Raw genomic sequence first — 54808 nt, forward strand, 5'->3', positions numbered from 1 at the left:
AATGATATTTTTACCATTATAAATTTCAAATATTGACGGGTTTTGGATATCTAATTTCGCGTTTGTAATTTTAATTCCGCTGGCATCAATTATAGAAAAACCTTTTTCAGCTGAAATAACTAAATTAGAAAGTTCTATATTTTGAAGGTTCATTTCAGGTAAACCTTGTAAAAACACAGCCTGTTGCGCCCCTTTAATCGTAATGTTTTTGATTAAAATATTTTTAAACTGAGGTGTTTCTTCGTTTACCGGAACAACTTTGTTATTGGTTTTAGTTCCGCCTTCAGCCAACGTTTCTGCAATAGATTTCCCTCCATAATAAAGATCGAAAGAAATCGCCTGTGATGGAATATCGGTCATATAGATATCTGAAATAAAGATGTTTTCAACGATTCCGCCGCGTCCGCGAGTACTTTTAAAACGCAGACCGACATCAGTTCCCATAAAAGTACAGTTTGAAACATGCAGGTTTTTTACGCCGCCTGACATTTCGCTTCCTACAGTTACGCCACCGTGACCGTGATATACGATATTGTTTTTTACGATAATGTTCTCGCACGGAATACCTCTTTCACGACCATCTTTGTCTTTTCCTGATTTTATACAAATCGCGTCATCGCCAACATCAAAATTTGAGTTTTCTACCAATACATTTTTGCACGACTCGACGTCAATACCATCACCATTTTGAGAATACCAAGGATTTCTAACCGTAATGTTACGAACTATTAAGTCTTCAATCATTAGAGGATGAATATTCCAGGCTGGTGAATTTTGAAAAACAGGTCCGTCGAAAAGTACTCTTTTGCTATTTTGAATACTTACCAGTACTGGACGCAGAAAATCATGAATAGCTTCAAAATCTTCTTTGGTTTTTAAATCAAGACGCACATTTTGATCCGCTCCAACAGTTGCTTTTTTAAAGGTTTCAGACGGATACCAGGTATCTTTTTTTTCATTTAGAACTCCACCAGATGCAACAAGTTCTTTCCATTGACTCTCGGTTAATTTATTCTTTTTGACTTGTCTCCAGGCGTCTCCTGAGCCATCCCAGACACCATTTCCGGTAAAAGCAACGTTCTCAAGGTTTTTGCCATAAATAGGAGAGATACAACGCCACGTATTAAGACCTTCAAAGCTGGTTTGAATAAGTGGATATAAATTTTTATCTGTTGAAAACTTAATTAATGCACCTGTTTCTGCATGCAATTCGATATTGCTTTTTAAAATAATTGGGCCGGTAAGCCAGATTCCCGGAGGTATTATTACTTTTCCACCACCTTTTTTTGAAACCGCATCTATGGCATCGGCAAAAGCCTTGGTATTTAAAACAGAACCTCTATTGACAGCTCCAAAATCTTTTAAGTTTACGGTATTGTTTGGAATCTTAGGCTCCTGAATTTTTGACATCTTAAATTCAATGTTGACGTAGGAATCATAGGACTTTGAATTTTGGGCACTTGTGTAATTTGACACGCCTGAGAGTAGCATTACCAGAGCAAAATAGAATAGATTAAGTGGTTTCGTTTTCATGTTTTTGTAATTATATGAAGTTTGGTTTGTTAGCAGATACAATTCTTGTTAAAGTGTTTAATTTTTAAGGAAAATAAAAAAATAGCTTTATTTTATAAAAAACTAATAATGTAATCGATTACACAAATCTAATAAAAAATATTAATTCTATAATATAAAATTCCATCCAATTTAGTTGTCGTTTGTTAATGAAATTTAAAAGCAGCACTATTCTTTTTTGGTTTTTATTAACAAAACACAAATATTAGAACTCAACATTTTTAAGTACTTTTGTGGCACTTTTATACAATGTAATTCCTCAGAAATGGATAAAAAAATATTCTCTTTTTTGTTTTCTACACGATTAATGGCCGTTCTTTTTTTAACATTTGCAATCGCAATGGGTATTGGAACTTTTATCGAAAGTAAGTACAATACTGACACAGCCAGAATTTTAATTTACAATACCTGGTGGTTCGAGGCAATAATGGTCTTTTTTATGATCAACTTTTTCGGAAACATCAAACGTTACCAATTATTAAGAAAGGAAAAATGGGCAACTTTATTACTGCATATTGCCTTTATTTTTATTCTTTTAGGAGCCTTTATTACGCGTTATATTAGTTATGAAGGTGTAATGCCGATTCGCGAAGGAGCAGCGGAAAACCAAATCCTTTCTGAAAAAACATTCTTAACTGTTTTTGCCGATGGTGAATATAAAGGAGAAATGAAACGCAGGGTTTTTGAAAAGAATCTTTTACTGTCTCCAGTTACTAATAATGACTTTAGTCTTTCAGGAAAATTTGATGAGACGCCTTTTGAAGTTTCCTATTCAAATTATATTTTGGGAGCTAAAGAAATGGTTAAACCAAATCCTAACGGTACTTTATATATTAAATTGGTTGAAGCCGGAGCTGGCGGGCGTGAAGAACATTTCTTAAAAGAGGGAGAGGTTCAAAATATTCACAACGTTTTATTTGCTTTGAATAAACCAACAGATGGAGCGATTAATATTAATACTAAAGGAGAAAAATATACAATTCAGACGCCATTTGAAGGAGAATTTATGCGAATGGCTGATAAATTTAAAGGAAGTGTAACAAAAGATAATGTACAGCCGTTAATGATGCGTTCTCTTTACAGTATCGGAGATATTCGAATCGTTTTCCCGGATCCTGCTGTTAAAGGAGTTATAGCTTATGAATCAAATAATGATTTTAAAGCAAAAAATCATAACGATGCTTTAATTGTAAAGTTAAAAGCAGATGGGCAGGAAAAAGAAATTACGCTTTTGGGTTCTAAAGGTAAAATTGGGGAACCAAAATCAATTAAAATTGGTAAGATTGACTACACTTTATTCTACGGAAGTAAGGCATATATTACGCCTTTCAAAATTAGACTGAATGATTTTATCGCTACAAAATATCCGGGAACGGAAAAAAGTTATTCTGCTTTTGAAAGTAAAGTAACCGTTCAGGATTCATCTGAAACTTTTGACGCCCGCATTTATATGAATCATGTTTTAGATCATAAGGGATATCGTTTTTTTCAATCAGGATTTGATCCGGATGAAAAAGGAACCATTTTATCTGTAAACCATGATTTTTGGGGAACTTCAATAACTTATTTAGGCTATTTTATGTTATTCTTCGGTTTAATGGCGATTATGTTTACAAAAGGTTCTCGTTTTACAGATTTAAAAAGAAAATTGGAGAAAGTAAAAGAGAAAAAAGAAAAGTTAATTACTATTTTGGTTTTAATGATCGGTCTAAGTGGTTTTGCTCAGGCACCACACGTTCATACACCAGGACATGACCATAATCATACGGCAGATCCAAATGACCATGCCAATCATGTTACAGCACCGCCAAGTCAGAGACAATTAGATTCGTTATTATCAATCTACAAAGCACCGGAAGCTCATGCTGCTAAATTTGGTCGTTTGATTATTCAGGATGCTGGTGGTAGAATGAAACCTATTAATACTTTTTCATCTGAATTGTTGAGAAAAGTAAGCCACGATGACAAGTATAACGGAATGAATTCTGATCAGGTATTTTTGTCAATGACACAGTATGCTCAGGTTTGGATTCAGATTCCTATTATTTACATCAAACCAGAAAATGACAGTATTCGTAGAATTATCGGAATTGAAAAAGGAGCAAAATTTGCTCCCTTTGTAAAGTTCTTTGATGAAAACGGAAACTACAAACTTTCACCTTATTTAGATGCAGCTTACAAAGCAGCCAATCCAAATAGTTTTGAGAAAGATTTTATCGAAACAGATAAAAAAGTAAACTTGATGGAATCTGCATTGAGTGGTAGTATCTTAAAAATATTCCCAATTCCAAATGATCCAAACAACAAATGGATCTCTTATTTAGAAATTGATCATGCTGGTTTAAAAGGCATAGATGCCACTTATGTGAAGCAAATTCTTCCTCTGTATTTTAGTGCTTTAAACAATGGTTCGATTTCTAAAAACTTTAATACCGCTGATCAGTTGGTTGAAAGTATTAATGGTTTTCAGAAGAAATTTGGAAGTAAAGTTCGTCCAAGCGAAAAGAAAATTGACCTTGAAATCGCGTATAACAAATACAATATTTTGCCAAAAATGTTTTATTGGTATTCGCTTGCAGGAATCTTTATGTTGATTTTTACACTTTTCAGTATTTTCTTTGACAAAAAGTTTTTACGCATTACAGTAAATGGTTTCCACATTTTAATTGGATTAATATTCGCACTTCATACAGTAGCCCTAATCGCTCGTTGGTATATCTCAGGACACGCACCGTGGAGTAACGCTTATGAGGCAATTGTTTATGTAGCTTGGTCAACAATGTTCTTTGGATTGGCTTTTGACAGAAAATCAAAACTTACAGTGGCATCTGCAGCGTTTGTGACAGCGATGATTTTCATGGCATCAAACGCCAACTGGGTTGATCCTGAAATTGCAAATTTACAGCCTGTTTTGAATTCGTATTGGTTAATGATTCACGTTGCCGTTATTGTGGCAAGTTACGGACCTACAGCACTTGGAATGATTTTAGGTTTTGTAGCCCTGATATTAATTTTCTTTACCAATGAGAAGAATAAAACGAAAATGGAACTAAACATCAAAGAAATCACCTATATCAACGAAATGTCAATTACAATTGGTTTGATTATGTTGACTATTGGTAACTTCTTAGGAGGACAATGGGCGAATGAAAGCTGGGGACGTTACTGGGGATGGGATCCAAAAGAAACCTGGGCTTTGATCTCTATTATGGTTTATGCGTTTGTAATTCATGCTCGTTTTGTACCAGCTTTGAGAGGAAAATGGTTCTTTAACTTAATGACTATGTATGCTTTTGTTTCAATCTTGTTCACCTATTATGGAGTGAACTTTCACTTAGTTGGATTACACTCTTATGCAAGTGGAGAAGCGCATTCATTAAGCTGGATTTGGTATTCATTAGGAACAATAACTTTAATAGGAATTGTTACTTATCCAAAATACAGCAAATATTATAAAACTAAAAAAGTGAAAAAATAGATAATTATAAAATGTAATTATTAATTCATAAAAAAAGGTTCAACGTAATGTTGAACCTTTTTTTATGAATTAATTTTTGCTAAGCTTATTTTGGCTTGAGGAAAGATAACCTTTGAATGTTTAAGAGAAATATTTTTTTCTAAACCAAAAAGCAACATTTACTAAAGCTATTAAAGCAGGAACCTCTACTAAGGGGCCTATAACGCCTGCAAAGGCCTGACCGCTATTTATACCAAATACCCCAATGGCTACTGCGATTGCAAGTTCAAAATTATTGCCAGTCGCCGTAAAAGCAATTGCGGTACTTTTTGAATAATCAGCTCCAAAATATTTTCCAATAAAGAAACTAACTAGAAACATAATGACAAAATAAAGTACCAGAGGAATTGCAATACGTATAACATCCATCGGAATCTGAACAATCAGTTCACCTTTCAGGCTAAACATAAGTACAATTGTGAAAAGCAGCGCAATCAAAGTAACAGGTGAGATGATGGGAATGTATTTATGCTGAAACCACTCTTCGCCTTTTAATTTTATAAGAACGTAACGGCTAATAATTCCCAGCGCAAAAGGAATTCCTAAATAGATTCCGAGACTTTCCGCAATTTGCTTAATACTAATGTCGATTTCAAATCCAGAATAACCAAAATAAGGTGGTAATACGGTAATAAAAAGATAAGCATACAGACTATAAAGCAAAACCTGAAAAATACTATTTAAAGCAATTAACCCGGCGGCATATTCTCTGTTTCCATCGGCGAGATCATTCCAAACGACAACCATAGCAATACAACGGGCTAATCCAATTAAAATTAGGCCCATCATATAATCGGGATATTCCTTTAAAAATAGCAACGCTAAGACAAACATCAAAATAGGGCCGACAATCCAGTTTAAGAACAAAGAGGCTCCTAATATTTTTGTGTTCTTAAAAACGCTTCCCATTTGTTCATACTTCACTTTCGCTAATGGCGGATACATCATCAATATTAGCCCAATAGCAAGAGGGATATTTGTTGTTCCAGTTGAGAATGAATTGATAAAAACGCCACTTGACGGAATGAAATACCCAATCGAAATACCAATTGCCATCGCAAGGAAAATCCAAAGGGTTAAAAACCGATCAAGAAAACCAAGTTTTTTTCGTTCTGTAACTGGGGCGCAATGATTTACTGACATATTATTTTTTTATTTCAGAAAAGACATAAAACATTTCGGTCGCGATTTGCAAGCTTCGTTCCTGATACTTTTCAGTTTGTAGGGGTGTGTTATCAAAAGCTTTTGGATCCTCAAAAGTAACCGGAATACGTTTTTCTGCTCCTATAATAAACGGGCAGCCTTCATCAGCTTGTGAGCAGGTCATAATAGCTGCAAAATCATCTTCGGGATTAAAATCATTATCATACTTTTTCGAAAATCCGATTACAGGATATTGTGTTGTTGCATATTTTATAGCATAAATGGGATTACTTCCCTCGGAAAGTACTTCTATAAGAAACCCTGATTCTTTAAGGGTTTCTACAACTTTTGGGAATAATGCCGTTGCTTCTGTTCCACCGGAATAGCAAAAAACATTATTTATATCAAAATAATAAGCTGCCGTTTGTGCCCAAACCTGAGATAAATGACTACGTCTCGAGTTATGAGTACAAATAAAATTTAATCTGATCTCAAGATTTACGTTAAATTTTGACTGTATAAAATCAATCAGAGATTGTAATGTTTGTTTGCGATCTGCTGTAATATTTTGAAAATCAAATAAAGAAACAATTTTATTTAATTCGGGGAATAAGGTATTTGAGTTTGACATTTTTTAAAGAATTAGTTAACAACAGCCCCCACCAGGTGTGCAAGAATTATTAGTATCTGCATTTAACTGTGAAAGTTTAAATTTTGATTTTTCTGATGGAACTCCACATTGTTCCTGCGCTAAGCAAGCAGTATTTTTATTTATTAATTCGAAATCTTTTCCATTGAAATCCAAATCATACTTACCAATGGTGGTGTCCTGGTATTCCACTTCAATTTCAAAATCTTCTATTCCAAGAACTTTTTCAGAAAGTTCAATAATATGAATTAGTTTTTGTGGTTTTAAACGGTGTTCAAAATCATTGGCATCCCAAAGTTGGAAATTCACAACCGTTTCTTTTCTAACGGTTCCACCGCAGTCAATAAAGTTTTTGGTAATTAAACCTACTTCGGTAACGTGAAAATGTTCCGGAACAAAGCTTCCGTTTGGCAATTGAAAATTTACTGTTTCAACAGTAGTAAGCAATTTTTTAATCTCTGAAAGTTTCATAATAATTTGATTTAATAATTAACAACATTCCTTTTTATTTTTCTCAATATGAAGCGTGATAGTTTGAAAAAAGGATTTTATTTTTTCAAAACCAGCTTCGTTAATGCAGTAACAAATAGCGTTTCCATCAATATTTCCTTTAATTAATCCGGCATTCTTTAATTCCTTTAAATGCTGAGAAACTGTAGGTTGTGAAAGCGGTAATTCGTTGACTATATCTCCGCAGATACAAGTATTTACTTTAAGCAAATATTCAATAATAGCAATTCGTGCGGGATGGCCTAAAGCTTTTGTTAAAGTAGCCAATTCGTTTTGATGATCTGTAAAGTGATCTGATTTAGATGCTCCCATTGGTTTATATTTATATTGCAATATTACGATATGTATTTTGTTAAAAAAAGAAAATAACACATTATTTTCTTTTTTTACTATTCTAACCCGTGCTTAATCAACCATTTTTCCCGACAATAAAAGAACTAGAGCTACAAGTAGCAAGAAACAGGTTAAAAATATAATATGACTAACTAGCGTTAAAAAGAATGCTTTTGTTTTTGACATTTTATTAAAAAATTGAATGTTAGTCCAAAATGTTAAAATGACTCCAATTATATACGTCATTGTTGAAAACTTCTCAATATGATTTTTACTACTTAAATATAATAGCACAGGAAATGTCAAAATTTGCACAAAGAGTCTTTGCGAGGCTTTGAAAGTATTGAGAACAAAAAATTCAAAAAAATTATAACCTTGTTTCCTGAATACTATAAAAGTTCCAATAGTATAAATTGGTATAGTAGCAATGGTTACCCATGAAAAATGTGCTGCCATCCATTCGTTGTAATCACTCAAATCTATACCATCATCACTAGAATTTGCAAATATATTGATTTCGTAATAATGACATAGAAACCCGTATAAAGCCCCAAGAACAGCAACTAATGACAAAGGCTTAAAATGTTTCACACGTTTCCCTTCGATAAATTCTCTGATTGAATGTCCTGGCCTGGTAAATAATTGTTTTAAAGAATAGGGAATTCCTTCGTCAAAATGCAATAGACCATGTTGGATATCATGCCATAAAAAATGAGCATTAATCTTATGTGTTTCGGCCGTCTGTCCACAGTTGTTACAGTAATGGCCTTTAAAAATCTTATTACAGTTTTTGCAGATTATTTCCATTCTAAATTTTCTTTATAATTTTTCTTTCAAATTATTGAATTGCATTCTTTTAAAACCATTAGGAAACATAATAGCTATTAGAACTACAATTAATAAAAAGTTATACTCAACGCCATTTCTTCCTCCACCAACAACAAACCAACCCTCTTCAAAATGGACTAATATGATTCCCATTAACAATACAAAAATAGTTACAAAGCCTGCAAACTTAACATATTTATTAAGAAGTAACAGTATTGCCGCAATAACATGTGATAATTTAATTGACCACGCCAGAAAAACACCAAAAGGAGCAAACCCAATCTGATTCAGGTATAAATTCCCGAAGTCATTAATACCGTTATTAAACATGCCGAAAACGGAGTGCGTGAGAAGAATAATGGCAACTGCAATTCTTAATAATAAAGTTCCCTTCATGGTTTGTTTTTTGTTAGTGGAATTAAAAATAATAAAAAAACGCACATTAAAGTAATTAATATGCGCTTTGAGTTTTTAAGCAATATTTATTTTTACACTTTTCCTAAAGTATATAGTTGTGTCATAGTTGGTGTTAAACTTCCTCCGGCTGGTTCAAGTGTAATTCCAAAAGCTTCAGCTTCATTGGTACGATCTACAGCAAAGATTTTATTTGAATTTCCTTCAAAATCGCTTAATAAACCAATACTTGTTGGTGTAAGTACCGGACTTAATTTTAAAGCCCAAACCTGATATACCATTCCTTTTGGAGGTTTTGGTAAACCTGCAGCATCAATATAAGTTGTTTTGGTGTCTTTGTTCCAGTACACTTTTGCAAATGATGTTGGAGAAACAGTCTGACCACCAAGTGTCACGCCAGTGTTTTTAATATCTCTAACGATATTCAAACTTTTCTGAGTCTCCTTATTTTGCTGATCTAAGTACGCAAACTCTCTTTCGATCTTAGTTTTCTCACTGCCAACAGTTGCAATTGCATCTTTGGTTTTTGTCAATTCTAAAGTTTGATAGCCAAGTCCTAATAGTAGTAAAACGGCAGCTGCCCAGCCCACATATTGAGACCATTTTGAAGCGGGTTTCATTTCGACTACTTTTCCGTGTTTCAATTCTAAACGGGCCTTTATTTTCTCAAAATTTGCTACCGAATGAAAAGGAGAGAAGCTTGATGATAAAGCTACAATAGCTTTTTCTATCGAAATAATTTCCTGATCCACTTCGGGACTTTTTTTAGCCATTTCGGCTATTTCTAAATTTTCAGTTTCGGTTAATAAACCATAAACGTATAGTTCTAGAATTCCTGAGTCTATATATTCTTGTGCTTCCATTATATCTTTAAATAATTACGTAAATCGTTAATACAGTTTCTGTTTTGCGTTTTGATAGTTCCCAATGGCATTGCCAATTCTTCTGAAGCTTCTTGTTGGGTATATCCTTTAAAAAATAACAAATCGATAATTTCAATACATTTTGGTTTCAGTTTTTTGACGAATTCCTGAATCCCAATGGTATCAATTTTATTAAGTAGTTTGTTACTGTCGTCTAACAGATTTACGAAATTATCTGAGGAAAGGTTTTTTTGGCTATTATTATAATTTTTTGATCTTAACTTATCTATAGAAGTATTGCGGGCAATATTAAGGATCCATGTATAAAAACGACCTTTACTTTCGTTATACGAATCGATATTTTTCCAGATTTTGACAAAAACTTCCTGCAAAACATCTTCAGCTTCTTCTCTGTTTTTTATCAAAACGTGAATAACCGAATATAAACTTTTGGAATACATATCATACAAGTGGGTAAAAGCTCTTTCGTCTTTCTTGTAGATCAAAACTAATAATTCTTCTTGACTCATAGATTTAAGGTTTTTAAGTTTTTAAATAAAGTTTTAATACTTTTTTTCATTCCCTGATATAAAGATAATTTATTTTTTTGTTAATTTTTTATTTTTTTTAACAGTCTTAACCCTAGTAAAACAAGGTGTTTAGGAAAAAAATCACTTTTTTTTTATTTTTTTAAAACCAAAAGCAATCCAATCTCGTATATGCTATTATAACATAGAGAAATAATTTTTGAAAATAGCAAAAGGCCAAAAAACATCTTGAATAGTAATTGTTTAGACAAAAGTGAAATTTAGTTTTAGCGCAAAAGATTAAAAAATAAAATCTAACAAGTAAAAAATAATACTATGAAAAATCTGAATAAAATAAAAATTTTGATTGTAGCACTGACTTCTGTTTTGGCATTGACTGATTTTGAATCCAAAAACACCCGAAAAGGAATTTTCAAGCTTCATCATTCAACTTTAAGTAGCACAGTTTGCCAAAGCGATTTTATTCAAATTTCTCACAAAGTATAAAAATATAATAGTTGGTGTCCCCGGACTTCCAACCCGAAAATTATTTGCAAACTGTATTTTCCAAATTAAACGAATTTAAAATTTTCCTTATACACGCCATTAAAAAGATCAGATGGGAAATATGAATTAGGGTTTAAATAATTTTCACTATAACCGGGAGGCATCAACTATAATTAGAAGATAAAGTAACTATAATATAAGAATTCAGGATAGCACCAATTTTCTTATTTATAAGATTAAAGGATAATATTAATTCATGGTTTGATTTGTTTGTATGGGGAGAAGCCTAACGAGTGATTAACGTTAGGCTTCGTTTTTTTATTTAACTTATGTTTAATAAAAATAAAGCAATCAAACTCTTTCCGTAAAATAGATTTTAACTAATTTTATAAAAAATTAAACGATGAACAGAATAGCATTTTTAGTTTGTAGTGCAGTCTTTTTAATGACGGCACAACTTCAGGCTCAAACAAGTATCAATAAATCTAAAACAGAAAAAGTTATGGGAAAACAAACCATCTATCAATTTAAAGTGGAAGATTTATCAGGAAACACTTTTGATTTCGCTTCTTTAAAAGGAAAAAAAATCATGATTGTAAATACCGCTTCAAAATGTGGGTTAACACCACAATACAAAGATCTTGAAGCTGTTTACAAAGAATATAAAGATAAAGGTTTTGTTATTGTTGGTTTCCCGGCAAATAATTTCGCATCTCAGGAACCGGGAACCAATGAAGAAATTCAAACATTTTGTCAACAAAATTACGGTGTAACTTTTCCTATGATGGATAAAGTTTCTGTAAAAGGAGATGATATGTGTGAAGTATATAAGTTCTTAACACAAAAATCTAAAAATGGTTTACAGGATTCTGAAGTTGAATGGAATTTCCAAAAATACCTTATCAATGAAAAAGGCGAATTGGTTAAAGTAATTAAACCTAAAACATTAGTAACAGAGCCAGAAGTGATTAATTGGATTAAAAGTTAATTCAAAATAATCTAAACCGAAAAATCCACAAATTTGAATGTAAATTCAGGTTTGTGGATTTTTTTTATTTGTGATTGATCAATCAGCTTCAGTCATTCAAAACCTTAATAATCCTTTTTTCTATAGCAGGTTCTGAGTCTGAATGTCCACCATCTTCAATATATAAAATAGAATTATTAAGTTTATCATTTAATAATTCAGCATATTCAACAGGGCAAATTGAATCTTGTTTTCCATGAATGATAGTTATTGGAATATGATCGAGAACACTCGTATTATTTAAGATGTAGTTTTCGTCAATAAAACAATTATTACTTAAATAATAAGCTTCCATAATTGCTAAAGATTCAAACGGGAATTCTTGAATAATAGCCTCAATTTCCTTCTCGGTAATCCCTTTTTTAAAAATAGATATTTCGTAGAATGCCCATTCATAGCAATAAAAAAATCTATTTTCCGGAGTTCCATTCAGCATTTGATCTAAATAATATTCCGGTATAGTTAAATTTGAATCTATTGGAACGTTCTTCTTGAATCTACTCCATTCTTTTGGGAAATTATTTTCAACTCCACCATTTAAAAAATGCTCAATTGATTTTTTATCTCCAAGAAAAACACCTCTCAATAAAAGACTTTTTACTTTTTCAGCATTTTGAATAGCAAACACAAGACTTAGTGTTGTTCCCCATGAACCTCCAAAGACATTAACTTTTTGGATATTTAAATGTTTTAAAAGAACATTGATATCATCAACAAGATCTTGAGTTGTATTTTCCTTAATACAACCAAAAGGTTTACTTTTTGAAGACCCTCTTTGGTCAAAAAAGATTACTTTATGTTTCTCAAAATCAAAAAAACGCTTGTCTTTTTCTGAAAATCCTACGCCAGGACCTCCATGAACAAATAAAAAAACTTGTCCATTATCAGTACCACAAACTTCATAATAGATTTCATGAATTTCGCTAACTTTAAGATAGCCGTTCTCGAACTTATAATTTTTCTTCAATGTTAGTTATAATTAAATCATTCTTGTTAGGTTTTCCAAAAATGTGAGTCTACTTTACGTCCTTTTTTAAATCAGATTTTATACTTGGCGAACTTTGCGGTTAAATTCTAATTCAATATCAATTGCATGAAAACTAAATCTAACCAGTGATTAAACTTATAACCAACTTCGCGGATCGTTCCTGTGACTACGAAACCAAATTTTTCATGAAAAGCAATACTTCCGGCATTATCAGCATCAATTGCACCAATCATTACGTGATAACCCTGTTCTTTTGCTAAACGAATTAATTCAGTTAACAATTTTGATCCAATCCCTTTCCCAATTACATTATCTACGACATAAACAGAATGTTCAATCGTATACTGATAACCAATTTTTTCACGAAATTGGCCATAACTTCCAAAACCAACTACTTCGCCATCTAAATCAGCCACAACAATAGGTAGATTTTTGGCAGCTTTATCCTCAAACCATTTTGTTTGCACTTCAAGCGTTTGAACATCATAGTTATAATTAGCGGTGGTATGTACAATAGAATGATTTACAATGTCAAGAATTTTTCCTAAATCATTTATTGTTGCAGGTCTAAGAGTAAGGCTCATGGTTTTATTGGATATTATTTTGTGTTTAGTTCAGCTAACAAAGTATCAACTTCTTTAGTATTCCAGGTCATTTCGGTACATATGACTTTGGCATCATTGGCATATTGCAAAGCTAATTTTTTGTCTTTGATTTTATTGTAAAGTTTCGCGAGGAGTAAATTTCCATCATAAGAATCATTAAGTTCTAAAGAATGTTTAACCCAGAAAATAGCTTTTTTAAGACTTTCGGTATCTTTAATATGTTTCAGGTACGTTTGCCCAATATCTTTTAAAAAGCTGGCATCATTCCAAACTAATTTCTGAGTATCTGCAAGCGTTACTTTTTTATAAAACTGCCATTTTTCAGTTCTTTCAGCCAAAGTCAAGTCAAATTTAAAAACTAAAGAATCTGTTTTCTGTAATCGAATTGATTTTGCTACTTCTCTTTGTTTATAATAGTTTACAGTATCTAAATTATCAACTAACGGGCGAAGTAATTCGGTTACAATACTTTCTATTTTCCGATCTACACGATTCTGTGAAGCCACAGCTGCAAATTCCTTTTGATGTTTTAAAACGTATTGAAATTCTCTTGAATTGATATCGGTCACCCCATTTGCAATAATTCTCCAATTGGTTTCGCTAAGCAACTGTGCGTCAGATTGCGTGCTGAGATAAGTATGTGTTGCAGGAGATAAATCGGTTCTGTCTTTTCCTTTTTTCAAAGTATTTAGGTAGGCAAAAAACTTTGTTGAATTACTTGGATCTGAGAGGAACTCTTTCTCTAAATAAGGTAATTGCATTTTTGAGTTCAAGGCATATTTTACCTCAGTCATGAACTCAGGCGTTTTCATTTCGCCTTTTAAAGCGTACAAAAGCGTTTCATTGGAATCCAAAAATAAAAAAGTAGGTAACGATTTGGTGTTGTATTTATTTTTTAGGGCTATTCCTTCTTCCTTCTCAATGTTTTTCCAGATACAAACATAATTTTCTTTTAAAAAGTCCATCACATTCGGGTCGTTAAAAACTTCTTTTTTCATCTGATTACAATGAGGACACCAATCAGCATAAAGCATTATAAAAATTGGTTTCTCCTCTGTTTTTGCCATTTCTACAGCTTTTTTATAGGGCGTATCATCAGGCACAAATTGATTCTGTGACTTTACGGTTTGTATTGAAATACAAAGCAAAAAAAGATAAATGAAACGCATAGGAAGTTTATTTTGATCAAAAAAATGCTTTTACAAATATATTTCCTTTTTCTAAAAACAGCCTTAATATCTTCCCAATTTATAAGTAAATCAAATACGAAGTTTGTAACTTTGTGGTATAAAATGAAATCTTCAAGTTTAGATTTTCTTTAAAAATAACACGTCACAAGAATGATTTACCCCAAAATACCGCTTGCTCAAAGCATTATCGAAATTTGTTTAGCAAAAGGAATTACCAATATTATTATTTCTCCGGGATCACGAAATGCGCCTTTAACGATAGGTTTTGCACAAAATCCTAATTTTACCTGTTATAGTATTGCAGACGAACGTTGTGCAGCTTTTTTTGCACTAGGTATTGCACAGCAAACTAAAATGCCAACGGCAATTGTTTGTACGTCAGGTTCAGCATTATTAAATTACTATCCGGCTGTGGCCGAAGCATTTTACAGTCAGATTCCTTTGATTGTAATTTCTGCAGATCGTCCACAAAGTAAGATAGACATAGGTGATGGGCAAACAATTCGTCAGGAGAATGTTTTTCAGAATCATTCCGTTTTCAACGCCAATTTAACTGAAGAAGCTTCAGAAGAAAATGATTTAAAAATCAATAAAGCTATCGAAACGGCGATTCTTCAAAAAGGTCCGGTTCATATCAATGCACCTTTTGAAGAACCTTTATATGAGACTGTTTCAGCGCTTTCTGTTCAGCCAAAAATCACACATTCAGAAGAAAGTATCGGAACAAAAACGATTGAAAACGTAGCCGATTTTGTTTCAATTTGGAATTCGGCCAAACGAAAATTAATCATGGTTGGCGTTAACGAGGCAAATGGTATCGATCAGGAAATTATCGACAATTTGGCACAAGATCCATCTGTTGTAGTCTTAACAGAAACGACTTCAAATCTGCATCATCCGGATTTTATTAATAGTATTGATACTTTAATTACACCGTTTGATGATGTTGATTTTAAAGAGCTTAATCCAGATGTTTTAGTGACTTTTGGTGGAATGATCGTATCTAAACGTATAAAAGGATTTTTGCGTAAGCATAAACCAAAAGAGCACTGGCATATTGATACTTTACGAGCTTACGATACCTTCAATGCCCTGACACAGCATTTTGTAATGCAACCCAACGATTTCTTTAAAGATTTGTTTTCAAAAACGGAACATACGAAAAGTAAATATGCCGAAAAAATTGGTACAATTTATAAATTTCGTAAAATCAGAAGAAATCAATATTTGGAAAAAATCCCTTTTTCGGATTTTAAGGTTTTTGAGAAAGTCATTGAATCGCTTCCTAAAGATAGTCAGCTTCAGATTAGTAATAGTTCAGCAATTCGATATGCGCAATTAATTCATATCGATCCTTCAATAGAAGTTTTTTGCAACAGAGGAACAAGTGGTATTGACGGCAGCACATCAACAGCAATTGGTGCATCAGTAGGAAGTCAAAAACAAAATGTCTTTATAACGGGAGATATTAGTTTCTTATATGACAGCAATGCTTTATGGAATGCTTATATCCCAAAAAACTTCAAAATTATTTTGATTAATAATGGAGGAGGAGGAATCTTCAGAATTTTACCGGGACATGAAGAAAAACCTGTTTTTAATACTTATTTTGAAACATCCCATCATTTAACTGCGGAACATCTGGCAAAAATGTATCAGTTTAATTATTTGACTGCTTTTGATACAGAATCATTAGAAACTAAAATTAAAGAATTATACACACAAGATGATACTCCGGCCATTTTGGAGATTTTCACACCAACTACAGAAAATGATATTGTTTTAAAACAATACTTTAAAGAGTTGAAATAATTTGTAAGTTAAATAGTGTTAAAATTATTCACGAATGCGTTTTTAATTTTACATTTGGCTGTATTAATATAACCAATATAAAATTATGAGCGCAAGAGAAGAATTGATCGCAAAGTATGCTGCTGATCTTAAAGAAAAATGTGGAGTTACGCCAAATATGGATTTGTTAACGAAAGTTACAATTGGCTGCGGGCCTTCTATTTATAATGCAGATTCGTCAACAGTAGCGGGATCTCAACGATCTGAATTGCATACTGTAAAGAAAAATTTTCTAATTAAGAAATTAGGTTTGACGGATAGTCCGGCATTAGATGAAGGAATTAACGCTATTTTAGAGAAATACGGTAAATCGAACAAAAATAAATACAGAGTTGTTGTATATTATTTGTTGACGTTGCACTTTAAAAAAGAGAGTGTTTATAATTAAACTTAAATGTCGATCTGATATAAAAAGCACTATTTATATGGTGCTTTTGCTTTTTAATTATTTAGAGAGTTTAAAATAAAGAGGAATTTTACTCTCTAATGTCAAACATTTTTCTTTGAACCATTTTCAAACTTCGTACATTTGCAGCTTAGAAACTTAGTTGCTTAGCAACTCAGAACCTCATTATAATGATTGAAATAGGAAAATACAATACACTTACCATATTACGTGATACCAAAGTTGGTTTATTTTTAGGAAATCCTGAAAAAGATCCTGAAGGAATTCACGATATATTATTACCCAATAAATACGTTCCAAACGAATTTGAAATAGGCGAAGAGCTTATAGTTTTTGTTTATTTAGACCACGAACAACGTCCGGTTGCTACTACATTAGAGCCTTATATTTTATTAAATGAATTTGCCTTATTGAGGGTAAATTACACCAATCAGGTTGGTGCTTTTATGGATTGGGGAATGGAGAAAGATATTCTGGTTCCGTTTAAAGAACAAGCGCGTCCAATGGAAAAAGGAAAGCGTTACCTGGTTTATCTTTATATGGATGAAAAAACCAATCGTTTGGTAGCTTCAAGTAAATTAAATCAATTTTTGTCCAACGATCAGCTTACTGTTGAAAAAGGAGAAGAAGTTGATTTGATTGTTTCTCATATTACTGAATTGGGAATCAATGTAATTATCAATGAAAGACATAAAGGTTTGTTATATAAAGATGAAGTTTATGATGACGCCATCAGAACTGGAGACAGAATGATCGGTTTTATTAAAAATATTCGTCCTGATAATAAAATTGACGTAGCTTTACAGGTACAAGGTTATCAAAGTATTGAACCAAATGCAGAGAAAATTTTAGATGAATTGCGCGCCAATCGTGGTTTTTTGAGACTAAATGATGCTTCACACCCAGAGGACATTAAAACAGTTTTAAAAATGAGTAAAAAGACCTTCAAAAAAGCAATTGGAGCTTTATATAAAGATAAACTTATTGAGATAAAAGAAGACGGAATCTATCTTGTCAAAGAAAACTAGAATTTATTCTGAAAGAATTTTTTATAACAAGAAAGGCTGCTCATTACAAGCAGCCTTTCTCTTTTTATTCAGTTTTAAAAAAAATTGTAATTAAAAAAAAACAGAAATAAAATTATTCGAATCCATTAAAAGAATAACAACTTTATGAATTTTAGGAGTTACCTTTCATCTGGTATGTCTTTAAACAATCAGTACGTTCATCTTAAAAGCAAAAAATAAATTTCACGGCTAATCCATTTGGTTGATAAAATAACTTATAGAATGTTTTGGTTAGCATTTTCCTCTTTTCGTAATCAATTTTATACTAATTACTTAAACAATTCTAGCATTTAACCTTAGGTGTTACTATCTCCTTCTTGAAGTTTTAACAAACGCATAAATCATTTGCTCATTAGTCAAAGGTTTACTAATAAAAACCGTAAAAAAATGAGCGACAAAATTTTTAATTTTTCTCAAAAAAAGTCATTTTTTAGGTTAATAATTCAGTGAAAGAAAATCAATCATAATTCAGTGAAATAAAATGTATCTCATTGATTTCTAGGGTGTAAAATTACTCAATTATTTTTGAAATCCAATGTTAAATATTGTTATTTTTTGTAAGTAAATACTATTTACCACGATCTGGTGATAATTTAGCGCAGACTTAAGCCGATTTGAGTAGGTAAAAATGTAAAAATGCTTTATTTTTACACTATAATTATTAAAATAAACAAATAGAAATGGATTGGATTACTGCCAAAGAATTTGAAGATATCACCTATAAAAAATGTAATGGAGTTGCAAGAATAGCGTTTAACAGACCTAATGTTCGAAATGCTTTCCGTCCAAAAACAACTTCAGAATTATACCAGGCTTTTTACGATGCACAAGAAGATACTTCGATAGGGGTAGTGTTACTTTCTGCTGAAGGACCATCAACAAAAGATGGTGTTTATTCTTTTTGCAGCGGTGGCGATCAAAATGCCCGTGGACACCAGGGTTATGTAGGTGAAGATGGACAACATCGTTTAAATATTCTTGAAGTGCAGCGTTTAATTCGTTTTATGCCAAAAGTGGTTATTGCGGTTGTTCCGGGTTGGGCAGTTGGTGGCGGACACAGTTTGCACGTGGTTTGCGATATGACTTTGGCTAGTAAAGAACATGCCATTTTCAAACAAACAGATGCTGATGTTACCAGTTTTGACGGTGGTTACGGATCAGCTTATTTAGCGAAAATGGTGGGGCAGAAAAAAGCACGTGAGATTTTCTTTTTAGGAAGAAATTATTCAGCTCAGGAAGCAATGGATATGGGAATGGTAAATGCTGTTATTCCACATGAGGAATTGGAAACAACTGCTTACGAATGGGCCCAGGAAATTCTTCAAAAATCGCCAACATCTATAAAAATGCTAAAATTCGCGATGAACCTTACAGACGATGGAATGGTAGGACAGCAGGTTTTTGCCGGAGAAGCAACTCGTTTAGCTTATATGACAGAAGAAGCAAAAGAAGGAAGAAATGCTTTCTTAGAAAAAAGAAAACCGAATTTTGGAGAAAATAAATGGTTACCATAATAATTTTAGATTTTTGATTGCAGATTTTAGATTTATCTTAAAATCTGCGATTTAAATTCAGAAATAACAATCTAAAATCTTAACTCTAAAATCTAAAATTAAAATAAATGAAACATTGGATTGAAGCCGCCAGACTGCGCACATTGCCTTTATCAGTTTCCGGAATTATAGTAGGAAGTATATACGCCTTATCAAACCCAACAGCGACCATTAATACACCAACTGAAGTTTTCAGCTGGAAAATTTTTGGTTTTGCACTTTTAACTACACTTGGTTTACAGGTTTTATCCAATTTTGCAAATGATTATGGTGATGGTGTAAAAGGTACCGATAACGCTGATCGAGTTGGACCACAACGTGCTATTCAGAGTGGAGTGATTACGCCTCAGGCTATGAAAAAAGCCATAATAATTACTTCAGTACTGACTTTACTATCTGCTATTGTATTGATTTATTTTGCTTTTGGAGAAAGTAATTTTGGTTATTCGATCTTCTTCTTATTGTTGGGAATCGCTGCAATTGTATCAGCAATTCGTTATACAGTAGGAAATTCAGCTTACGGGTATAAAGGTTTTGGAGATCTTTTTGTTTTTATCTTTTTCGGATTAGTAAGTACTTTAGGGGTTAACTTTTTATATTCAAAAGAAGTAGATCCGCTTTTAATTTTACCTGCAATTTCTATCGGATTATTGAGTGTTGGGGTTTTAAATCTGAACAATATGCGTGATGAAGAATCAGACAAAAAATCAGGCAAAAATACTATTGTAGTCCAAATGGGAGGTGCAAAAGCTAAAATTTATCATTTTTCGTTAATCATTACAGCAATGATTTTGGTAATAATTTTTGCCATTTTAAGCGATTATCGATTTGATCAATATTTATTTTTATTGGCTTATATTCCTTTAACTAAACATTTAATTACAGTTTCTAAAAACCAAAATCCTAAGCTTTTAGATCCGGAATTAAAAAAATTGGCATTAAGTACATTTTTGCTTTCTTTATTGTTAACAGTGTGTATGATTTCATTGATTTCAGACATTTTTGTTAATCTTTTCATGGGCGGAAGATAAAATCAAGGTTCAACTCTAAATTTTATAAAAATGAAAATTACATTCTACGGACACGCTTCTCTAGGTATCGAAGTTGGAGGAAAACATATTATTGTTGATCCTTTTATTACCGGAAATCCTCAGGCTGCGTCAATTGATATAAATACATTAAAAGCAGATTATATTTTGCTTACACATGCACATGGTGATCACGTTTTAGACGTCGATAATATTGCAAATCGTACAAACGCTGTAATTGTTTCTAATGCAGAAATAACAAGCTATTATGCCAAACTAGGCCACAACGCACACCCAATGAATCATGGCGGAAGCTGGAAATTCGATTTTGGAAAAGTAAAATATGTAAACGCAATTCACTCAAGTTCTTTCCCTGACGGAAGTTATGGAGGAAACCCGGGTGGTTTTGTAATTGAAAGCGAGCATAAAAACATTTACATTGCCGGAGATACTGCGCTTACAATGGATATGAAACTGATTCCGATGCGAACTAAACTTGATTTAGCAATTCTTCCAATCGGAAATAATTTCACCATGGATGTTGAAGATGCTATTATCGCTTCTGATTTTCTTGAATGCGATAAAATCTTAGGGTATCATTTTGATACTTTCGGCTACATCGAAATCAATCACGAAGAATCAATCCGTAAATTTTTCGATAAAGGAAAAGATTTAATGCTTTTGGAAATTGGAGAATCAATTGAATTATAGGTAATTGTCATTCTGAACGGAGTCGAAGAATAAGGAGCTAATCCCGCTATCCGCTATATCTTTTGTGGTGAACCCCACCACAAAAGGATATCGTTTCTATCGGGGCTAGGACAATCATTTTCAAAAGAAAAAGATGTTGTAGATCATTGAATAAACGAAATAAATGCTATCAGAATAATATTAAATTTAAAATTTCTTCATCTACTTACTTTATCAATCCTAAAACAAGTTGTTATAATGAATTTAAAAAAATTAGCATTTACTCTTTTAATTGTAATATCTTATAATACCTATGCACAAAAATGTTCCTGTGAAGATAATTTTAATTGGTTAAAGAAAAATTTCGAAGAAAATGATGCCGGTTTTCAATATGTAATTGATCAGAAAGGATTGATCGAATATCAAAATCATAGTGCTCTTTTTGCTAAAAAAATCAAAAAAATAAACGACCTTAAAGAATGCAGAACCATCCTTTTGGACTGGCTTCATTTTTTCAGGCCTGCCCATTTATCATTAGAAATAAATCAGGATTACGTAAATAAGACAGCTTCACAAACTAAAACTGAACCTGCTAAAAACTGGGAGAGACTTCAAATAACGGAGGAAGAATTAAAAAGCAGAACATCAAAAAATACTCAACCAACATTTGAAGGAATTTGGTATTCACCTCCTTATACAATTGGTGTTGCAAAAGTAAATGATGAATTTATTGGTTATGTTTTAGACGTAAAAGGAACTAAGTGGTCGCAATATCAGGTAAAATTTAAGATAAAGCAAAATTTAGATCAAACATACAGTGCTGTGTATTTTATGGGAGATTTTTCATCTCAAAAATTTAGCAATGTTCAGCTTATTGGAAGCAACTTTTTAAAAATTGGATTTATTTCGCTAAAAAGAGTTTTCCCAAATAATTTTAAAGAGGATTCAGATATTACAAATTATTTAGAATCCTTAACAGCTCAACAGCCTTTTATTAAAGAAATATCACGTAAAAGTGTTTTGTTAAGAATTCCTTCATTCAATTATTCTAATAAGAAAGTTGTTGACAGTATACTTGTTGCCAATAATAAACTGATTCTTTCCAAAGAAAACTTAATAATTGATTTAAGAAATAACGGTGGCGGATCAGATGCCACTTTTCAAAAAATAATTCCTTATTTATATACAAATCCAATTAGAACTGTTGGTGTTGAGTTCTTGTCTACTGTTCAGAACAATAAAAGAATGGAAGATTTTATGGCAGATCCAGATTGGTCAGCTGAAGAAAAGGACTGGGCAAAAAAGGGATTAGAAAAATTAAATAGTAATTTGGGTAAATTCGTAAACCTGGAAGAAAAAGCTGTTGATGAACATCGGTTAGATTCCATTTCCGTTTATCCAAAAAATGTAGCGATCATTGTTAATGAAAATAATGGAAGTACAACTGAACAATTTTTATTGACTGCAAAGCAAAGCAAAAAAGTAAAGCTTTTTGGTACTACAACTGAAGGTGTTCTGGATATTTCGAATATGTATTTTATTGATTTTCCGTGTAAGGATTTAAAGCTTGGATACTCACTTTCAAAAAGTTTAAGAATTCCAGGCATGCAAATTGATGGAAAAGGAATTCAGCCTGATTATTATATTGATAAATCAATCCCTGATCAGGAGTGGCTGAAATTTACAGAAAACATATTAAACGTAAACTAGTTAATTGTACTAAAAATTGCGATGATGAATTTAAAAAAAATTGCCCTTTTTCTTTTAATTACAGTTTCATACAACACTTTTGCTCAAAAAGATGGTTATTGGGACAAGGAACGCGCCACTACTAAAGAAATTATCGTTTCTGCCCGTGACCGAATTACTTTAAAAACAGAAGATCTTCCTGTAGGAACCACAGAAATCGTGTACCGAATTACACTTTTAGACGAAAACCAGCAAATGGCAAACAGTCTGGTTTCTGTATTGAAAGCGATTCCAGATCCAACCGGAATTAGTCAGGGTTCTGCCGGAGCTGTTTTTTTAATGTCAAAGATTTCCGGTGATGACAATTGCACTTATGCACTTTTTACTTCAGAGGAAAATGCAAAAAAATATATCGATGACGGAAAAACGGACAAATCTTGCTACGCACAAGTAAACGAAGTAAGCAAGGATGCAAAACGCTTATCATTAGACAAATCTTCTTGTTTAGGACAAGATATCAGTACAATTTGGTTTGGTTTCCACAGTAAAAACTGGCTTTTGAACCAAAAAATTGTTTTGGAAGTTGTGCCCTGGGTTGACACCAAATTAAACCGTGGTTGGAATCAGGATAACAAAAACGAAATTATCAGCTTATGCAAAACATCAACAATGGCACAAAAAATGGCCAATTCTGATGATTTTTGTGTTTGTATTTTAGATAAAATTATAAAGCAATATCGTTATACAGAATTTCAAAAACTATTGCCAATCGAAAAAAATAAAGTCTATAAAGATTTTGGAAATGCTTGTTACAAGGATGCCGATATCTCTAAAAACGTTTATAACGATTTAAGAACTCAGGCCTCGACTTTAATCAAGCTTCAAAAATACAACGAAGCAATTCAGAAACTAAATACCATTATTAACGACGGAAAAGCAACGGCGATTGATTATGGTTCTATTGGCTACTGCTATATTTTGACTAAACAATATGCAAAAGCAATTAAATTCCTTAAAGAAGGTGAAAAATTAGATGATACTGAATTGTTAGTAAAACTAAATTTAGCCCACGTTTATTTGGTTAGTGATGATTACAGTGAAGCAAAAGTAATCTACAAAAAATACCAAACACAAAACGTAACAGACAGTTTAAGCTGGAAAGACAAAACAAAAAAGGACTTTGAACTTTTTCAAAAAGCCGGATTACCATCAAAAGACTTCGAAAAAGTATTGAAGCTCTATAATTAAAATGTTTTCACCATATAAGTGATATAAGTTCATTTAAATGTAGTATGGTGAGCGCTGCAGAACATAAAAAGTTTATTTTGGTTTTCTTATATTCCTTTTAAGTTTTAATTTTTATAAAGTCAAACTTAAATTTTCTTATATCACTTATATGGTGAAAAAAAATTAAATAATGAAAGCAAGTTACCATAAATACATGCTCGAATTTAAACGTCCTTCGGGCACGTCGCGAGGCATTATGACTGAAAAAGAAACCTGGTTTATTGTTCTTGAAGAAAATGGTAAAAAGGGAATAGGTGAGTGTGGTATTTTGCGTGGCTTAAGCGCTGATGATCGTGATGATTATGAACAAAAACTCAGTTGGGTGTGTCAGAATATTCTTTTAGGAGAAATTGCACTTTGGGAAGCTATGCTGGAATTTCCTTCAATACAATTTGGTATTGAAATGGCTTTTTTATCCCTTAAAAGTGAAAACCCATATCTTTTATTTCCTTCCAATTTTACGAATAATTCTGAATCAATTGTTATAAACGGCTTGGTTTGGATGGGTGAAGCTTCTTTTATGAAAGACCAAATAGAAGAGAAGTTAGAACAAGGTTTTGATTGTATAAAACTAAAAATTGGCGCAATAGATTTCCAGAAAGAACTAGAATTATTACAATTTATAAGAAACCATTTTTCAGCAGAACAAATTGAAATAAGGGTTGATGCCAATGGTGCTTTTGCTTTGAATGAAGCTTTAGATAAGCTAAATCAATTAAAAGTATTTCAGCTACATAGTATTGAACAGCCAATAAAGAAAGGGAACGTTTCAGCTATGGCTGAATTACGCAAAACAACACCTATTCCAATTGCATTGGATGAAGAATTAATAGGTATATTTTCAATAGAAGAAAAAGAAGCATTGCTTCAAAAAATCCAACCGCAATATATTATTCTGAAGCCAAGTTTTGTTGGCGGTTTTAGAGGAACACAAGAATGGATTGATTTAGCGAATAAATACAATATTGGTTGGTGGATAACCTCGGCCCTAGAAAGCAATATTGGACTTAATGCAATCGCACAATGGACTTTTACCTTAAACTCAAAAATGCCTCAGGGTTTGGGCACAGGAGCGCTTTATACAAACAATTTCGATTGTCCGCTTGAAGTTTCAAAAGGTCAATTATGGTACAACACAACTAAAAACTGGAATTCTGATCTTTTAGAAAAAATATAAAGTTTCAGATAGAGTTAAGCGTTACAAAGGGAAAAAAAACTCTGTTCCTTTGCAACTCTAAGCCTTTGAGTCCGTTTTCTCACTCTTTCCCACCACGTAATCCGGCTTGCCAGTCTTTGAGTTCCTGCCATTTACCTTCATAAGCCATTAGTGCTTGTTTTGCCCAGGTACTTGGGTTGTGGATAGCGTAATTTTCTCCACCGGCATCTAAAATTGCCTGTAATTTTTCGGTAGATGTTTCAGACAAATCGTGCCAGGTTGTTATTCCGGCAGCATTGAACAAAGCTTCAATTTTTGGTCCAATTCCCTCTACAATTTTTAGGTCGTTTTCTTTTACTTTTTTACCAAAGATAGTTTTTGCCAGAGCGGTATCAAACAGAAAAGTTTGTGCTATCTGGAGTGTAGCTGGCTTCTTTTTGCTTGGTTTTGCTTTCTTTTCTGCTAAATCTGCTTCTAAAGATGAAATTCTTACAGTTAAACTTTTTGTATGTGTTTTACAGGCATCTAATTCTGATTGCAAAGAGGAGGCAAGGGAATGTTCCGATTTTGATGACGCTTTCTTACCTAAAAAATAACCTAAAATTCCAAAGATTAGCCCTGTTAATACAGGGATTACTATACAAGATATATCCATGATCATAAGTTTTTGATTGAATATTTCACTTATCGTTCGGACTTAAGAATGAGGTTAAATCCCTATCAAATTTAACAAATAAATAAATACAGAACCTCGCATTGATCCGTTAATTATTTGTTATTGTTCTGGTTTTAAGTGTTTTATATTAACATCAATTTATCAGGCAGGAAAGAGATCACCATTTAAAAACTGGATTTAATTAAGTAACTTGCATTAAATTAATTACAGTATTAAAATGATAGAAATTGAAAGAAAGTTTCTTGTAAAATCTAGTGATTTTAAAGAACAGGCTTTTGCTCAAAATCAAATTGCGCAAGGTTATTTAAGCTCTCTTCCAGAGCGAACTGTGCGTGTTAGAATTAAAGGAAAAAAAGGCTTTCTTACTATTAAGGGAATTGGTCATCAGGGTGGTATGTCCCGATTTGAATGGGAAAACGAGATTCCGCTTGATGAAGCGCAGGAATTGCTAAAATTATGCGAAAAGGGAAAAATTGAAAAAACACGTTTTGAAATAAAATCAGGAAAACATGTTTTTGAAGTTGATGAGTTTTACGGTGAAAATGAAGGACTGATTATGGCTGAAATTGAACTGGACTCTGAAACCGAATCTTTTGAGAAACCAGATTGGCTTGGAGAAGAAGTGACAAATGACGAACGTTATTACAACGCATATTTGAGTAAAAAGCCTTTTAAAACCTGGGAAAAATAATAAATCTATGGCAGAATATGATTTGATAATTGTCGGTGGCGGTCCGATTGGACTGGCTTGCGCAATTGAAGCTCAAAAGAAAAATTTACGATATTTAGTTATAGAAAAAGGTGCGATTGTAAATAGCATTTTCAATTATCCGTTATATATGACTTTCTTCTCAACAGCCGAGAGATTAGAAATTGGAGATATCCCTTTTAATTGTCTGGCACCAAAACCAGGCCGTCAGGAAGCTTTGGAGTACTACCGAAATATTCATCGTTATTTTAATTTTTCAATTCATTTGTTCGAAAAAGTGATTAGTGTTCAAAAACAAGAAAACTCAATTTTCAAGATTGTTTCAGATAAGAATTCATACGAAACTAAAAATGTAGTAATTGCAACAGGTTTTTATGATATTCCGATTGATATGAACGTAAAAGGCGAGGAGTTATCAAAAGTGCGTCATTATTACAAAGAGGCCCATGAATACGCTTTCAGAAATATTTTAATTGTCGGCGCTAATAATTCTTCTGTGGATGCAGCTTTGGAATGTTGGAGGAAAGGAGCAAATGTTACAATGGTTATTCGCAAAAACGAAATCAACAACAGAGTAAAATATTGGGTAAAACCAGATATCGAAAACCGAATTGCTGAAGGAAGTATTAAAGCTTATTTCGAATCCAATATCACTGAAATTAGGAAAAATGAAGTCGAAATTGAAACGCCAAACGGAAAAGTAAGCATTGAAAATGATTTTGTTTTAGCTTTGACAGGATATAAACCAGATTTGACTTTCCTTGAAAAAATGGGCATACAGCTTTCTGAAGATGAATTAAAAATACCAACATATAATCCGGAAACAATGGAAACAAATGTTGAAGGATTGTTTTTGGCTGGAGTAGTTTGTGGCGGAATGCAAACACATAAGTGGTTTATAGAAAACTCCCGCGTTCATGCCAATATGATCGTCGATTTTATAACTTCTAAATAGAAAAATTTGCCACAGATTAAAGGATTTAATTGATTAATCATTGAAATCTTTTAATCTGTGGCAAAATAGATTAAGAACTACAAGAAAGCATAGAACAACCTACTTTTGAGCGTGCCCAATCTGGTCGTTTTGCAAACCATTTTTCTGATTCAGGTTGTTCATCATATGGTTTTTGTAATACTAAGTACAATTCATTTATTAGAGAATAATCACCCTTGTCTGCCTCATCAATAGCCAGTTGTGCCATATAATTTCGCAATACATATTTAGGATTAATTTGATTCATCTTTTCAGAACGAACTTTATCTGAAAGCTCTTCCTGATTTAATCTTTGAAGATATATAGAAAACCACTTCTTCCAGGCATCCAAAATATTTCCAGTAATTTCTTCCGGTAAATAGAAAGAATCCTGAATCTTTTCTATTGCATTTTCAGCTGAATCTGTTTTTATAACCTTGCTTAAATTTCTAAAAAAGATAGTCATATCCGTTTCAGATAATTGTAAAACTGCTTCCAAACCTTCACTTAACTTACCGTCAGTTTCAGTTGAAGTAAATAATCCTAACTTACTTAAAAACATTTCTTTATAATCAGCTTCGAAATCATTTATATAGGATTCCAATATCTTTTCTAAAGGCTCTGCTTCATTAACTAACGGGTAAAGCGCATTGGCTAGCTGATACAAATTCCATTGTGCAACCTGAGGCTGATTTCCAAATCTATATCGTCTGTTTTGACTATCCGTTGTATTGGGAGTCCAATTTGGATCGTAGTTTTCTAGCCAGCCATAAGGTCCATAATCGATCGTTAGTCCATGAATCGACATATTATCCGTATTCATAACACCATGTACAAAACCAACACGTTGCCAATCGACAATCATTTTGTGTGTACTGTCCGCAACAGTTTTAAAGAACTGTACATATTGCTCTTTAGGTTCTCCTTTAATCTCAGGAAAATAATGTTTGATAGTATACTCAACAAACTCTTTTAGATTTTTCAGTTCGTTTCGTGCAGTAAGCATTTCAAAACTTCCAAAACGTATGAAAGATGGTGCTACACGACAAACAATCGCTCCTTTTTCGTAAGCCGGATTTCCATTGTACAAAACATCTCGCAATACCTGATCTCCAGATAAAATAAGGGAAAGCGATCGGGTAGTAGGAACTCCAAGGTAATACATCGCCTCAGCGCATAAATATTCTCGTATTGAAGAACGTAAAACGGCCAAACCATCTGCAGTTCTGGAATAAGGAGTTTTTCCTGCACCTTTTAATTGCAGGGTAAAAAACTTATTATTGTGTTCAACTTCCGTTAGATTAATTGCACGACCGTCGCCTAATTGTCCAGCCCAATTCCCAAATTGATGACCTGCATAACACATAGCATACGGACGTGTTTCAGGAAGAATTTCTTTTCCTGAAAAGGCATTCAAAAATTCTTCTGATAGAATCTCATCTTTTGTTATTCCAACCCTTTCGGCCACTTCCTTAGAGGCATGAATTAATGTTGGATTTGAAGGCTTTGTTGGATTAACATAGGAAAACAACGTATTCTTAACCTGACGAATTTCATTAGTTTCATCAGGATCTGCAGGTAGTTGAGCTGTAAATCTATTATGTACTTTTAAATTTTTCATTGTGGTCTTTTTTATGCCACAGATTAAGAGATTTAATTTTTAAATCTGTGGCAAAACTTTTAATTAGTCAATTAATCGATCTGCGTACATTTTTTTTAATTTCTGTACTTTCGGATCAATTACGATTTGACAGTAACGGGCATCCTGATTGTTGTTATAATAGTTTTGATGATCTTCTTCAGCTTCATAAAACACTTCAAAGGCTGTTAATTCTGTTACAACAGGATCCTCATAAAAAGGTTTTACTTCTTCTAAAACCTTTTCTGCTATCGCCTTTTGTTCTGCATCGTGATATAAAACGATGGAACGGTATTGTGTTCCTACATCAGCTCCCTGACGGTTTAATGTTGTTGGATCGTGACTTGTCATGAATATAAAAATCAAGTCATGATATGAAATTATGTCAGGGTTGAAAGTAACTTGTATGACCTCGGCGTGACCGGTTCTGCCAGTACATACCTCACGATACGGAGGATTTTTAATAAAACCTCCTGAATAACCTGATTTTAAAGATTCTACACCATTTAAACGCTGAATCACAGCTTCAATACACCAAAAACATCCACCACCAAAAGTAGCTACTGATAAATTTCCCATAGAATAGTATTGTTAAGTTTTACATGCCCTATTAATCCGATAGAATATTATGATAATTTGTTAAAAAAATCACATTTTAGTTAAATATACTAATCAGTTATTGAATGTTTGAAGTTTACAATTGATAAATTCGCAATTTTACAAAAAAGCAATTATATTTGCATCAAACTCAGGCATACTAATGAATAGCAAAAATAATACCATCACTTTAGAAACTTATTTTCAGGATTTTCGTAAAAATATCGTTGGAATTAATCAGGAATTTACGTCTCCGTACGGCAAAAAACAGATTATTTATACGGATTGGACTGCCAGCGGAAGGTTATATCGACCAATTGAGGAGAAACTTCTTAATGATTTCGGACCTTTTGTAGCGAATACACATACGGAAACCACTGTGTCAGGTACTGCCATGACAAAAGCTTACCATCATGCCAGAAATATTATTAAACGTCATGCCAATGCGAATCAGGATGATGTTTTAATTACCGATGGAACTGGAATGACAGGTGTTATCAATAAGTTCCAACGTATTTTGGGGTTAAAAATCCCTGAAAATCTTAAAAATTTTACAAACGTTCCAGCAGAAAAGAAACCTGTTGTTTTTATTTCTCATATGGAACATCATTCTAATCAAACATCTTGGTTAGAGACTATTGCAGATGTTGAAATTATTCCATCGTGCGAAAAAGGTCTTTTTAGTCTGGAAAATTTAGCTGAATTATTAGAGAAATATAATACTCGAACAATAAAAATTGCATCAATTACTTCCTGTTCAAATGTTACGGGTTTGAAAACTCCTTTTCATGAAGCAGCAAAATTAATGCATCAACACAATGGAGTTTGTTTTGTAGATTTTGCCTGTTCAGGACCTTATGTAGAAATTGATATGCATCCTTCAGATCCTGAAGCGTATTTGGATGCTGTTTTCTTTTCGCCTCATAAATTCTTGGGTGGTCCCGGAACTTCTGGTGTTTTGATTTTCAATAAAAAATTATACAATAATATGATTCCGGATTGTCCTGGAGGAGGAACAGTAAGCTGGACAAATCCTTGGGGAGAACATAAATATATTGACAATATTGAGGATCGTGAAGATGGTGGAACTCCCGGATTTCTGCAGGTTATTAAAACGGCCTTAGCAATTGAGTTAAAGGAAGAAATGGGGATTGAAAATATTCTGCAACGTGAGCACGAAATCGTTGATTATGTTTTTGAAACATTGGAACCGGTTGAGAATATTAAAATTTTGGCAGGACAACATAAAAATCGTTTGGGAGTAGTTTCTTTCTTTATTGAAAATCTACATTTTAATTTAGGAGTGAAATTATTAAATGATAAATTCGGAATCCAGACCAGAGGCGGATGCAGTTGTGCAGGTACTTATGGTCACTTTCTATTGCATGTTGATCAGGAAACTTCGAATAAACTGGTTAATGAAATCACGATTGGCGATTTAATCAAAAAACCGGGATGGATTAGAATGTCAATTCACCCGACTACTACAGATAAGGAAATCGCTTATGTTTGTGACAGTATTAAAGACCTGGCTAAAAATCACGAAACATGGGCTTTAGATTATGCTTATAATAATAAAACCAATGAATTTGTGCATAAGAATGCTACTTCATTTGAAGATGAATTGGTTGCCGGCTGGTTTAAATCTTAATGTTGGATTTTTTAACCACAAAGTGCACTAACGTTTTTTTATATAGCTGATGAATATAAAACACAAAGCTCACAAAGCTGTTGCAACAATAGATTTTATAAAATATGACCCCGAAAGTTTTTAAAGCTTATCGGGGTTTATAATTCTAGTTTCTTGCTTTTTTTGAAAACTAAACTTCTAATCTAGCCCCGATAGAGCCGGTATCCTTTGAGAGGAACGAACAAAGATATAGGCGAAAGCGGGACTGGTGGTCTTGAAAAACCAGATACATTTGCTCCTGAAAAATTAGATGCTACATTATTAAACGAACTCCGCCTAGGTCTGAAACGCGATAGGAGAATTTATTTCCGGGTGAACCAATGAACATGAAGTTTTTTGGAATTTTCCATTTTTCAGAAAGTTCATCTATAATATCAGGGCCGAAAACACCTTGTATTTCAAGGAATTCTATATCAATGTCGTCGTAAGCACGATCTAAGACTTCTAAATCTTTCTTTAAAGCTTCGTTGTTTGCACCGTCACTTTTTATATGAACTATTTTTAGTTTTTTGGTAGTTTCATTGTTTTCGACGTATTGCAATACTTTGTTCAGTATTGCGATATCATCGCCTTTGGTGAAAAATACAAATTCCTGTGAGTTAATTTCGACGCTCATTTTTTGTAAATAGCGATTGCTCACAATTACCATTCGACGTAAAGGCTGATAGAAATATTCTAACGCTTCAATTAAAAGTTTGATCAGCATGACACGGTTAAGCATAATTCCGATAAAAATTAAGGACGGAATCATGTATTGCAAAAAGGTATAAAAGGCATTGATATTCAGCTTCATGTTTCCGATAAAAGCAGCGATGATAAACGAAACAGCAATTACCACTGCAATACCGCGCTCGCGTTCCGGTCTTGGTAATTTTCGGCGTTTGAATTTTAGTAATAAATTCCCGATTCCGAATAATGCCATTACTGCTAAAAAGGAGAAAGTATAAACACCAGCCAAAGATTCTAAATGTCCGCTAGTGGCAAAAAGTACTGAAATACATAGAACTAAAAAGCTAATGACAATCCGATAATGCGAACCCCTTTTGTTTTGTTTCAAGAAAAAGTTGGGCAGAATTCGGTCTAAAGTCATTCGGTTTAATAAGCCCGAAACACCTACAAATGAAGTTAATACTGCACCACATAAAACTAAAACCGCATCTATAGAAATTAGCCATGCCAGCCAGGATCCACCTGTAGTTTCACCAAGATGGGCTAAAAGGGATTCTTTGTTTTCGCCAACTTCGGTCAGTGGAATTACACTAATTAATAATATGGCAATTACGGGATTGAAAAAACTGACAATTGCCCACATGTTTCGGAGTGTTTTTGGAAAAATGCCGTGTTCTTGTTCTTCAACAAAATTGGCAGAACTTTCGAAACCTGAAATTCCGAGCATGGCAGCTGAAAATCCAAGAAAAAGGGCTGTTTTTATATTTCCGGAAGCAATAGGAGTTTGCCAATTGACATGAAATGTTTCCAGACCATTATTTAATAAAAACCATAGAGACGCTAAAACAAGCATGGTTAAAGTTGCAAGATGGGTTAGAAAAATAATGACGGCAACAAATGCCGATTCTCCAATTCCCAAAATAGCAAGTCCGGTAAATAATATTAAAACAACTACGGTTGCTATGGTAACATTTAATCCTTCGAAAATTCCGTGTAGGTAATGCATTCCTTCAGATGCCGAAATTACTGCAGTTGCCATGTAGGACAAAACAGTTAATGTTGCGGCAAGAGATGCAAGACGTTTTGTCGAAGTGTTTAATAGAACATTGTAAGCTCCACCATTTAAAGGAATGGCACCAACAACTTCCCCATAAATCCGTCTGAATAAAAATAAAACGGCAGCAACAATTAATAAAGAAATCCAGGCATATTGTCCTGCATACAAAATAGTTAATGCTGAAACATATAAACAAGAAGAACTAATATCGTTTCCGCAAATTGCTGTTGCCTGTAATTGATTTAATTTCTTATGTATAACTTCTTTCATGAGTATTGAAAATTAAAAACGATTAATTCAATAATAAAAGCAACTAAAATAAATCTTAAATAAGGCAGATATTTTATAAAGGCGGAAATATTTAATTAATCAGAAATTTTGAATCTTCAATTTATGAAAATTATTTTGATTCCTGAAACTTTTTAAGTGATAATAAGGCTTGCTTTTGAATTTTGTCCTGAAAAAAACCTGTCCAGCCCAGTAAATATCCTGTAACACCAAAGGCTTGTTTGGACCATTTCCATACATCAAAATTATCAGTATGTTTAATAATTAAGCCATCCTGAAAAATAAATTCAGCTGAAATTTTATTGATTACTTTACGATTTGTCTTGCTAAAGTTGTAAGTAGCAACCCATCTTGCAGAACCTGTAAATTCGTCTGCTTTAATATCTGAAAACTCAATTTTTATATTGCCTTTGCTTTTTAAAATCAACATTTCCCACATGTTAGAAACCTGTTCTTCTTTTAGTAAACCAAAAGCAGGATCAATAAAATGCACTTTTGGATGGTAACATTCACTCATTGTTCTAGCATCGGCATTTGCAAAAGCGGTGTAGAATTTTGCAATTAAATTTTCGTTGGTGTTCATTTAAATAAAATTAGAATATAAATATAAGATTAATTATACTAAATGTTTTATTTATAATACACTAATTGCAGTTGCTGTATCAAATGTTTTTTTTGATTTATCGTATCCTGTAGAAAAGTAAGCCATTTTGTTTACTGCGGTAAAGTAACCCGTTTGATTTCCAAAAGATTTTGAGTTTCCGGCTATAATAAATCTGATTCCCTGAATGTCAGCTTTTTTGAGCTTGATCATTTCGGCAGGAGTGAAGTAATAATAAGAAGTGGTTTTGCCTTCTACTGTTTCTTTTATATTTTTATCTACACAGGCAATAACGTCGCCATTCGCCAAATCGACATAAACGCCACCAGAAATTCTTGCTTCAGCATTGGCAGTAGCAATTGATAATTTTAAAATACCACCTTTTTCAGTCTTCGCAACCTGAACATCTGTCTCTCCTGAAAAAGCATATTTTTCGCAGATAAAAGTATAATTTTGCGTTGCCGGATACCCTTTAGAGCCTTTTACACTCATTGTTTCCTGAGCATTTGCAAAAGTTGAAAGTAACAGTAAGATTAAAAAAGGTGTTTTAAATTTCATAGTTTTAGTTTATTGTCCTTCTATTTTAGAATCAAATTTTTCGTCCCAATCCATCGATTTTATTGCAGAAACTAAATTGTCTTCATTTACAAAAACCCGTAACTCCTTGTTAGCTACTTTTTTGCTGTATAATGCATGATAGCGGTAAATGACTTCTTGTTTAGTTCTGTAAACACCGTCTAATTTCAAGTCAATAAAACTTCCGTAATATTGTCTAAATCTTTGACAGGTTTTTGTCAATCGTTCCTCGGTTGTATTTTCCATAACCGACTTTGTAACCTCGGTTTCGTTAAAAGGTTTAAACTTTGACGTGTTACAAGTTTCCAAAACTCTCTTGCCTAAATCGTATGCCTTTTTCTGTTGATTCGCATTAACTTCAGCAGTTGGAATTTGTTTTATTTTTAAATCTTCGGTGTCCCGGGTTACAGTTTTAGATTTACATCCAATTAACAACAACAAACATATAATCAATACTGCTTTCTTCATAACTATTTATGTTATTTTTAATAATAAGTTGGGATCAGGGCAATTTTCGATGTAGAAATTTAAATCATTACTGTTGCAAACGCCGGGATAATCTCCCCAATAATCTTCAATATCCTGTATAATCTGAAAATGCACATGCGGTGCATAATCTCCGTTAACAGCTGCATTTCCAAGAGTTGCAATTTGTTCTCCCCTCTTAAATTGCTTCCCAACATTAAGGTCTTTTATACTTTCTAACGATAAATGTCCGTATAAAGTATAAAATTTTTCATTTTCAATTTCATGCTCCAAAATGATGGTTGGGCCATAATCACCTAAACCAACGTTATTTTTAAAACTATGTACTTTCCCATCAAGCGGTGCCAAAACTGCTGTGTTTACTTTGGTCCACAAATCAAGACCAATATGTATGTTTCGTTCCGGAACAGAATCGTTTTTAAAAATTGTACTTCTTTTATATAGTGTCCGACCTTCTATATAACCGCCAAAAGCTACTTCGGCATTGTTGCTTTTTAAATAATTAGAAATAAAACTCTCAAATTCAGAAGCATTTTCCGGTTTGCTTTCCATTAATTCTTTGTTCGTAATGGATAAATCTAAAGGGATGTAATCTGAAAAATCAATACTTGCATCAATAATTTTAGTAGGTGGAATGGCTTTTAAAATAGAAACTAGGGTTTTCATAAAAGGTAAAATTTAGGCAACTTTTTCAATTATTATTAGTTCATTATGATCTTCTATGCGGGGCAGCATTTTAGAAGAAAATTGTTTAGGATTTATTTCTGCAATATAGTTCCGATTTCTGACATTATGTGCTTCATCGAGAATCATTGTGTTAAAAAGTACAAACCCCTGATTTTTTAAAAGCGAACAAACCCGCTCACTAAAAAAACGTTCAAACAAAAAATTAGGCATTTTAGTATCTTCAAAAATATCAATTATAATAAGATTGTATTGATCTTTGGTTTTTAAAACAAATTCAAAAGCATCGTCAATTATAATTTCAAGCTGTTTGATCTGATTCAGGTTAAAATATTCATTTGCAATCTGAATCATCTCTGAGTCAATTTCGACACCGGTAATTTTACCTTTGTATTCAATTTCATCAACCAGCGTTTTTACAACACTTCCGCCTGCAACTCCCAGTAATAAAATATGATCCATATCAAGAATGGTTTTATAACCAATGTTACGCAATCCGTACCTTAATATACGCTGTAAACTTCCGTACGAATAATTTGTATTTTCAGAGTCTAAAACCAATTCGCCATTTGCCCAGGTAACTTCGATCATTTTGCTTCTTACCGATTTTTTCTTAAAAATTTTGATTGGAATAAGATAACTGAAAAATTTTTGGATCATTTGTAAAGCTTTTACTCAAAAATACCATTTTAAATCTTTTATTTTGCATGAAATAATAAATTTTAATGAAGAAACAATTGTACAAATTCATCTTTTTTAAGCTAATGGGCTGGAAAATAAGAGGAATTGAAAATGCAGAAGTGAAAAAATGTGTGATGATGGTGATGCCACATACAAGTAATCATGATTTTTATTTAGGAATTTTTACCCGCGGAATTTCAGGATTAGAAATGAACTGGGTAGGAAAAAAAGAGTTATTCAAATTCCCTTTCGGATATTACTTCAGAAGTGTGGGAGGTGAGCCTTTAGATCGCTCCGGCGGATTGAACAAAGTAGATTCAATTGCGGCTATTTTTGAACGTAAGGAAGTTTTTCGTTTAGCAGTGGCTCCTGAAGGAACACGTAAAAAAGTAACTGAAATTAAAACTGGTTTTTATTATATCGCACTTAAAGCAAATGTGCCTATTATTCCTGTGGCTTTTGATTGGGGTAAAAAAGAAGTTAATTTAGGAAAGCCGTTTTATCCGACTGGTGACTTTGAAGCCGATTTACAAATTTTGAAAAAACATTATGAACATGTTTTAGGTAAGATTCCTCAGGACGGTTTTAAATTGTAAATTTTGAATATTTTTTTCAGTTGCGTGAGAATCCCATAAATAAAAAATATTTTGAAAAATTTTCAAATACGCGAAAATTTCAAATTACGGGATGTACACCTTAAATGTCCCGTTTTTATAAAAAAATACAATTTTCTCAACTTCGTCTTCTTCTGAAATGAAATTTGAACTTTTAACTTCTACAGCATTTCTTGTTTCTGTTTTTACTTCTTCGTTATAATTGATTTCAGAAAATAAATCTCCACCGACAAAATCTTCAGAAGATGAAATAGGGGTGAGAGGTTTTACAATTTCTGTAGCTACTTCGTTATTTGAATTTAAAGTTTGATCTTCGACTTTAGGAAAACTTCCTTTTCCATTTAAGATCCAATACAAATCTACATCCGGAAAAACATCCAAAATTTTCATTACAAAATCTAAACTAGGTTTGTTTCTTCCTGAAAGCAGGTGAGACATACTAGAGCGTTGCACCCCAATTTTATCCGCAAAAGTAGAGGCATTTAGACCATAATAATCCAGTATAATTTCAAGTCGTTTTACAAAATCATCGATGTTTACCATTGTAAATTATTATTTTAAAAAGTCCTGTTTACAAATGTAACTAAAAGAAAGTAATAAAGCAATTTTACAGTTGTAAATCGTTGACAATTTCGATAAAATATCAAATAATAACTTTATATAAAATAGTATAACTTATTGAAATACAAATACTAATATACATTAATGTTAACTAATAACAAATGTTAACTGATAATCACAAAATCAACGAATTAATTGTTCAAAGCATGTTTACAATTATAAATTATTCTATCTTTGAATTGTTTACAATTGTAAAAATAAAGATGTTTACTTTTGTAAACTAATCAAAAGACAATGAATTTAGAAGAATTATTTAGCCTGCACAAAGAACAATCTATAAAGGGACGTTACTTGACATTAGATCATATTGAGCCTTTATTAGACAAATTAAATACTAATAACCAGGTTCAGATTATTGGTAAATCGGTTTTAGATAAACCTATATATAGTTATCAAATTGGTACAGGAGAAACTCGTATTTATCTATGGTCTCAAATGCATGGTAACGAAAGTACAACCACTAAAGCTCTTTTTGACTTTATTAATGTATTAAATAGTGGCTCACACTTTGCGAAAAAATTACTCGAAAAGTTCACTTTTTATGCTATTCCAATACTTAATCCTGATGGTGCAGCGCTTTATACACGTGAAAATGCCAACAAAATTGACTTAAATAGAGATTCTCAGAACCTGACTCAACCTGAAAGTAACGTTTTGAGGGAAGTTTTCGAGAAATTTAAACCCCATTATTGTTTTAACCTTCATGATCAGCGTACGATTTTTGGTGCTGGTAATTCTGGTAAACCTGCAACAGTTTCTTTTTTAGCGCCTTCTTATAATCAGGAAAGAGAGATAAACGAAAACAGATTAAAAGCTATAAATGTAATTGCAGGAATCAATGATACGCTGCAACAATATATTCCGGGACAAGTTGGTCGATTTGATGATTCGTTCAATATCAACTGTATAGGAGATACTTTTCAATTTTTGGGCGTACCAACAATTTTATTTGAAGCAGGTCATTTTCCTAATGATTACGAACGCGAAATCACGAGAAAGTTCATATTTTTCTCACTTATTTCGAGTTTTGAACTGCTTTCCGAAAACGATTTAGTTGATAATAGAATTAATGATTATTTGAATATTTCACAAAATAAAGTGGTTTTTTATGATTTTATGTATAAAAACATCAAAATAAATTATGATGGTATCGAAATTATTACGAATTTTGTCGCACAATACAAAGAAGAATTGATTGAAAATAAGATTCACTTTAACGCCTACATCACAGAAGTAGGTGAATTAGAAAATTATTTTGGACATTATGAATATGACGCTCAGGGAGCATTTTATTCCGATAATCATAATAGTTTTCCGAAAGTGAACGAAAAAGCAGATTTTTATTTAAATAAAAATGTTAAATTTGTTAACGGATTGATAAAAAGTTAATTTTTATGTGAATTTGTTGTTTTTTATATATATTTTTATACTTTGTAATAGCAATTAGTAATATTAATTAAAGAATTATGAGTAAATTTCGTTTAGATGAAGTAGATCACCAGATTTTAGATATGTTAATAGACAATACGAGAGTTCCGTTTACTGACATTGCAAAAAAACTATTGATATCTGCTGGGACAGTACATGTTAGAGTAAAAAAGATGGAAGACGCCGGTATAATAATGGGATCTTCATTAGCCTTAGATTACGACAAATTAGGGTATTCATTTATTGCTTATGTGGGTGTATTCCTTAATAATACATCTCAAACAAAATTTGTATTAGAGCGAATCAATCAAATTCCATTCGTAACAGTGGCTTCTGTAACGACAGGAAAATTTAATATTTTTTGCAAAATTAGAGCAAAAGACACTAAGCATGCAAAAGAAGTTATCTTTATGATTGATGATATTGAAGGGGTTTACAGAACAGAGACTATGATTTCATTAGAAGAAAGTATTAACGATAAGAAGCGTTTGATGCATACTATTTTTAAAAATATGTAATATTTTCTTGAATGCTATATTAAAATATAACCTCAAGTTTATTCTTGGGGTTTTTTTATGACTAATTAACCAACCAACTACAACACGATTATGTACACGTTGCCAAAAATTGAACGTTTTAATCAAGATGTTCTCTCAAAATACCACATTTATAATAGTGTTTTTATAACATTACCCTTTGATTCTATCGATAATACAGGAGTTCTGCTCCCTTTATTTACAGAAACTTGCGAAACGGGTTTTAGAAAACAAGAAACACCAAAAGAAATTTTTGATTTCTTCTCAAATAAATACTTAAATAATGCTTCTGAAAAAGAAAAAATCGACCTAATGTTTCGATTTATTCAATATATAGAACGTCAGATTGTATTGTTTGATGCCATTGAAGATGCGGCTTTTCCTGCAGTTAACAACATGGAAGGACGCGGATCTTTGCGTGATATCAAAGAAAAAACAGATGCTAAAGAGAAAAACGAGGAATTAATCGAATTTCTTGAAAGCTTTAATGTTAGAACCGTTTTAACGGCACATCCAACACAATTCTATCCTGGCCCTGTTTTAGGAATTATCAATGATTTAACGGAGGCTATTCGTTTAAATGATTTATTGAAGATAAAACAGTTATTGGCGCAGTTAGGGAAGACTCCTTTTATTCAGAACGAAAAGCCAAATCCTTATGACGAGGCAGTAAGTTTGATCTGGTATTTGGAGAATGTGTTTTATGCAACTTCGGGAGAAATTGTTCATTATTTGCAAAAAAATATTCTTCACGGAAGTGCTATCAAAAATCAATTAATTAAACTTGGTTTTTGGCCAGGTGGTGACCGTGATGGGAATCCATTTGTTACAACTGAAATTACTTTAAAAGTAGCGGAACGTTTGCGCACCTCTATATTAAAGTGTTATTATGTTGAAATGAGAAACCTTAAACGAAAGTTAACTTTCTCAGGTGTAGATACTTTAGTTGCAGAACTTGAACATAAACTTTATCGTTCCGTTTTTTACTCTAAAGGTGAAATCTATATTACCTTAGAAGAATTGTTAACTCAATTAAATAAAATCAGAACGATTATTATCGAAAAACACCAGTCATTATATCTTGACGAGTTGGAAGCGTTTTTGGTAAAAATCAATTTATTTGGTTTTCATTTTGCAACTTTAGATATTCGCCAGAATAGTAAAATTCACGATGCGGTATTTAAAGATGTTGTAAATCATTATTTAAACTCTGATTCGAAAATTTTCCCGGAAAATTACTTTGAATTATCTGAAAGTGAAAAATTAGATGTTTTATCAAAAGTTAAAGGACAATTAAATCCTGCTGATTTTAATGATGAAATAACAAGATCAACATTAGAATCTGTACAAGCTATAAAAACTATTCAGGAACGCAATGGTGAGTTTGGTGCCAATCGTTACATCATTAGTAATAATGAAAGCGCATTGAACGTGATGGAAACTTTCGCTATGATTCGTTTGAATAATTGGGAAAATCCAACTGTTGATATTATTCCGCTTTTTGAGTCGGTTGACGATTTGCAAAATGCGCACCAAATTATGGAGCAGTTGTATACTAATCCTGAATATTCTAAGCATTTACAAGCGAGAGGAAATAAACAAACTATTATGCTTGGTTTCTCTGATGGAACTAAAGATGGTGGCTATTTGATGGCTAACTGGAGTATTTACCAAGCCAAAATTTCATTGACTGAAATCTCAAGAAAATATGGAATTCACGCTATTTTCTTTGATGGACGTGGTGGACCTCCGGCTCGTGGTGGTGGAAAAACACATAAATTCTATGCTTCTTTAGGGCCAAAAATTGAAAACAACGAGATTCAAATTACGGTTCAGGGACAAACAATCAGTTCGAACTTTGGAACATTGGATTCTTGTCGTTATAATATCGAAAACTTACTAAGTGCAGGTGTGACTAATCAGGTTTTCAGCAAAGAAGACAATGAATTGAGTGTTGATGAAACTCAAATTTTAACGCAATTGGCTAATTTAGGATATGATAAATACTTAAGCTTTAAGAATCATCCAAAATTCATTCCATATTTAGAGAAGATGAGTACGTTAAAATACTATTCTAAAACAAATATTGGTAGCCGTCCATCAAAAAGAAGTAAATCAGAATCTCTGGATTTTGCAGATTTAAGAGCAATTCCGTTTGTTGGTTCATGGAGTCAGTTGAAACAGAATGTACCTGGATTTTTTGGAGTAGGTTCTGCTTTAAAACATTTTGAAGAAAGCGGTCAATGGGACAAAGTGAGTGATTTGTATCATAATTCATTATTTTTCAAAACGCTTTTGGAGAACAGTATGATGTCATTGGCAAAATCATTTTTACCATTAACGGCATACATGCGAAACGATCCTGAGTTTGGTGAATTCTGGCAAATTATCTACGATGAATTTTCAGAAACAAAACGTCTTTTACTTAAAATTGCAGGTCATAAAACACTGATGGAAAATTATCCTGATGGTATAGCATCAATTCAAATAAGAGAGCGTATTGTATTGCCATTGTTAACAATACAACAATATGCTTTATTAAGAATTAACGAATTGAATAATGACAAAAGTGGTAATGAAGAGCTAATTAAAGTATACGAAAAAATCGTAACAAGATCTCTTTTCGGAAATACAAACGCAAGTCGTAACTCTGCTTAAGATTCGAAAATTTAAATTTATTTTATAAAAAAAACAATAAGAATGAATTCAAGTCAATTATCAGAAAATGAATATTCGGGTGGATTTGCAACTTATATCAAAGAAGCCGGAAATGTAAATTTGATTGAAGAGTTAGAAATTTCGCTTCATGATTTTATCAGGTTTGTACAAAACATTCCGATGGATAAATTTGATTATCGATATGCGGAAGGGAAGTGGACTATCAAAGATATCATTCAGCATATAATGGATTGCGAGCGAATTTTTGCCTATCGTGCTTTGCGTTTTTCAAGAAATGATAAAACACCCTTGCCTAGTTTTGAAGAAGATGATTATGCAAATAGTACAGATTCAAATGTAAGAAGTATCCAGGATTTATTAACTGAGCTTTCGGCGTTAAGACATTCAAATTTACTATTTTATAAAAGTTTATCTGAAGAACAACTAAAAAGAATTGGAACAGCTTCAAATAATCAAATTTCTGTTCGTGCTTTAGGCTTTGTTATAATCGGGCATCAAAAACATCATCAAAATGTTTTTCAGGAAAGATATTTATAAATCCTCTTGCTAGTAACTATAAAAAAATCCTGTGAAGTAAATTCACAGGATTTTTGTTTTAACAAAAGGCTATTTATTTCTTTCAACAATAGCGAGACCAAAGCGTATCTTATCATAAGATAATTTTTCTTCAAAATGGTCGTAATAAGGTTTTAATGCTGTAGGATATTCTAATTCCACTTGTGCTTTGTGCAATTGCTTAACTTCATCATCCGTAACAAACGGGCTTAAATCAATATCTGCACCATCTACATATAGTTTCGCTAAATGGGAGATAATAGTACTTTGACCCAAATTACGTTTTCCTGCAATTTCCTCAATACTATTCCCTTCATTAAAAAGTGCCAACGTCGTTTTATATGTATTCCCTTCTTTTTTAACTTTGGTATTTGCCTTTTTTACTTTTTCATAATAAGTAATGGCATCAATAAATTCTGAACCGTATTTTTCAAGTTTAGCTTTACCAACTCCCTCAACTGCAAGGAATTCTTCATCACTCATTGGTCTCAATGTTTCCATTTGCCTTAAAGCAGCGTCGCTAAAAATTACGTAGGCGGGAACATCTTCATCCTTTGCAATCTCATAACGCAGTTTTCGAAGTATTTCAAAAAGAGAATTTTTAGCTGCTTTAGGTTTTGTCTCTTTGATTTCGTTTTTATCAATTACTTTTTTAACAACAGTTGTCAGTTTTACTTTTTCTCCTTCAAATAGAACTTTTTTCGCAAAAGGTGTTAGTAATATTTTGTTATGTTGGTGAAAGGCAATTTCACAATATCCTAAATTAATTAACTGAATTAAATATTGGTTCCAATCATACCATGAAATGTCAGCGCCAATTCCGTACGTTTTTAAGTTTTGATAATTTTTTTCATAGATATACGCGTTTTTTGAACCTCTTAAAAAATCAACAATCACAGCTAATGGTTCAGATTCCTGTAAACGACTAATAGCTGACAATGCTTTTTGCGCGAGAATCGTACCATCGAAAAATTTTGGCGGATTTTTGCAAATATCGCAGTTACCACAATTTTCTTTAACCAATTCTCCAAAATAAGAAAGCAGAATTTTTCGACGACAGCTTAACGCATCGGCATATTGTTTCATTCTTTCCAATTTTGCCAGCTGAACATTAGAATTCAAACCTTCAGAAGCAAATTTTTGCAACTGAATTACATCGGCATAACTTTCAAATAAAACCGTTTCTGCTGGTAAACCGTCACGACCGGCGCGGCCAATTTCCTGATAATAACCTTCAATATTTTTAGGTAAATTATAGTGAATAACCCAACGCACATTTGATTTGTCAATCCCCATTCCGAAAGCAATTGTAGCGCAAACCACCTGACAATCATCATTTATAAATTCATCCTGTGTTTTCGCTCTAAGTTTATTATCTAAACCTGCATGATATGCTTTTGCTGAAACACCGCTTTTTTGTAATTTTTGAGCTAATTCCTCCGTTGTCTTTCTGCTTAAACAATAGATTATCCCAGATTCGTTTGGTTTATTCTCTACGAAATCAATAATTTGTTTTACGCGATCAAGGGCTGGACGAACTTCTAAACTTAAATTCTTCCTGTCAAATGAAGCGACAAAAGTTTTCGGATTTTTTAAATTCAGTTGTTTTGTAATATCCGTTCGGGTTGCTTTATCTGCAGTAGCGGTCAATGCCAGGATTGGAGTAGAAGGGAAGCGATTTTTTAGATAGCCTAAATTGGTATAAGCAGGTCTAAAATCGTGACCCCATGATGAAATACAATGTGCTTCATCGATAGCAATTAAGCTAATTGTCAATTCATTAAAAATAACATCCAGATAAGATAAACTTTCCGGAGCAATATAAACGAGTTTAAAATTATTCGATTTTAAATTGTCAATATAAAATTGTTGTTCTTCATTTGATTGACTGCTATTAATATAACAGGCATTAATTCCATTTGTTTTTAAACTATCAACCTGATCTTTCATCAAGGCGATTAAAGGAGAAATGACAATTGTGATCCCAGGTAAAACCAAAGCGGGTAATTGAAAACATATTGATTTTCCTCCACCGGTTGGCATAATAGCCAAAGTATCCTGACCAGCAAGTATCGTATTTATTATGGTTTCCTGGTTTGGACGAAATTTTTCAAATCCAAAATTCTCTTTTAATTTGGCGTGTAGTAGTTCTGTATTCATTTGGGCTCATTTTTTTAAATATTAAATTTAAAGAAATTTCTTATAAAATATGAAAATAATAAATTTATTATTTAAAGAAAAATATCAAGTTACTTTGGTTAATAAAAAAAGGAACTCCGAAATAGAGTTCCTTTAATTTATTTTGAAAGAGATAAATTAATCTTCATCGTCTTCATCATCTTCATCTGCAATGTCATCCGGATCTTTATCTTCATCATCGTCATCGCCACCATCAACATCTGGCTTGTCTTCTTTTTCATCTTCATCATCATCATCATCAGCATCATCGTCAAGATCAAGGCCTTTTACTGGTTCGATTGTGTCAACGTCAAGATCAATATCGTCATCTTCATCGTAATTCTCGATTCTATCAGCAAGTTTAGTACTAATTTTTACTAAATAAATAGTGTCTTCAGTACGAACTTCGACAGCTTCGATCAATTCGTTTTTAGCATTTCTAAAACGGATAACATCCGAATCATCATAACCATCAGGAAATTTTTCAACCAAAAGATTCAAAATTTCATTGGTAAGTTTAGCGTAGTCTACTATAACTCTTTTCATAAAAATATACTATAAATCTAATAAATAGGCAAAAATTAATGGAGCAACAATTGTCGCATCCGACTCAATAATAAATTTAGGGGTTTTTATATCTAATTTACCCCAAGTGATTTTCTCATTTGGAACTGCCCCAGAGTAAGAACCATAACTAGTTGTTGAATCTGAAATTTGACAGAAATAACTCCAAAACGGAATATCATGCATTTCCATATCCTGGTACAACATTGGTACGACACAAATAGGGAAGTCACCCGCAATACCACCACCAATTTGGAAGAATCCAATTCCGTTAGCGCTATTTTTTGGATACCAGTCAGCAAGGAATGTCATGTATTCAATTCCTGATTTCATGGTAGATGCTTTTAAATCGCCTTTAATCACGTACGAAGCAAAGATATTTCCCATAGTACTATCTTCCCATCCAGGAACGATAATTGGTAAATTTTTCTCTGCAGCAGCGTACATCCAGCTATCTTTTAAATCGATTTCATAATATTCTTCTAATACACCAGACAACAACATTTTGTACATGAATTCATGAGGAAAATAACGTTCTCCTTTATCATCAGCATCTTTCCAGATTTTGTAAATGTGTTTCTGCAAACGACGAAATGCTTCATGCTCAGGAATACAAGTGTCAGTAACACGATTTAATCCTCTTTCAAGCAATGCCCATTCGTCTTCTGGTGTTAAATCACGATAATGCGGCACTCTTTCGTAGTGAGAGTGTGCTACTAAATTCATGATATCTTCTTCTAGATTGGCTCCAGTACAAGAAATAATTTGTACTTTATCTTGTCTAATTATTTCGGCAAAAATTTTACCAATTTCTGCTGTACTCATAGCGCCAGCCATACTTACCATCATTTTAGCACCGTTTGCCAGTTGTTGTTCGTATCCTTTTGCGGCATCAACTAAAGCAGCAGAGTTAAAGTGTAAATAATGTTTTTCAATAAACTGACTGATTGGTCCTTTCATTTTTTTTGTTTTTTTTGAATTAAAAGTTTAACCTTTTAGATGATACTGCAAATTAATAATTTAATAGATATTAACATTTAATTTGCAAGCTTTTTTTTATACTTTTTTTGTGTAGCCTAAAATCTTTAAAACATCGTCAGAAGTTTGTTGTTCAGAGAAAACTTCAGTCCCAATAATTCCATTTTCATCACGATCTATTAAAATATGTTTTGGCTGTGGAATCAAACAGTGGTGTAAACCTCCGTATCCTCCAATTGTTTCCTGATACGCTCCCGTATTAAAGAAACCAATGTACAATGGCTTTTCTTTGTTATATTTAGGCAAATAAATTGCGTTCATATTTTGTTCTGAGTTGTAATAGTCGTCACTATCGCAAGTCAATCCTCCTAATAAAACCCGCTCGTATGTATCATTCCAACGGTTAACCGCCAGCATAATAAAACGTTTGTTTATAGCCCAAGTATCTGGCAAAGTGGTAATGAAAGACGAATCAATCATATTCCATTTCTCTCTATCATTTTGTTGTTTTTGATACAAAATCTGATAGATCGCGCCACCGCTTTCACCTACTGTAAACGATCCAAATTCTGTAAATATATTTGGAACATCAACTTCGGCTTCATCGCATGCAATTTTAATCTGATTGATAATTTCATCAATCATATATTGATAATCATATTCAAATGCAAGAGAGTTTTTAATCGGGAAACCACCTCCAATGTTCAATCCATCAAGAGTAGGACATTCCTTTTTAAGTGCAATGTATACTTTAATACATTTTACCAACTCATTCCAGTAATATGCTGTATCGTTAATTCCGGTATTGATAAAAAAGTGAAGCATTTTAAGCTCTAATTTATCATTTTCCTGGATTTGTTTTTTATAAAATGAAACTATGTTTTTGTATCCAATACCTAATCTTGATGTATAAAACTCAAATTTAGGCTCTTCCTCAGCTGCAATACGAATTCCAATTTTAAATTTACCTTTAATTTCAGCCTGAAGCAAATCTAATTCTTCATAATTATCAATGATCGGAATAGTGTTTTTGTGTCCGTTATTGATTAATCTTGCAATATTGGTAATATATTCGTCTCTTTTAAAACCATTACAAATTACATAGGTACTCTTGTTGATTTTACCATTTTCTAACAAATTCTCAACAATATTAATGTCAAAAGCAGATGAAGTTTCAACATGAATATTATTTTTAAAAGCCTCATTCATAATATATTCAAAATGAGAGCTTTTTGTACAATAACAATAGTAATACTTTGCTTCGTACTTGTTTTTTTCCATTGATTTTCTGAACCAGGCTTTTGCCTTATTAATATTTTCAGAAATCTGTGGTAAGTAGGTGAATTTTAATGGGGTACCGTATTGTTCAACCAACTTCATCAAATCAATATTGTGAAATTGTAAGTTGTCTTTGTTCAATTTAAATTCCTCTTGTGGAAAGTAGTAAGTCTGATTAATTAGATCGGAATATTTTGTATTCATTTATTTTTCAATATTTTAAGTTGTAATTTTTAAATTTAGTAAACGGTGCTAAATCTAAAATTCAAACCCTGATATTGGCAAATACTATCTCTAGTTTTTCATTTTCTGCTTTCGAGTATAAAAACACGTCAAAACAAAACGGACTTTTACTATTATAAAAACGGTTCAACATTCTTAGTAAAGAACTATTGAGACGGTTTCTATAAGAACTAAAGTGTCTTTGTTTGTTGTTTGTTTTCATCGTGGCAAATGTAAAAAATAATATATACCTAAAGCAATGCTTTTGATTAAAAAAAGTTTAAGATTTATAATCCTGAAACGCATCTAGAATCAATTTATTTTCAACGGATTGATTAATTTTTATTTTTCCGATTCCCTCAATCAGGGCAAATTGAATTAATCCGTACTCATTTTTTTTGTCATGAATAAGGAGTTCTAATATCGGATCGATGTCATTTTCCTCAATTTGAACATCGTCGTAAATGTTTTTAAGCGCTGTTTTAATTTCAGTATATTCTTCAGCCGAAATCAAACCTTTATGTAATGAAATATAGCTTTCTAAGATCATACCAATTGCGATTGCCTCACCATGCAATAATGTAGTTTTAGTCTCACTTTCTAAAAAAAAGCTTTCTATCGCGTGACCTAATGTATGTCCGAAATTTAAGGCTTTACGAATGTTTTTCTCCGTTGGATCCTGAATAACAATGTCATTCTTAATTTCAACTGAACGATAAATAAGCTCATCAAAATCAGCATAATCAATTGATTGTAAGTCTAAAAATTGCTTCCAGTAGGCAGCATCATATATAAGACCGTGTTTTAGCATTTCTGCCAGACCGGAACGCATTTCTGCTTGTGGTAATGTTTCAATGTATTGTGTGTCAATTAAAACCATTTGCGGAACATTAATAACACCAATCTGATTTTTAAGATTTCCTAAATCAACACCTGTTTTTCCACCAACAGAAGCATCAACCATAGATAATAAGGTAGTTGGGACATTGATGAAGTTTACTCCACGTTTAAAAGTTGAAGCTACAAATCCACCTAAATCAGTGACAACACCACCACCTACATTAATTACAAGTGATTTTCGATCAGCACCCAGTTCCGTTAAAACATTCCAGATCTGAATACAGGTTTCTATATTTTTATTTGCTTCTCCGGCTTCAAATTCAATTATTTCAATGTTTAAATCGGTTTCAAGTAAAGGTAAAAATTTAGGAAGGCAATGTTCATTTGTTTCATTATCAACTATAATAAACAAGTTAGAATATTTATTTTCTTTTAAATGTATATTTAGTGCTTCGTATGCATTTTGATTGAAATGTACGAGATAATTATTGGCTTGAATAGATTGCATATTTCTTTTTGGTTTATGAAACCACAAAATACGGCATTTTTAACTAAATAATATTCAAACTTTGTCTATAATTTGTTGTAAAAACGGCTTAAATAAAATGGTATTAAATAACGAAATTCTATTTTGTGGTATTTTTTTGTCATTTTATAAAATGTTGTTTTTGTTAAAACTTATTTTAGTACTTTAACAGTATTGAACGCAAAATACGACCCGTTTTTATAAATAATATTCAAAACTCTCTCTATATTTGCACAAAAAACAACCTAAATGGAAAAAATATTCGATAACACTCAAGTGGCATTTTCGCTTAAAAGTGATACTGAACTTGACAGAGCTTATTTTCTTTTTAAAATGATTGACAGCGAGCCTTTGGTAAGAATTGGAACTGCTGTAACTAATTTTGCAATTAAAGCGCACCTTCCAGTTGAAGGATTGATTCGTGCAACGGTTTTTGATCATTTTTGCGGAGGAATAAACGAAGATGATTGTATAACTGTAGTAGACAAAATGTTTACAAAGGGCGTTTCTTCTGTTTTAGATTATTCAGTTGAAGGAAAAGAAGAAGAAGCTCAATTTGATGCGGCCTTAGAAATGACTTTAAAAACAATCGAATTTGCTAAAGAGCGTTTAGCTATTCCATTTGCTGTTTTCAAACCAACAGGTTTAGGTCGTTTTGAATTATATGAAAAATTAGGCGAAAAGCAAACTTTAAACCCAACGGAACAAGCAGAGTGGGATAGAGTAGTGGCGCGTTTTGATAAAGTTTGTAGTGAAGCACACAAAAAAGATGTTGCTTTATTAATTGACGGTGAAGAAAGCTGGATGCAGGATGCTGCGGATGATTTAGTTACCGATATGATGCGTAAATACAACAAGGAGAAAGCAATTGTTTTCAATACCTTACAAATGTACCGTTGGGATCGTTTGGACTATTTAAAAAGATTACATGAAATTGCAAAAGCGGAAGGCTTTTTCATTGGAATGAAACTAGTTCGTGGTGCTTACATGGAAAAAGAAAACAAAAGAGCGGAAGAGAAAAATTATGTTTCACCAATTTGCGTATCTAAAGAAGCAACTGATGTAAACTATGATGAAGCTGTTCATTATATGTTAGATCATTTAGAAACGATGTCAATTTTTGCAGGAACTCACAACGAATTGAGTTCTTATAAGTTGATGGAGATGATGCAGCAAAGAGGAATTGCTAAAAACGATCAAAGAATTTGGTTTGGGCAATTATACGGAATGAGTGATAACATTAGTTATAATCTAGCTGAAAATGGTTATAATGTTGCTAAATACTTGCCATTTGGGCCAGTAAAAGATGTTATGCCATACTTAATTCGTCGTGCTGAAGAAAACACTTCTGTAGCCGGGCAAACAAGCCGCGAATTATCAATGATTAAAACAGAACGCAAGAGAAGAAAGGGGAAATAATTCTGTATAAACTTCTAAAAATAAAAAATCCAAATTCCAATTGTTACGATTGGAATTTGGATTTTTTTATTGGAATTTTATCTAAGCTCTAGAAAGAAACCTGACATTGTAAAACAACCATACCTAAACGATCGCTTTGTTTATACTGTCCAACAAGCGTTTTATCAAAAACAGCTCTATTTTGATAGTTTAAACTAATTTTTGGGCCAAAAGTACCGGTTGTATAATAATTTGCCCCTACTTCATACATTGTCATTGGTTCGTCTAAAGCTTCTAAGGCAGCGACTTGAGTTGCGATATAAGGTTGAAAACGTCCTTTTTTTTCCTGATTGTCTGATTTTGCAAACAGATAACCCAATTGAGCATAATAGATATTTCCTGTCCCAACTCCAATAAAACCAGCTCCGGAACCATTAATCAAGCTCCCGTCGCCAACAGCAGGATTTGGTGTTGAAACAGATTGAATGTAGTTTTTACCATAATCACAATTATTATAAGAAGCATAAGCTGTTATAGCGTTACCTTTTTCACTAAGTGGACTGTCGTAGAAAACATCAAAACCTAAAACTTTCATATCGTCATAAGCAATTGTTGCATCCGGTGTCAGGTGCCACATTGCTTTTGCCTGAGTCATGTAGCCCAATGCCAGATTGAAAACTTTCTTTGTTCCTAAATACGTTCCTTTGTGATAGGCGTCTTCCAATGATTCTTTATCAAAAAAAGAATACGTTAGAATTCCGGAGTATTGAGCTCTTGGTGTTTCTGTGCTTACTGTAGAATTCAGTCCTAAGTTATTTGTTGAATTTCGATACGGATTAGTAATTGCTGCACGATAATTGAATTTTCCTAAATCTCCTTTTGCATAAATGCTTAAATTTCTATTTCCGAAAGTTGAGGAGGTATTGATAAACTGCTGATACATTGGAGTATCTAAGGTTAATTGAGAAGAAGAACTGTTTGCAGAATAACGCGTTGTTCCAGCTCCCCAGGCCGTTAATCCACCACCAATATGAAGACTTTTGTTAAAATGATATTCTCCTAAAGCATCCATAACAGAAAGTGGGGCATTGGAAGGTCCGCTATTTTGTGTAAAATTGATGTTATTTTGACCAAATTGCAAATGGAAAAAGATATTTTCTGTCAGCATTCCCATTGCCTGTAAACGCAATCTTCTGATTACAATATCGTAGGTGTCATCCACTTCATTTTTACCAATTTTACTTCCTGCGTTCAATTCAGCATAACGTCCCCAAACCTGAAGATTCATTCCAAATTTAATGTATTGAGCTCCGTCTTTGGAAATATTGACTACATTGAAAGGTTTGTCTTGTGCAAGAACATTAATAGTGTTTAGCGCAATAAATAATAAAATCAGAATAATTCGTAAATGTGGCATTTCAATAATTTAAAAGGTAGTTAATGTTATTTTTTATTTAATTAAGAATTACTAAATTGAAGATTACTAAGGTTTTTATAAATACCATTTTCAAGGTTTATAAGTTCCTGATGTGTTCCTTCTTCCGTAATTTTTCCGTTATCTAAAACTAAAATTTTATCAGCGTTTCTAATAGTCGAAAGACGGTGCGCAATAATAATGCTTGTTCTTCCTTCCATCAATACTTCTAAAGCCTCCTGAACTAATTTCTCACTTTCACTATCTAAAGATGAAGTTGCTTCATCCAGAATTAAAATACTTGGATTTTTAAGTAATGCTCTTGCGATTGCAATACGCTGACGTTGTCCACCAGATAATTTTACACCACGTTCACCAACCAATGTTTCGAATTTTTCAGGGAAACCTTCCACAAAATTCAAAGCATTTGCTTGTTTTGCTGCCAGCATAATCTCTTCATCAGTTGCATCTGGTTTTCCGTATGCAATATTTTCTCTAATGGTTCCTCCAAATAGAATTACATCCTGAGGAACTATACTCATGTTTCCACGAAGATTCTCTAAGTCATAATCGTAGATATTTTTTCCGTCAACCAAAATTTCTCCTGATGTTATATCGTAAAAACGTAATAATAAAGAAGAAATAGTAGATTTTCCAGCACCACTTGGGCCCACAATCGCAATTTTTTGACCAAATTCAGCACTGAAATTTACATCTTTTAGAACTTCAACTTCCTTACGGGATGGATAACTAAAAGCTACATTTTTGAAAGAAACAGTACCTCTAATTTTTTCAATAGGTGTTGTTTTTGGATTTGCATTGATGGCTTCCGGAGTTTCTTCTAGTAATTCAAAAACTCTTTCAGTAGCTCCAACTGCTTTTTGAATTTGAGCATACATCTCGGCAATTCCACCAAAAGAAGCACCAATAAACGTTGTATAAAGCACGAACGAAATTAAATCACCCACACCTTCAACTTCTCCTTTAATTGTCAATGTAATTCCGTACCAAACAACGGCAACCACACATCCGAAAAGACATAAAATGATGAATGAAGCAAAGTATCCTCTGTATTGACCGCCTTTAATAGCGATTTTAACGATCTCTTTTATCTTATTTTTATAACGCTGAATTTCATACCATTCATTTGCAAAAGCTTTAACGTTGCTGATTCCTTGTAAAGTTTCTTCAACAATTACCTGACTTTCTGCTACTTTATCTTGTGTCTTTTTTCCGTATTTACGAATAAATCTTCCAAAAATAACAGCTGCAACGGCTACAATCGGAACAATAGCCAGCATCATTAAAGTCAATTTCGGGCTAATGTTTCCTAAAATAACAAAACCTCCCACAATTAATATAAACTGACGTAAAAATTCAGCAATTGTAGTCGTAAAAGTGTCTTGTAATTGTGAAATATCAGCACTAATACGGCTATTTAATTCCCCCACACGTTTTTGGGAATAAAACCCCATCGGTAGTTTCACCAGGTTTTCGTATAACGCAAAACGAATATTTGAAAGTGAGTTTTCGGTAAAATTTACAAATAGAGAAATTCTAAAGAAGGAGAAGATAGCTTGTAGCGTAAGGATTACCATAAGAGCAACAGCAATTTCATTTGCTCTGCTTAAATCTTTATTAGTAACACAGTCAACCAGCATTCCCATTAGTTTAGGGAAGGCGAGGGCAGTGGCACTAGTAAGTAAAAGGAAAATCAAGCCAAGAAAAAATTTCCATTTGTGGCCTTTGCCATATTTAAAAATTCGGATTGCTTTTTGAAGGGAATTAGAGTCTAATTTAGCTTTAGGTAAATCGTTTTCTTGAAATCTAGCCATTTGAGTATACAATTAAGGTATGCAAATGTAAGACTCTAACAAGTGAATACAAAAGAATATTCTAAATTACCTTTTAGGTTTTCTATTTTTAACTAAATAATAAGAAAACCGTACTTTTTATTTCCTTTTTAAGAAGCTGAAAAATAGCATGGTAAATAAAAACATTAAAAAATATTTCATTTTTTTTCTAAAAACACTTGCAAATACGAATTCTAGCTGTATATTTGCACTCGCAATCACAAACGATAGCAACCTAGTAAAATAGGGCGATTAGCTCAGCTGGTTCAGAGCACCTCGTTTACACCGAGGGGGTCGGGGGTTCGAACCCCTCATCGCCCACCAAAAAACTCCTTAAGAAATTAAGGAGTTTTTTTTATGTCTTGTTTTTAATTACTGTATAAATTCAAGAATGATTA

Annotated in this window: 50 protein-coding genes and 1 tRNA gene (1 of these 51 running past the window's edge); 22 read left to right on the forward strand and 29 right to left on the reverse strand. The window is 32.6% G+C overall.

All coding sequences use genetic code 11. The annotated features are described in order from the left end of the window. A protein-coding gene (locus IRZ99_RS19160) for a glycoside hydrolase family 28 protein (RefSeq protein ID WP_228519129.1) crosses the window boundary here: on the reverse strand, nucleotides 1-1410 show its 5' portion. Its footprint begins 156 nt before the window's first position; the window shows 1410 of its 1566 coding nt (coding positions 1-1410); the start codon lies at nucleotides 1408-1410; the stop codon falls past the left edge of the window. A gap of 427 nt (nucleotides 1411-1837) precedes the next feature. On the opposite strand from IRZ99_RS19160, the gene ccsA reads away from it, so the two are divergent. Next, nucleotides 1838-5050 (forward strand): cytochrome c biogenesis protein CcsA, encoded by a 3213-nt coding sequence (gene ccsA / locus IRZ99_RS19165; protein ID WP_194658878.1) that lies wholly within the window; start codon nucleotides 1838-1840, stop codon nucleotides 5048-5050. Nucleotides 5051-5170: 120 nt separating this feature from the next. Here the strand turns inward: ccsA and arsB are convergent, their stop codons facing one another. The 8 genes from arsB to IRZ99_RS19205 all read right to left on the reverse strand — a co-directional run bounded on the left by arsB (nucleotide 5171) and on the right by IRZ99_RS19205 (nucleotide 10359). Further along, nucleotides 5171-6232 carry an ACR3 family arsenite efflux transporter gene (gene arsB / locus IRZ99_RS19170; RefSeq protein WP_194658879.1) on the reverse strand — a complete coding sequence of 354 codons (1062 nt, stop codon included), beginning with the start codon at nucleotides 6230-6232 and terminating at the stop codon, nucleotides 5171-5173. 1 nt (nucleotide 6233) lies between these two features. Beyond that, entirely contained in the window at nucleotides 6234-6863 is a 630-nt protein-coding gene (locus tag IRZ99_RS19175) for a protein-tyrosine-phosphatase (protein WP_194658881.1), read from the reverse strand. Nucleotides 6864-6878: 15 nt separating this feature from the next. Then, complete coding sequence (locus IRZ99_RS19180; RefSeq protein WP_194658883.1) at nucleotides 6879-7352, reverse strand: DUF6428 family protein; 474 nt, start codon at nucleotides 7350-7352, stop codon at nucleotides 6879-6881. 18 nt (nucleotides 7353-7370) lie between these two features. Beyond that, complete coding sequence (locus IRZ99_RS19185; protein WP_194658885.1) at nucleotides 7371-7703, reverse strand: helix-turn-helix transcriptional regulator; 333 nt, start codon at nucleotides 7701-7703, stop codon at nucleotides 7371-7373. Between the two features lie 93 nt (nucleotides 7704-7796). Continuing rightward, a complete protein-coding gene (locus IRZ99_RS19190; RefSeq protein WP_194658887.1) occupies nucleotides 7797-8531 on the reverse strand; it encodes a DUF3667 domain-containing protein in 735 nt (244 codons plus the stop codon). Nucleotides 8532-8543: 12 nt separating this feature from the next. Next, complete coding sequence (locus IRZ99_RS19195) at nucleotides 8544-8948, reverse strand: DoxX family protein (protein ID WP_194658889.1); 405 nt, start codon at nucleotides 8946-8948, stop codon at nucleotides 8544-8546. Nucleotides 8949-9040: 92 nt separating this feature from the next. Beyond that, a complete protein-coding gene (locus tag IRZ99_RS19200; protein ID WP_194658890.1) occupies nucleotides 9041-9829 on the reverse strand; it encodes an anti-sigma factor domain-containing protein in 789 nt (262 codons plus the stop codon). After that, nucleotides 9829-10359 (reverse strand): RNA polymerase sigma factor, encoded by a 531-nt coding sequence (locus tag IRZ99_RS19205; RefSeq protein WP_194658893.1) that lies wholly within the window; start codon nucleotides 10357-10359, stop codon nucleotides 9829-9831. The genes IRZ99_RS19200 and IRZ99_RS19205 overlap by 1 nt, the downstream gene beginning before the upstream one ends. A 333-nt stretch (nucleotides 10360-10692) precedes the next feature. Between IRZ99_RS19205 and IRZ99_RS19210 the strand changes: the two genes are divergently transcribed. Together IRZ99_RS19210 and IRZ99_RS19215 are read left to right on the forward strand one after the other, a co-directional pair. Next, the gene (locus IRZ99_RS19210) at nucleotides 10693-10863 is read left to right on the forward strand and encodes a hypothetical protein (protein ID WP_194658895.1); all 171 of its coding nucleotides are present in this window, start codon (nucleotides 10693-10695) and stop codon (nucleotides 10861-10863) included. Between the two features lie 403 nt (nucleotides 10864-11266). Further along, entirely contained in the window at nucleotides 11267-11851 is a 585-nt protein-coding gene (locus IRZ99_RS19215) for a glutathione peroxidase (RefSeq protein WP_194658896.1), read from the forward strand. 88 nt (nucleotides 11852-11939) lie between these two features. Here IRZ99_RS19215 and pip read toward each other — a convergent pair whose 3' ends face one another. The 3 genes from pip to IRZ99_RS19230 all read right to left on the reverse strand — a co-directional run bounded on the left by pip (nucleotide 11940) and on the right by IRZ99_RS19230 (nucleotide 14652). Further along, complete coding sequence (pip, locus tag IRZ99_RS19220) at nucleotides 11940-12857, reverse strand: prolyl aminopeptidase (protein WP_194658898.1); 918 nt, start codon at nucleotides 12855-12857, stop codon at nucleotides 11940-11942. 107 nt (nucleotides 12858-12964) lie between these two features. Then, entirely contained in the window at nucleotides 12965-13462 is a 498-nt protein-coding gene (locus IRZ99_RS19225) for a GNAT family N-acetyltransferase (RefSeq protein ID WP_194658901.1), read from the reverse strand. A 14-nt stretch (nucleotides 13463-13476) separates the two neighbouring features. Beyond that, nucleotides 13477-14652, reverse strand: a complete 1176-nt coding sequence (locus IRZ99_RS19230; RefSeq protein WP_194658903.1) for a thioredoxin fold domain-containing protein — start codon at nucleotides 14650-14652, stop codon at nucleotides 13477-13479. A gap of 171 nt (nucleotides 14653-14823) precedes the next feature. Here IRZ99_RS19230 and menD point away from each other — a divergent pair, with 171 nt between their 5' ends. The 9 genes from menD (at nucleotide 14824) to IRZ99_RS19275 (ending at nucleotide 25421) form a co-directional block, all read left to right on the forward strand. Continuing rightward, on the forward strand, nucleotides 14824-16485 hold the full coding sequence (gene menD / locus IRZ99_RS19235) for a 2-succinyl-5-enolpyruvyl-6-hydroxy-3-cyclohexene-1-carboxylic-acid synthase (RefSeq protein WP_194658904.1): 1662 nt from the start codon (nucleotides 14824-14826) through the stop codon (nucleotides 16483-16485). Nucleotides 16486-16570: 85 nt separating this feature from the next. Then, on the forward strand, nucleotides 16571-16912 hold the full coding sequence (locus tag IRZ99_RS19240; RefSeq protein WP_194658906.1) for a DUF2853 family protein: 342 nt from the start codon (nucleotides 16571-16573) through the stop codon (nucleotides 16910-16912). Between the two features lie 188 nt (nucleotides 16913-17100). Beyond that, nucleotides 17101-17958, forward strand: coding sequence for a S1 RNA-binding domain-containing protein (locus IRZ99_RS19245; RefSeq protein ID WP_194658908.1), 858 nt, complete (start codon nucleotides 17101-17103; stop codon nucleotides 17956-17958). Nucleotides 17959-18677: 719 nt separating this feature from the next. Beyond that, nucleotides 18678-19511, forward strand: coding sequence for a 1,4-dihydroxy-2-naphthoyl-CoA synthase (locus tag IRZ99_RS19250; protein WP_194658910.1), 834 nt, complete (start codon nucleotides 18678-18680; stop codon nucleotides 19509-19511). Between the two features lie 107 nt (nucleotides 19512-19618). After that, a complete protein-coding gene (menA, locus tag IRZ99_RS19255; protein WP_194658912.1) occupies nucleotides 19619-20581 on the forward strand; it encodes a 1,4-dihydroxy-2-naphthoate octaprenyltransferase in 963 nt (320 codons plus the stop codon). Between the two features lie 30 nt (nucleotides 20582-20611). Further along, the gene (locus IRZ99_RS19260) at nucleotides 20612-21289 is read left to right on the forward strand and encodes a metal-dependent hydrolase (RefSeq protein ID WP_194658914.1); all 678 of its coding nucleotides are present in this window, start codon (nucleotides 20612-20614) and stop codon (nucleotides 21287-21289) included. Nucleotides 21290-21526: 237 nt separating this feature from the next. Beyond that, nucleotides 21527-22978 (forward strand): S41 family peptidase, encoded by a 1452-nt coding sequence (locus tag IRZ99_RS19265; protein WP_194658916.1) that lies wholly within the window; start codon nucleotides 21527-21529, stop codon nucleotides 22976-22978. 24 nt (nucleotides 22979-23002) lie between these two features. Next, nucleotides 23003-24205: a M48 family metallopeptidase gene (locus IRZ99_RS19270; RefSeq protein WP_194658918.1), complete on the forward strand. Its 1203-nt coding sequence runs from the start codon at nucleotides 23003-23005 to the stop codon at nucleotides 24203-24205. Nucleotides 24206-24374: 169 nt separating this feature from the next. Further along, on the forward strand, nucleotides 24375-25421 hold the full coding sequence (locus IRZ99_RS19275) for an o-succinylbenzoate synthase (RefSeq protein WP_194658920.1): 1047 nt from the start codon (nucleotides 24375-24377) through the stop codon (nucleotides 25419-25421). Nucleotides 25422-25500: 79 nt separating this feature from the next. On the opposite strand, the gene IRZ99_RS19280 is transcribed toward IRZ99_RS19275, so the two are convergent. Then, complete coding sequence (locus IRZ99_RS19280; RefSeq protein WP_194658922.1) at nucleotides 25501-26055, reverse strand: hypothetical protein; 555 nt, start codon at nucleotides 26053-26055, stop codon at nucleotides 25501-25503. 238 nt (nucleotides 26056-26293) lie between these two features. Here IRZ99_RS19280 and IRZ99_RS19285 point away from each other — a divergent pair, with 238 nt between their 5' ends. After that, on the forward strand, nucleotides 26294-26767 hold the full coding sequence (locus IRZ99_RS19285) for a CYTH domain-containing protein (protein ID WP_194658923.1): 474 nt from the start codon (nucleotides 26294-26296) through the stop codon (nucleotides 26765-26767). Between the two features lie 7 nt (nucleotides 26768-26774). Beyond that, nucleotides 26775-27740 carry a YpdA family putative bacillithiol disulfide reductase gene (locus IRZ99_RS19290; protein ID WP_194658925.1) on the forward strand — a complete coding sequence of 322 codons (966 nt, stop codon included), beginning with the start codon at nucleotides 26775-26777 and terminating at the stop codon, nucleotides 27738-27740. A 70-nt stretch (nucleotides 27741-27810) separates the two neighbouring features. Here IRZ99_RS19290 and IRZ99_RS19295 read toward each other — a convergent pair whose 3' ends face one another. Continuing rightward, complete coding sequence (locus tag IRZ99_RS19295; RefSeq protein ID WP_194658927.1) at nucleotides 27811-29379, reverse strand: YdiU family protein; 1569 nt, start codon at nucleotides 29377-29379, stop codon at nucleotides 27811-27813. Between the two features lie 63 nt (nucleotides 29380-29442). Then, on the reverse strand, nucleotides 29443-29976 hold the full coding sequence (gene msrA, locus IRZ99_RS19300) for a peptide-methionine (S)-S-oxide reductase MsrA (RefSeq protein ID WP_194658929.1): 534 nt from the start codon (nucleotides 29974-29976) through the stop codon (nucleotides 29443-29445). Nucleotides 29977-30157: 181 nt separating this feature from the next. On the opposite strand from msrA, the gene IRZ99_RS19305 reads away from it, so the two are divergent. Continuing rightward, nucleotides 30158-31645 (forward strand): aminotransferase class V-fold PLP-dependent enzyme, encoded by a 1488-nt coding sequence (locus IRZ99_RS19305; protein ID WP_194658932.1) that lies wholly within the window; start codon nucleotides 30158-30160, stop codon nucleotides 31643-31645. 292 nt (nucleotides 31646-31937) lie between these two features. Here IRZ99_RS19305 and IRZ99_RS19310 read toward each other — a convergent pair whose 3' ends face one another. The 6 genes from IRZ99_RS19310 to IRZ99_RS19335 form a co-directional block, all read right to left on the reverse strand. Then, on the reverse strand, nucleotides 31938-33680 hold the full coding sequence (locus IRZ99_RS19310) for an APC family permease (protein WP_194658934.1): 1743 nt from the start codon (nucleotides 33678-33680) through the stop codon (nucleotides 31938-31940). 130 nt (nucleotides 33681-33810) lie between these two features. Continuing rightward, a complete protein-coding gene (locus IRZ99_RS19315) occupies nucleotides 33811-34281 on the reverse strand; it encodes a nuclear transport factor 2 family protein (protein ID WP_194658936.1) in 471 nt (156 codons plus the stop codon). Between the two features lie 51 nt (nucleotides 34282-34332). Beyond that, on the reverse strand, nucleotides 34333-34857 hold the full coding sequence (locus IRZ99_RS19320) for a hypothetical protein (RefSeq protein ID WP_194658938.1): 525 nt from the start codon (nucleotides 34855-34857) through the stop codon (nucleotides 34333-34335). A gap of 9 nt (nucleotides 34858-34866) precedes the next feature. Further along, nucleotides 34867-35343: a hypothetical protein gene (locus tag IRZ99_RS19325; protein ID WP_194658940.1), complete on the reverse strand. Its 477-nt coding sequence runs from the start codon at nucleotides 35341-35343 to the stop codon at nucleotides 34867-34869. Between the two features lie 6 nt (nucleotides 35344-35349). After that, nucleotides 35350-36027, reverse strand: a complete 678-nt coding sequence (locus IRZ99_RS19330) for a peptidoglycan DD-metalloendopeptidase family protein (protein ID WP_194658942.1) — start codon at nucleotides 36025-36027, stop codon at nucleotides 35350-35352. Between the two features lie 12 nt (nucleotides 36028-36039). Then, nucleotides 36040-36705: a spermidine synthase gene (locus IRZ99_RS19335; RefSeq protein WP_194658944.1), complete on the reverse strand. Its 666-nt coding sequence runs from the start codon at nucleotides 36703-36705 to the stop codon at nucleotides 36040-36042. Between the two features lie 65 nt (nucleotides 36706-36770). Between IRZ99_RS19335 and IRZ99_RS19340 the strand changes: the two genes are divergently transcribed. Further along, nucleotides 36771-37322, forward strand: coding sequence for a 1-acyl-sn-glycerol-3-phosphate acyltransferase (locus IRZ99_RS19340; protein WP_194658946.1), 552 nt, complete (start codon nucleotides 36771-36773; stop codon nucleotides 37320-37322). An 84-nt stretch (nucleotides 37323-37406) separates the two neighbouring features. Here IRZ99_RS19340 and IRZ99_RS19345 read toward each other — a convergent pair whose 3' ends face one another. Beyond that, entirely contained in the window at nucleotides 37407-37883 is a 477-nt protein-coding gene (locus IRZ99_RS19345; RefSeq protein ID WP_194658948.1) for a helix-turn-helix transcriptional regulator, read from the reverse strand. A 312-nt stretch (nucleotides 37884-38195) separates the two neighbouring features. Between IRZ99_RS19345 and IRZ99_RS19350 the strand changes: the two genes are divergently transcribed. The 4 genes from IRZ99_RS19350 to IRZ99_RS19365 all read left to right on the forward strand — a co-directional run bounded on the left by IRZ99_RS19350 (nucleotide 38196) and on the right by IRZ99_RS19365 (nucleotide 43141). Beyond that, nucleotides 38196-39350, forward strand: a complete 1155-nt coding sequence (locus tag IRZ99_RS19350) for a M14 metallopeptidase family protein (RefSeq protein ID WP_194658950.1) — start codon at nucleotides 38196-38198, stop codon at nucleotides 39348-39350. Nucleotides 39351-39427: 77 nt separating this feature from the next. Next, on the forward strand, nucleotides 39428-39907 hold the full coding sequence (locus IRZ99_RS19355; protein WP_007805990.1) for an Lrp/AsnC family transcriptional regulator: 480 nt from the start codon (nucleotides 39428-39430) through the stop codon (nucleotides 39905-39907). Between the two features lie 90 nt (nucleotides 39908-39997). Beyond that, nucleotides 39998-42583 carry a phosphoenolpyruvate carboxylase gene (locus IRZ99_RS19360; RefSeq protein WP_194658952.1) on the forward strand — a complete coding sequence of 862 codons (2586 nt, stop codon included), beginning with the start codon at nucleotides 39998-40000 and terminating at the stop codon, nucleotides 42581-42583. 42 nt (nucleotides 42584-42625) lie between these two features. Further along, complete coding sequence (locus IRZ99_RS19365; protein ID WP_194658954.1) at nucleotides 42626-43141, forward strand: DinB family protein; 516 nt, start codon at nucleotides 42626-42628, stop codon at nucleotides 43139-43141. A gap of 69 nt (nucleotides 43142-43210) precedes the next feature. On the opposite strand, the gene recQ is transcribed toward IRZ99_RS19365, so the two are convergent. The 5 genes from recQ to aroB form a co-directional block, all read right to left on the reverse strand. Next, nucleotides 43211-45319, reverse strand: a complete 2109-nt coding sequence (gene recQ / locus IRZ99_RS19370) for a DNA helicase RecQ (protein ID WP_194658956.1) — start codon at nucleotides 45317-45319, stop codon at nucleotides 43211-43213. Nucleotides 45320-45475: 156 nt separating this feature from the next. Continuing rightward, entirely contained in the window at nucleotides 45476-45883 is a 408-nt protein-coding gene (locus IRZ99_RS19375; RefSeq protein WP_194658958.1) for a DNA primase, read from the reverse strand. A 9-nt stretch (nucleotides 45884-45892) separates the two neighbouring features. Continuing rightward, nucleotides 45893-46861, reverse strand: coding sequence for a deoxyhypusine synthase family protein (locus IRZ99_RS19380; protein WP_194658961.1), 969 nt, complete (start codon nucleotides 46859-46861; stop codon nucleotides 45893-45895). A 96-nt stretch (nucleotides 46862-46957) separates the two neighbouring features. Further along, nucleotides 46958-48361: a decarboxylase gene (locus IRZ99_RS19385; RefSeq protein WP_026985070.1), complete on the reverse strand. Its 1404-nt coding sequence runs from the start codon at nucleotides 48359-48361 to the stop codon at nucleotides 46958-46960. A gap of 298 nt (nucleotides 48362-48659) precedes the next feature. Then, nucleotides 48660-49727, reverse strand: a complete 1068-nt coding sequence (gene aroB / locus IRZ99_RS19390; protein ID WP_194658962.1) for a 3-dehydroquinate synthase — start codon at nucleotides 49725-49727, stop codon at nucleotides 48660-48662. A gap of 267 nt (nucleotides 49728-49994) precedes the next feature. On the opposite strand from aroB, the gene IRZ99_RS19395 reads away from it, so the two are divergent. Further along, nucleotides 49995-51164, forward strand: a complete 1170-nt coding sequence (locus IRZ99_RS19395; protein WP_194658964.1) for a proline dehydrogenase family protein — start codon at nucleotides 49995-49997, stop codon at nucleotides 51162-51164. Nucleotides 51165-51252: 88 nt separating this feature from the next. On the opposite strand, the gene IRZ99_RS19400 is transcribed toward IRZ99_RS19395, so the two are convergent. Both IRZ99_RS19400 and IRZ99_RS19405 read right to left on the reverse strand, forming a co-directional pair. Next, nucleotides 51253-52560 (reverse strand): porin, encoded by a 1308-nt coding sequence (locus tag IRZ99_RS19400; RefSeq protein ID WP_194658966.1) that lies wholly within the window; start codon nucleotides 52558-52560, stop codon nucleotides 51253-51255. A gap of 41 nt (nucleotides 52561-52601) precedes the next feature. Then, nucleotides 52602-54392 (reverse strand): ABC transporter ATP-binding protein, encoded by a 1791-nt coding sequence (locus IRZ99_RS19405; RefSeq protein ID WP_194658974.1) that lies wholly within the window; start codon nucleotides 54390-54392, stop codon nucleotides 52602-52604. A gap of 264 nt (nucleotides 54393-54656) precedes the next feature. Between IRZ99_RS19405 and IRZ99_RS19410 the strand changes: the two genes are divergently transcribed. After that, a tRNA-Val gene (locus IRZ99_RS19410) sits at nucleotides 54657-54734 on the forward strand. Nucleotides 54735-54808 lie beyond the last annotated feature (74 nt).

This window comes from Flavobacterium sp. LC2016-12 (genome assembly GCF_015351595.1).
Taxonomy (GTDB): Bacteria; Bacteroidota; Bacteroidia; order Flavobacteriales; family Flavobacteriaceae; genus Flavobacterium.

Bases quoted from the DNA above. Each gene is read 5' to 3' on its own strand.
- IRZ99_RS19250 (WP_194658910.1), top strand. From the start codon at position 18,678: ATGGATTGGATTACTGCCAAAGAATTTGAAGATATCACCTATAAAAAA.
- arsB (WP_194658879.1), bottom strand. From the start codon at position 6,232: ATGTCAGTAAATCATTGCGCCCCAGTTACAGAACGAAAAAAACTTGGT.
- IRZ99_RS19245 (WP_194658908.1), top strand. From the start codon at position 17,101: ATGATTGAAATAGGAAAATACAATACACTTACCATATTACGTGATACC.
- IRZ99_RS19215 (WP_194658896.1), top strand. From the start codon at position 11,267: ATGAACAGAATAGCATTTTTAGTTTGTAGTGCAGTCTTTTTAATGACG.
- recQ (WP_194658956.1), bottom strand. From the start codon at position 45,319: ATGAATACAGAACTACTACACGCCAAATTAAAAGAGAATTTTGGATTT.
- menA (WP_194658912.1), top strand. From the start codon at position 19,619: ATGAAACATTGGATTGAAGCCGCCAGACTGCGCACATTGCCTTTATCA.
- IRZ99_RS19400 (WP_194658966.1), bottom strand. From the start codon at position 52,560: ATGCCACATTTACGAATTATTCTGATTTTATTATTTATTGCGCTAAAC.
- IRZ99_RS19345 (WP_194658948.1), bottom strand. From the start codon at position 37,883: ATGGTAAACATCGATGATTTTGTAAAACGACTTGAAATTATACTGGAT.
- IRZ99_RS19265 (WP_194658916.1), top strand. From the start codon at position 21,527: ATGAATTTAAAAAAATTAGCATTTACTCTTTTAATTGTAATATCTTAT.
- IRZ99_RS19290 (WP_194658925.1), top strand. From the start codon at position 26,775: ATGGCAGAATATGATTTGATAATTGTCGGTGGCGGTCCGATTGGACTG.
- IRZ99_RS19185 (WP_194658885.1), bottom strand. From the start codon at position 7,703: ATGGGAGCATCTAAATCAGATCACTTTACAGATCATCAAAACGAATTG.
- IRZ99_RS19335 (WP_194658944.1), bottom strand. From the start codon at position 36,705: ATGATCCAAAAATTTTTCAGTTATCTTATTCCAATCAAAATTTTTAAG.
- msrA (WP_194658929.1), bottom strand. From the start codon at position 29,976: ATGGGAAATTTATCAGTAGCTACTTTTGGTGGTGGATGTTTTTGGTGT.
- IRZ99_RS19310 (WP_194658934.1), bottom strand. From the start codon at position 33,680: ATGAAAGAAGTTATACATAAGAAATTAAATCAATTACAGGCAACAGCA.
- IRZ99_RS19210 (WP_194658895.1), top strand. From the start codon at position 10,693: ATGAAAAATCTGAATAAAATAAAAATTTTGATTGTAGCACTGACTTCT.
- IRZ99_RS19385 (WP_026985070.1), bottom strand. From the start codon at position 48,361: ATGAATACAAAATATTCCGATCTAATTAATCAGACTTACTACTTTCCA.
- IRZ99_RS19225 (WP_194658901.1), bottom strand. From the start codon at position 13,462: ATGAGCCTTACTCTTAGACCTGCAACAATAAATGATTTAGGAAAAATT.
- IRZ99_RS19200 (WP_194658890.1), bottom strand. From the start codon at position 9,829: ATGGAAGCACAAGAATATATAGACTCAGGAATTCTAGAACTATACGTT.
- IRZ99_RS19320 (WP_194658938.1), bottom strand. From the start codon at position 34,857: ATGAAATTTAAAACACCTTTTTTAATCTTACTGTTACTTTCAACTTTT.
- IRZ99_RS19365 (WP_194658954.1), top strand. From the start codon at position 42,626: ATGAATTCAAGTCAATTATCAGAAAATGAATATTCGGGTGGATTTGCA.
- IRZ99_RS19305 (WP_194658932.1), top strand. From the start codon at position 30,158: ATGAATAGCAAAAATAATACCATCACTTTAGAAACTTATTTTCAGGAT.
- IRZ99_RS19280 (WP_194658922.1), bottom strand. From the start codon at position 26,055: ATGGATATATCTTGTATAGTAATCCCTGTATTAACAGGGCTAATCTTT.
- IRZ99_RS19275 (WP_194658920.1), top strand. From the start codon at position 24,375: ATGAAAGCAAGTTACCATAAATACATGCTCGAATTTAAACGTCCTTCG.
- IRZ99_RS19380 (WP_194658961.1), bottom strand. From the start codon at position 46,861: ATGAAAGGACCAATCAGTCAGTTTATTGAAAAACATTATTTACACTTT.
- IRZ99_RS19375 (WP_194658958.1), bottom strand. From the start codon at position 45,883: ATGAAAAGAGTTATAGTAGACTACGCTAAACTTACCAATGAAATTTTG.
- IRZ99_RS19295 (WP_194658927.1), bottom strand. From the start codon at position 29,379: ATGAAAAATTTAAAAGTACATAATAGATTTACAGCTCAACTACCTGCA.
- IRZ99_RS19230 (WP_194658903.1), bottom strand. From the start codon at position 14,652: ATGCGTTTCATTTATCTTTTTTTGCTTTGTATTTCAATACAAACCGTA.
- IRZ99_RS19195 (WP_194658889.1), bottom strand. From the start codon at position 8,948: ATGAAGGGAACTTTATTATTAAGAATTGCAGTTGCCATTATTCTTCTC.
- IRZ99_RS19260 (WP_194658914.1), top strand. From the start codon at position 20,612: ATGAAAATTACATTCTACGGACACGCTTCTCTAGGTATCGAAGTTGGA.
- IRZ99_RS19270 (WP_194658918.1), top strand. From the start codon at position 23,003: ATGAATTTAAAAAAAATTGCCCTTTTTCTTTTAATTACAGTTTCATAC.
- menD (WP_194658904.1), top strand. From the start codon at position 14,824: ATGATTTACCCCAAAATACCGCTTGCTCAAAGCATTATCGAAATTTGT.
- IRZ99_RS19340 (WP_194658946.1), top strand. From the start codon at position 36,771: ATGAAGAAACAATTGTACAAATTCATCTTTTTTAAGCTAATGGGCTGG.
- IRZ99_RS19395 (WP_194658964.1), top strand. From the start codon at position 49,995: ATGGAAAAAATATTCGATAACACTCAAGTGGCATTTTCGCTTAAAAGT.
- IRZ99_RS19285 (WP_194658923.1), top strand. From the start codon at position 26,294: ATGATAGAAATTGAAAGAAAGTTTCTTGTAAAATCTAGTGATTTTAAA.
- ccsA (WP_194658878.1), top strand. From the start codon at position 1,838: ATGGATAAAAAAATATTCTCTTTTTTGTTTTCTACACGATTAATGGCC.
- IRZ99_RS19175 (WP_194658881.1), bottom strand. From the start codon at position 6,863: ATGTCAAACTCAAATACCTTATTCCCCGAATTAAATAAAATTGTTTCT.
- IRZ99_RS19315 (WP_194658936.1), bottom strand. From the start codon at position 34,281: ATGAACACCAACGAAAATTTAATTGCAAAATTCTACACCGCTTTTGCA.
- IRZ99_RS19350 (WP_194658950.1), top strand. From the start codon at position 38,196: ATGAATTTAGAAGAATTATTTAGCCTGCACAAAGAACAATCTATAAAG.
- IRZ99_RS19240 (WP_194658906.1), top strand. From the start codon at position 16,571: ATGAGCGCAAGAGAAGAATTGATCGCAAAGTATGCTGCTGATCTTAAA.
- IRZ99_RS19190 (WP_194658887.1), bottom strand. From the start codon at position 8,531: ATGGAAATAATCTGCAAAAACTGTAATAAGATTTTTAAAGGCCATTAC.
- IRZ99_RS19355 (WP_007805990.1), top strand. From the start codon at position 39,428: ATGAGTAAATTTCGTTTAGATGAAGTAGATCACCAGATTTTAGATATG.
- aroB (WP_194658962.1), bottom strand. From the start codon at position 49,727: ATGCAATCTATTCAAGCCAATAATTATCTCGTACATTTCAATCAAAAT.
- IRZ99_RS19405 (WP_194658974.1), bottom strand. From the start codon at position 54,392: ATGGCTAGATTTCAAGAAAACGATTTACCTAAAGCTAAATTAGACTCT.
- IRZ99_RS19205 (WP_194658893.1), bottom strand. From the start codon at position 10,359: ATGAGTCAAGAAGAATTATTAGTTTTGATCTACAAGAAAGACGAAAGA.
- IRZ99_RS19360 (WP_194658952.1), top strand. From the start codon at position 39,998: ATGTACACGTTGCCAAAAATTGAACGTTTTAATCAAGATGTTCTCTCA.
- IRZ99_RS19330 (WP_194658942.1), bottom strand. From the start codon at position 36,027: ATGAAAACCCTAGTTTCTATTTTAAAAGCCATTCCACCTACTAAAATT.
- IRZ99_RS19180 (WP_194658883.1), bottom strand. From the start codon at position 7,352: ATGAAACTTTCAGAGATTAAAAAATTGCTTACTACTGTTGAAACAGTA.
- IRZ99_RS19325 (WP_194658940.1), bottom strand. From the start codon at position 35,343: ATGAAGAAAGCAGTATTGATTATATGTTTGTTGTTGTTAATTGGATGT.